Consider the following 44,337-nt stretch of genomic DNA (forward strand, 5'->3'; position numbering starts at 1 on the left):
GGACCGCGGCTGGATGCCTCCGGGGCGACCTGAAGCCGTTGGCCGTAAAGGGAATGCCGCCGACTGGTGATCACGACGTCAGTGATCAGCCGCTCCGCGTCAGCGGCAGTCTGTGATGATCGGGGATCCGGTGGTGGCCACCGCCATTCTCGACCGGCTGCTTCACCACAGCCACGTTATCACCATCCGCGGCGACAGCTACCGGCTGCGCGAGAAGCGGCGGGCCGGCCTGCTCAAGACGAATCCGGCCCCGGCGGTCACCGAGAACACGCTATGACGTTCGAGGGTCCAGTTCCTCGTGTCGTCCCCGGTCCAGTTCCTGAAGTCGTTTGACAGCCAAAACCATGACGACCGCGGACAAAAGAAGACGATGGATCATGGGTCGGGACCATCCACAATGCCTGAACAGTGTCGATCACGGCAAAAACGGACCGATTTTGTCGCCAGTGCCCTGCCGATGTGGAATTGATTGCAAGTGTATGTCATTGAGCGGCGCAACCCCATGCGATTTTATCGGCCAGTGCCGCGGTCGCCAGCCGAGGCGCATCCCAAGCGCTTGCCCGCCGCATCGCTCCGGTCACCGGCTCTGGCGTTCGCCGCGGTAGCTGCAGTGGCCGCCGCGCGCAACGACCACATAGTCGGTCAGACGGATGCCCAACGCCTGTCCCCCAGCCTCAAGCGCCTTGGCCGAAGACCGATCATTCGCGGACAAGCGTGCGCTTCCTCGAACCTGTCCACGTGCGACGATCACCCCCACCGCATCCAGTTCCAGGGCCCGACGGAGGATCTCACGCGGGTAGACCTCCACCGTGCCGGCGGTGCCGACCTGATGCCGCTCATCGGCGATGAGGTGGTGCTGCACGTCGAGATAGAGGGCGCGGACCTGATCGACCCGTTCCCGCGCCAGCCTCATCTGGCAGTAAGCCAGGAGAGCCGGGGTCGTGGCGAGCAACGGCTGATGCACCGTCTCCTGCCACGCCAGCCGGGCTGCCACTTCCCAGACCAGCCGCATGGAGAGAAGCCCACGCTCGTCAAGGCGCGCGATCTGCCGCAGGCGCGGTGCCGGCGCGGCCACCACATCGGCCAAGCTCCCGAAATGATGCAGCAGCCGATCGGCGAGACAGTCTGCGTCGGCCTCTTTCCCCTCCGTCGTCAAGGCCAGCAGATGAGCCAGGAGCTGGCCATCGGGAATCGCCTCGAAGCCGCGTCCCTGCAGGCCGGCCCTTTGAGGCGGCTTCGCGGTCGAGGGAGCTTGCCGGCTGCTGCTCTTCGCGGGGCCACTTTGGCCACCCCGGAGGGGATCGCCTCCCTGGACACCCGGCACCGAGTCTCGGGCGTCCACCGGGGGCTGGGGACGATGGGTGGCTGCGCCACCCATCCCCACATCGGTTCCCTCCAGCATCGTCACGCCGGCCGGGGCTGGACGATCTCAGGGATCATCCATAGTCCGTCACGCGGCCGGATGGTGAGCGTCACCATGGCTTCCGGCAGCGAGCCCGGGATCAGCGAAAAGCGGAAGCGCTGCAGCAAAGTGGCCAGGACGATCTGCATCTCCATCATCGAGAAGTGCGCCCCGAGGCAGCGGCGCGGCCCGCCGCCGAAGGGGAAGTAGGTGAACTTGGACGCGCCCCGCGGCTCACCGTTGCGGAAGCGCTCGGGATCGAAGCCTTCGGGGTTGGGCCAGTGGGCCGCGCTGCGATGCACGACGTACGGCGGCATCATCACCACCGTGCCCGCGCGGATCGGAATGCCCTGCACGACGTCGTCGGCCACCGCTTGGCGGGAAATGGTCCAGACGGCAGGATTGAGCCGCATCGTCTCGTAGAGGGTCGCCCGGGTGTAGACGAGTTGGGGCAGGTCGGCGGCCGTCGGCCGGCGTGGGCCGAGGACGTCGTCGAGTTCCCTCCGGACGGCGGCGTAGACGGCGGGGTGGCGGGACAGCGCCTCCAAGGCCCAGGCCAGCGTCGTACCGGTGGTTTCGTGGCCGGACACGATGAAGCCGGCGATCTCGTCGCGGATCTGCTGGTTCGTCAGGCCGGCGCCGGACTCGTCGCGGGCATAGAGCAGAGCGTCCAGAATGTCCTCGCGGCGCTCGCCGCCGCCCCGGCGTTCCTCGATCAGCTCATAAACCATTTGGTCGAAACCGGCGAGGACGCTCCGGAGATGACGGTTCACCGGGGTCGGCACCCACAGGGGCGGCCGCAGCGGCCACCAGACCCGGCGTTCGCCTTCGCGCAGCAGGGGCTCGATTGCCGCCGTGATGGCCTCGGCACGCGCGCCAACGTCCACCCCGAACAGGGTCTTGATAATGACGTTGAGCGCGACATCCATGAACTCACGCAGCATGTCGACCGGTTCACCCCGGCGCGCCGCGCCGTCCAGCCGTTCCACGAGGCTGGCGGCGCTGCCTGCCATCACCCAACCGGCCGCCTCAAGATGGCGGGCCGAAAAGGCCGGCGCCGCCATGTGGCGCTGCCGGCGCCAGTCCGGGCCGTCGGCCAGAATGATGTTGTTGCCGAACACCCCGCGCAGGCGCTGATAGAAGCGCCCCTTCCGGTAGTTGCCCGCATTGCCTTCGAGGACATGGGCGATCACCGCCGGATCGGTGACGAGCAGCAGTTCGCCCATCGCCATGCCGAGACGGACCCGGACCACCGGGCCGGCCGATCGGGACAGCCGGAGGAAGAAGCCGAGAGGGTCATTGAGGATGAAGGGCAGGTTGCCGACGAACGGCCGGCCTTGGGCGAGCGGCAGTGCGGAGGCGTCGGGCGGCGCCAGCGGCAGCCGCGAGGAGACGAAGGTCATCGGTGGCTCCAGTGTGGACGGAGTCGGTGGAGAGGCGGGAGGTGGAGATCAGGCCGCGGTGCGGGCGTCGTCGCGGGCGCGGTCGCGCCGGAGGCGGTCGGCAAGCGCGGCGCGGGCCGCGGTGGAGACGTCCGTCCAGCCGGCGACGGCCCAATCGGTTCCGATCCGCTGCGGGGATGAAAGCCGATGGATGGGCAGGCCCGTGGCGTCCGCCACCAAGCGCTCCAGCCGGGTGTCGCTGACCGCCACCAGCCGGTGGATGCCCCGGTCGACGGCGAAGTCGAGCATGCGTCCGACCAAGCTCAGCAGAGCCCGGCGATGAGCGGTGCGGTCCCCCCGGGTGGGGCGGAGGGCGAAGCGGCTGATCTCCCAGGTTCCCTCGTCCTGCGGACAGGGCCGGTCGCCCAGCAGGGCGGGAAACACGTCGCGCAGCATGGAGGGCCCGGCCATCGGCAGCAGGCGTGCACCGGCGATGACCTGACCATCTTGATCCTGGCACACGGCGTAATGGGGGCCGAGGGTATCGAAGTAGTCCACTTCCTCGGCACCCCGTGCCGGCACCCAGCCAAGCCGCTGAACGAACACCTCGTGACGAAACTCGAACAGACGCCTCAACAGGTCCGGCGGGATCTGGTTCGATTGCTTTAAAAAGGAGATTTGGTGATTCATGAGCGCCATCCAAAGTGGTGAGCGCCCAAGACTCATGCATCGGTGTGCGAATTTGGAGTCGTCGGATCTGACGACGGCCTGCCGTCCGCGGTCGGGTCAGGCCACCGTCAAACCGCGCGCCACCGCTTCGGCGACGAGTTGCACCTTGCTGTCGACGCCCAACTTGTTGGCCGCGCGATCAAGGTGTTCGCGGACCGTCCGCTCGGTAATCCCGAGGATATCGCCGATCTGCCCATAGGTTTTCCCGTTGGCCATCCATCGCAGAACCTCCTGTTCACGCGGCGTCAGGGCTGCGGTGGCGGCAGCCGGTGCGGTGGCGGCTTCGATCCGCCGCGCGGCGGCGTGCAGATGGAGCACCAGGAGATGAACCTGATGGACGTGGGCGTCGATGTGCCGTTCCGTGGCCTCGCCCTCTTCCGGAAATGTCAGGCTGAGCATCGAGAAGGTTCGGGCATCGCCATGAACGGCCACGCTGACGCCGGCCTTCAGCCCATGCTCCCTGGCTTCGGCAAAAATCTTTTGGGCGCGCCCGGTGGCCGAGCGCTCCAGTTCGCTCCAGCGCACCGGCAGGACGGAGCGAAGCCCAGTCCGGATGACGGGATCGTCCTTGTAGTAGCCTTCGGCGTAGTAGCGCTCCTGCCAAGCCTGCGGAAACCGATGAACGCAGAGTGGCGGTTTCTGGAAGATGGTGCCCGGCTCCTGCCGGATGTCATGCACGAGAACACCACTGAAGAAGGCGTAACTGTTCGCCGCCAACGCCTTCGTCGTGTCCTCGAGAACGCCATCCAGAGTGGGCGCCGTATCCGCTCCGTTCAACTGGTGAAAGATGGCGTTCCACCATTGGCTGTCCATAGAGTTCTCCCAAACGCGCTGAATACGAGTGTACCGCCCTCAGGCATGGCTCGACCGGCAGTGTAGTTGCAAAGTAATGCGATCCGAAAGGCTCGCGGTGAATGCCTTCGGGTTGCTGTTGATCCTGGAATGCGTGCGATCTCTGAAGTTCTCATCCCTGAACACCTCGGCCGGCGTCAACTCTTATCGCCGAGGTACAGAAACACTACGCACAACGGCTCGCTCCAGGCAATGATTGGCGGCAAGAATCTCTACTATAAGATGCGCCTCTTCCCTTGAAGCCCAACGCTCCACCACCGATTGGGAAGCTGAATGGGTATAGGAAACGCCTACCGTGGTGTGGACGATAGGGGCTTGCCGCGATACGCATCGATCAACGCCGAAGGCACATCATCCGGGTAGCAGAGGGGTGACCGACCTCCTGGTCGGCTGTAAGCGCTGCGCCCGCCGCAGCGATGGCCGTTCCGCATGGTGCTGTAGGGACACGGGCACGATCCAGGATAGGCGTCAATCGACTCCTGAACGAGGCGCTCTCGGATTTCGGCGTCAGTCAGCGCGGGGCCGCGCGCCAAGGCGGGAGCCGCTCCGACGATCAACAGGAGTCCCAGCCATGGAAGCAGGTTGATCATCCGCATTCGCCACCTCGGCTTGCCGGTGAAAGCCTCAACATTCTGCGGCATTCGTCTTAACGGGATGTTTGCAGCCAACCGCGGCAACGCGACATACTGCCGCTCCGCCTACGCCTTGCCGGAAAGTCGCCCGATGTTTCCCCGCACCGCCGCCGTCCTGGCTCTCGGCGTTCTTGCCTTTGCTGGCGCTGTTCCGCCGGCCGCCGCGGCCCCCACCGCCTGCCCTCAGCACTTTGTCGCCGGGCAGGCGCCGGATTTGACGCGGCAAAGCCTGGCCGCCAAGACGCGCCCGCTTTGCTACGATGGCTACGCCCTGCTGCATTCCGGGATCAGCCGAACGCCGCTGTGGACGGCCGAGCATCTGACCGCGGAGCGGATCGCCGCGGCGCAGGGTCTGAAGCGCAAGAACCGTTTCCATGCCGACCCCAACCTGCCGGCGGACGAGCGGGCCGAACTCAACGACTACAAAGGGTCGGGGTTCGATCGTGGGCACATGGCCCCCTCCGGCGACATGCCGACACCGGTGGCCCAGGAGGAGAGCTTCAGCCTCGCCAACATGATCCCTCAAAGCTCCAAGATGAATCAGCTCATCTGGGAATGGATCGAGAGCGGCGTCCGGGCCTGGGCTGAACAAGAGGGCGAGTTGTATGTCGTCACCGGGCCGATCTTCCAGGGGCAGAGCCTGCAGCGCATCAACGGCCGGGTCCTGGTACCGACTCACGCCTTCAAAGCGGTCTACGATCCGCAGCGGCGGCAGGCGGCTGCTTACGTCGTCGAGAACATCACCACCAAGGCCTACCGGGTGCTGTCGATCGCCGACCTGGAACAGCTGACCGGGGTCGCGGTGTTTCCAGGACTCCCGGACACGGTCAAGGCCGTCGCCATGCCACTGCCCAAGCCCAGGCCGCGCCGGCCGTCCTAACGCCGGTCGGCGCGCTCCGCAACACGTCCGCAGCAAACGAGGTTCGCATGCCGTCTCCCATCACCCCCTTCGTCGACGAGGCGGAGTCGCTGCAGATCGACGACCTGACGGTCGAGAACCAGACCGACCGCGTCTCGCTTTACGGCAGCCTCGCGCTCACCCGAGACAAACAGGGCTTGGCGCGTGCCCGAGAGTTGAAGGCGCTCGTGGACAGCGTCGTCGCCGCGTTGGAGTACGACGAGACCCTGCCCGATGCGGTGGCGACGAAGCCGCCGGATCAGGTGCCGAATCCGTTCGGCTGAGGACCACCCGGCGCTGAGGTGAGGTGGTGGAAGGGCCGCCCACCACATCACCTCAGTCCGGACTGGTCCCGGCGACCAAGGTGTAACCGGACTTGCTGGCCGCTGCCGAACAGGCAACCGGCGCACGGCTGATGGCCGCGCTCGACACGATCAACTGCACCATGGGCCGGGACACCCTGGTGCTGGCGGCTATGCTGGGTCGGGCTTGGCGTACGCGCCAGGAACAGCGTCGCCGTCCTACACCACCCGGCTGGCGGATGTGCCGTTGGTACGCGCCTAACTGGGCCGTCTCCCTGGCACGGCATCTCAGTGTTATCTCGCCTCATTAAGGCCCTGTCGGAACGGTGCTGGACTTCAAGCGACGCTTTGAATCAAAGCGGCCATATTACCAACCTCAAACAACGCAGCCGACGCCGCCGTCCCATTTGGAGAAAGGTCGCTGGTTCGAACGCGCCCCACAGTCACTCGATCGCGCGGACCGCCGCTGAGAGACTTTCCGGGCAACCTAAAGCCAGCAGTTTGTCCAGCCACGCTTGCTGCGCCTCGCGCCACTCCCGTTCATTGGTATCAATGGATTGGGCGATCAGGCGCCAATTGTATTTGACGCCAGCCCGCTGCAAAAGCTGCGCGACCTCATATCCCTCCCAAGCTGACCGGTCGCATCCCTTCAGCCACTCAAGGGTCTGATCCCACGCTACTTTGAATTGTTCCGTTGCCATCATCTTAACGCGTCTGCGCTCCTGTGCGGGCGAACGGGACAGTCTGGCGTGGGCTATACCCAGCAAGTCCATTGTCCCGACGTTCGTTTTCGGGTTACGGACATAAACCGAAAATCCAATCTATGGTCAAGCCATTTGCCCGAAAGGACAGTTCGGGTCATGGCTCGAGACCTGAAACAGACTATCGGATTGCGGATGCGCGCCCGCCGGCTAGCGTTGAACCTTACGCAGGAGCAGGTCGCAGAAGCCATCGACCGGACCGTTGAAACGGTATCGAACATTGAGCGCGGGAGAGTCTTCCCCGGCCTAGACACATTGGACCAGATCGGCCGGGTGTTGAATTTGCCGCTTGGTGCCTTGTTCGAAAGTGTAGAGACATCAGTATCGCCGCGCCGGGCAGAACTGCAGGCGCGTTTGCTCGTTGTCGCCGACGCTCTTACGGACATCGATCTGGAGATCGCCCTTCGCCAAATAGAAGTCTTGGCACAGGGCCGTGAACGGCGCGGCTGATGATATAAGCTCGCTTAGCCGGCCGCCTCGACCTTGCGCCAGCGGTGTATGTGCTCGATATTCGACCGCGCGGCCAATGGCTCTGGCTCCCGGTTTTCCGGGCCGGCCCAGTCCAGCAGGCGTTGCCCGCCACCCTGCAACTGGTTCGGTCAAAACCGAGCAGGCGAAGCCATAAGGTCCCGACACCATTCCTGCGCGCGGCACACGCGATTCATCACCCGCGCCGCGGCCACCCCCATCGCCCGCACGAGCTTGCCACACACCTCCCCCACATGGTCCGGGCGAGCGTGTCGACCGCATCGCCCGGAGCGTCGGCGGGCGGACCCTGCAGCGAGGCCGCCGGTCTGGGTTCGGGCTTCAGGACGCGCGCCCTCACCGGCGGCCCCCGTCGGCGTAGGGCGGGACATAGGGCTGTCCGTAGGGCGCGCAGCCGTTTTCCAGCTTGTTCTCGATGCGCAGCAGATGGTCGGTCAACCGCTGCTCCACATCCTTCAGCGTCGCGACCGAGACGTAGGTCTTGGCGACCTCCAGCTTGTAGGCCGCAAGGCTCTCGCGCACCTGCGCCTGCGCGGACTCGGCGCGCGCCCGCACGGTCTCCAGCGCCGTCTCCGCATCCTTGCGCAGCCGCGCGATCAGCCAGAACAGCCCGCCCATGACCGGCAGTTCGACCGCCGTGATCCACCAGGACAGGTCGATGGTTTCCTGCATCTCCGTTCTCCATGGAAAAAAGGCAAAAGAAAAGGCCGCCTTCCGGTCAGGAAGGCGGCCCGACGAACACGGAACCTCACGGGCGGCGGTCACACGTCCCAGCCCTCCGCCGTGACCGGGGAGGCCGCGGCACGCCAGTCCGGCTTCCGCCCCGGCGTCGGCTGGCGGTCGAAACGGAAGGGTTCGCAGGACAGCGCGCCGGCCAGCGCGTCCAGCCCGTCGTCGTGGCCCGCGTAGCATCCGTCCGGCGACCATTCGCGCATTTCGCGGATGAAAGGCGTCTCCCACACCGCGGCGTGGGGCAGCAGACGCCGGTCGGCCAGCAAGGCGTCGAACGCCTCACGGATGCGCAGGGACTTGGCGCGGCGGCTGGCCTCCTCGACCACGGCGGCGCTGACCTTCTCCTTCTCCAGCGCCTTGCGCAGCAGGCCGGGCAGGAAGCGCCCGATGCCGTTGATCTCCACATGCACCGCCGGCAGATGGTGCCGCTCCAGAAAGCGGGCGATCTGGAGGCACTGCTGTTCCGCCTCGGTGTCCGGATCGCCGGGGTCCACCGTCAGGTAGAGAACGCGGAGCAGGTAGAAGCGCCCTCGGGTCCACTGTGGCTTCGTCCGCCGTCGCTACGGATTTTATTACCCTAAGCAGCGCTTTGAACCAGTGCCGAACGAATTTATGGTTCCGGCGATGAGGCTTTATGGGTGCTCTCGTGGGTCTTTATGGTTCCCTCCAGAGTAGGCGCCGGCGCTGGCGATGATCTGCCGCTCGTCGATGTTGGTCTTCAGTTCGTCCAGCCGGTCGACCCAATCGCCGGCGTAGAAGTCGTAGAGGGTGCATTCGACCGGCGTGTGGTCCAGGTTCATCACCGGAACGGCGCCGTGGCGCGCCTTGGTGGAGGCGGTGCCCTTGCCGACCTTCTGGAAGACGGTGGAGGCGCCCTGGACGTTGTTCTTGGTGCGCACCGTGTTGCGCAGCTTCGAGCCCATGCGCTGGTAGGCGTCGTGCACTTCGCGTTCGAACTGCTTGACGAAAGCCTGGGCGACCGAGGTGGACATTGGACTGTATTCCTTTCGCGTTCTGCGGGGTCCCGTCCGGCGGGAAGCATTCCGCCACCCGGTTGTCGGGCGCGCCCAATCCCGGAATAGGACAAGGGGACGCGCGCCCGGCCGCGGGCGAAGCGCGAAAAAGAAAGAGGCGGGCCGGGCCTTTCGGTTGTCCGGCCCGCCTCTTTCAGGACAGGCATGGAGGGGAGGTTCGGGGTGCCGCGGCCCACCGCGTGAGGGGACGCACGACGGGCGTTGGCAAGAGCGTTTCTAAGACACTCATCCTTCCATGTCAAGAATATTTTCCTTTTCCGTGAGCCGTCCTCTTGCCGCGGTACTCCCTCGGAGCGTGGAATATCCCCCAGAACCAGACTGTTGGATGGATGGCCTCAACGGCCCGAAAAACACGGCATAAAAAAGGAATACGCTTCATGAAGACGATCATCACCGCCTGTGGCGTCGCAGCGCTCCTGCTCGCCACGCCGGCCCTGGCCGAGGGCATGTCCGGAACCACCGCCAAGGAGGTTCCGACCAACAAGGCGACCGGGCAGGTCGCGGCCACCCACGGCTCGCTCGACCCGGCGGTCGCGAAGATGACCGCGGCCCAGCTCAAGGGGAAGGACGTCTACGGCAGCGACGGCAAGGACATCGCCGAGATCGAGGGCATCGTCCGCAAGGGCGGCCAGACCTTCGCGGTGATCGACGTCGATCACATCGCCGACATCAGCGACAAGGACGTCGTCCTGCCGCTGGAGCGGCTGCACATGAAGGGCAAGCGCTTGACCGTCGACATGACGGAGAACGACCTCAAGGGTCTGGAGTCCTGGCAGAAGGACAAGTACGAGGACGTCAAGGGCGCGTTGCGCTGACGTCAGGGGCGGACCGGGAGGAAGAACCGGGGGCGACGGCCCCCGGTTCTTCCGGATCTCACGCCGACCGGCGCAGGCGCACGGCCAGCAGGTCGGCGGCCTGACCGGAGGGAACGGGGCGCCCGGTCAGCCAGCCCTGGACCAGGGTGCAGTTGTGGTGGCGCAGGAAATTGGCCTGCTCCTGCTTCTCCACCCCTTCCGCCACCACGTCGAGCCCCAGCATGTCGGCCATGGCGATGATGGTGGAGACGATGCCGTTGTCCTCGCGCTCGCTCGGCACGCCGTTCACGAAGGAGCGGTCGATCTTCAGCGTCGTCACCGGCAGCCGCTTCAGGTAGCTCAGCGAGGAATGGCCGGTGCCGAAATCGTCCACCGCCACGCGGATGCCCATGGCCTTCAGCGCGGCCAGAACGGACAAGGCATGGTCCATGTCCTGCATCACCGCCCCCTCGGTGATCTCCAGCTCGACCAGATCGGGCGACAGGCGGTGGCGGTCGATGATGCGGCGGAAATCTTCGGCGGAGCGTTGGCGCAGGTGGCGCGGCGAGATGTTGACGGCCACCGGCACCGGCTCCAGCCCGCGGTCGATCCACTCCCGCAACTGCCGGCAGGCCTCGTCCAGCACCCAGTCGCCGAGGGGCACGATGAAGCCGGTGTCCTCCGCGACCGGGATGAACTCGCCGGGGGAGATCATGCCGAAGCCGGGCTTGTCCCAGCGCAGAAGCGCCTCGAAGCCCTCCAGCGACAGGTCGATCAGCGACACCTTGGGCTGGTAGTGGAGCTGGAACTCCCCGCGCGCCAGCGCCGCCCGCAGGTCGCGGTCCAACGCCAGATGACGGTGCGCCTGGTCAGCCAGCTCCTTGCGGAAGAAGGCGTGGCGCTTGCCACCGGCCCGCTTGGCCGCGTAGAGCGCCGTGTCGGCGGAGCGGATCAGCTCCTGCGCGCTGTCGGCGTGGTCGGGGAACAGGGCGATGCCGATCGACGGGCGGACGTAATGTTCCGTCCCCATCAGCAGCACCGGCTCGTCGAAGGCGGCCAGGATGCGCTGGGCGGCGGTTTCCGCCTCCTTCGCCTCGCCCAGTTCGTCGAGGATCACCGCGAAGTCGTCGGTGCCGATGCGCCCCACCGTGTCGCTGGCCCGCACCGTGACGACGATCCGCGAGGCGACCTCCTGCAGCAGCAGGTCCCCGGCGTGATGGCCCAGCGTGTCGGTGATCAGCTTGAAACGCGACAGGTCGAGGCACAGCACCGCGAAGCGGCGGCCATGACGGCGCGCCCGCTCGATCGAGGTGTCGAGCAGCGATTCGATGAGGGCCCGGTTCGGCAGGCCGGTCAGCCGGTCGCGCGTGGCGAGGCGCAGCAGCTCCCGCTCGTGGCGCATCCGCTCCGTCATGTCGGCCAGCGCGCAGACGTAGCTGCGCCGCCCCTGCACGTCCAGGCAGGACAGGGAGAGCGAGGCGTCGATCCGCCCGTCCCCCCGCTCGATCACCAACTCCTCGGCGCGCTCCGTGCGGCCACCGGCTCCCAACTCCGCCACGCCCGCCGCACCGTCCCCGCCCGGCGCCCCCAGGCCGAGCAGCCGGGCGACCCGCTCGCGGTCCTCCTCGGCGAACAGGTCGGCGAAGCGATGGCCGTCGAGCCGCTCCGCGGGCACCCCGAACAGCGCGACGGCGGCGGGGTTGTGTTCCTGGACCAAGCCGTCCTCGCCGACCAGAACGATGGCTTCGCCGATGTTGTTCATGATGCCGAACAACCGCTCGTCGCGCACGATCAGCGCCTCGGCGGCCTGCCGGAAGTAATCCATGGCGCGGGCCATGGCGCCGAACTCGTCCCTGCGGTCGCGGCCGGGGATGTCGATGCCGGTCTGCCCTTCGGTCAGCCGCTCCATCCGCTCCGACAGCGCCTCGATGGGGCCCAGCACATGCTGCGACAGGAACACAGAGAGCGGCCAGCTCAGCACCAGCAGAACGGCGATGAACAGGACGAAGGCCAGAGCTTCCATGGCGAATTCGCGGTCGAGGTCGTCGGTCCCGCTGGCCGCCGCGATGGCCCAGCCCCAGGGCTCGAAGGTCAGGCTGGCGCGGACCGAATGGCCCTCGCCCATCCAGCCCTCGGGCACGCGCCCGTCGGTGAACACGCTGACATGGAAAGGATCGCGCCCCAGCGCCCGCAGCGCCAGCCGCGCCTGACCCTGGCCTTCGTCCCGCGGCAGGGCGCCCGCCTCGATGGCCGTGTTGATCTCGCCGAGCATGGCGTGCGCCGACCCGACCAACGCGTGGGTCAGCCGTTCCCGTTCCGTGATCAGACCGCTGCGCAGCAGGTAAAGCGCCGGTATCGCCGCCATGAGGCAGCCGATCAGGCCGATCCAGGTCAGCCAGCGGATCTTGCGGCGCAGCGTCATCACGGTTCCGGCGGCAATCGTCGCACCCGGCTGCTTCCGGGCGGTTGTCATTCTGCGCGAAAGCGTCGCTTTTTTATTTCAAACACGCAACGGTCAAGTTGCCCGCCCCGGTCCCCCTTCGTCCTTTTCAATCCGGCTGCGACATTTCGCCCATCCGGCGCGGCGTGGGTTCGAAGCTCCTCCCGCGAAGCACGCCGCGCCGCCGGTCAGGCGGTCGGATCAGGCGGTCGGATACAGGCGCTGGAACCCGTCGGTCACTTTCGACACCACCGCCGGGTCGCGGTCCCGCCAATAGCGGGGATCACGCATCAGCGCCTGCAGCTCCGCCTCCCCGCCGGCGGACGGCGCGCCGGCCGGCATGGACAGGGCGGCGGGCTCGCCACCGGTCATCATCCGGTGAAGCGCCATCACCCCCTCATAGGTGGTCGACAAACCCTCCACCGCCGCCGGCGGCAGGTTCTTCACCGCCCAGGCGTGGAGCTGCCGCGACACCTCCCGCCAGCGCTCGGCCCCGCCGAACTGGGCGGACAACCGTTCGACCTCGCGTTCCGCCTGGAACTCGGCGGCCAGCTCCTGGATCAGCGGGACCAGCCGCTCGGCGGCCAGGTCGTAGACGAGTTGCGCCTGCTCCGGCGTGAAGCCGGCGCCGTGCAAACGGCCGTTGATCGCCGGGTCCGGCTCGAACAGCCCATGGTCGCAGGTGATGCAATAGCCTTCCGGTCCCTCCGGCACGCCCGGCACCGTCAGCAGGTCGGGCCGCTCGCCGTCACCGAGCGCAGGGGCAGGCGCGGACAGCTTGCGCTCCAGCTCCAGATATGACTTCAGCAGCGCTTCCACGCGCACCGCGCCGGTTTCCGGGTCGCGGAACTTCTCGGGCACCGCGGGCGGGGCGCCGGGAACGGTCGAGGTCAGCAGGTTTTCGGCCATAAATAGCTCCTTATCGATGAAAGACTCAGGCGCCCTGCCCGCGGGCGGTCAGGGCGAGGATGAGGGCGACGAGGCGGCGCTGGCCCTCCAGGTCGCGCAACGCGGCGTCGGAGGCGTCGGGGCCGAGCGTGCGTTCGAGCGTCATCGCCGTCAGCGTGGCCAGCACCCGCGCCCCGTCCGGCCCGGCGAAGCAGCGGGCGAAGCTGGGGGCCGGATCGCCGGCCGGAACGGCCGCGGCGGGCGGCACGCCCTCCAGCCAAGCCCAGCCGCCGTTGTTCCAATCCGCCGGATCAGCCATGGGGCGCCTCCGCCCGCACCAGCTTGGCGGGCACGCCGAAGGCCTCGCCCAGCCAGCGCGCGGTCGCCGCCACGTCCACCGACGACAGCGCCTCCGGACCGAGCTGCCGCGCGGTGTCCAGCCAGCGCAGGGTCGCCTGGACGTCCCGCTGCGCCTGCGCCTGGGCGAGTGGGGAACGGTGCTGCAAAGCCACCGTACGCCCATCCACCGCGATGTCCGGGATCTCGCCGCGGCGGCGCAGGATGCCGACGGCGCGCAGCAGCAGCGGCGTCAGCAGCTCCGCCTGGAGCCGCCCATAGGTCGCGCCGAGCAGCCGGGCCATCTCGGCGGAGCGCTCGACCACCTCGGTCGCGGTCATGCGCGGCTGGTCCAGCGGCCCCAGCCGGTCGGCGAGCAGCGCGTGGCGGATGCGCGCCCGCAGGTCGTCCAGAACGAGCTGCGACACGTCGAACCGCCCGGGGTTGGCGAGCGGCGTCAGCCCGGCCGACCCCACCGCCTTTGGGATGATCGTCCCCGGCACCAGCCGGATCGTCGCGGGGTTCAGCACCCCGTCGTCGTCGGCCTGCCAGATGCCGGTGACGGCGACCGAGGCGTTCTTCAGCACCAGCTCGACCACCTTGTTGGCGGTCTTGATGTCGGGCAGCGCCTTCATGACCGGCGACCGGCCATAGGTCTCCCCCGGTGCCTTCAGCCAGCGGAAATTGATGAAGGGAGACTGCGCGAAGTGCCCCTCGGCCAGCGTGGCGGGATCGGCCAGACCGCTGTCCAGGACCACCGTCCAGCGGTAGGCCAGCCCGTCCGGCAGCACCGCCTCGACCAGCGGGAAACGGCTGTCCGGCTCTGCGGCGCCGCGTTCCCGCACCTCGTCCGGGAGGGCCGCGCCGGGAAAGCGCCGCTCGATCTGGGGCAGCGTCGCCTCGCTGCGCCGGAAGGTGCCGTCCAGCCGCCCGTCCGCCCCCTCCTCCAGCACCGCCTCGGCCAGCGGCACCGCGGTGAAGCGCAGGCTGGACGCGCCGCCGGGCGGGGCCTCCTCCATCAGCAGGCAGGCGGTGCCCACCGTTACGAGGTCGAGGAAGGCCTGATGGATCTCGACGGCGAAGTTCGAGCGGTCGACATGCGCCTGCACGATGCCGGCGGCGCGGTCGAGCATCGGGGCCACGCGGTCGCGCTCCCCGTCCGGCAGCGACGGGCCGGGCTGCAGCCCGAACCAGCGCGACCAGGGCGGGGTCAGCTCGGCGAGCAGGCTGGCCGCGAGCTGCTCCACCGCGTCCGGCGCGGTCCCGTCGAACAGCCGGTCCACCCGTCGCTCGCCGGGGGTGCCGCCGCCGCGGAAAGGCTGCCCATTGGGCAGGGCGTGGTCGTAGCAGTCCTGCCAGTGGCTTTCCCAGACCGACCGGCGCTCCCGCGCCGCCCGGTAGCGTTCCAGCAGACGCTCCGGCCCGTTCGGCGACGCGGAAGCGGCATCCCCCTTGCGGCGTTTCCGAACAGCGTCGTGTGTGGTGTCGCTCATGGCCTCACTCCCCCAACAGGCGCTTGCGCAGCGGCACCAGGGCGCCGACGTCCAGTGCGCCACGCCACGAGGTCTGGACCGTCCCCGCCCGTCCCCGGTTGCGCCGCTGGATCAAAGCCTCGGCGGCCTTGGCCGGGTCCTTCTCCTCCTCCGTGGCCGGAGCCGGGGTGGCCGGGTCGGCGGCGGGCGGGACCGCGGGTGCCGGGACCTCCACCACCGGGGCGGCGGGTTCCGGAACCGATTCCGGGACGGTGTTCCACCAGGGCGTCGTGATGGCAGCCGGCGCCGGAGTCTCCACGGGCGCCGGTGCCGGGGGCGGCGCGGGGGCGGGCTCGGGGGCGGATGCCGGCGCGGGTTGAGGGGTGGGCGCAGGCGCGGGCGCGGGGGCGGACGCAGGCGGCGGCGCCGGCCGGGGCGCCTTGAACAGGTTCGCCATGGGCGGGGTTTCCTTGCTCGTGGTGTGACGGGGTGACAGGAAGCGGAAGAGGCCGGCGGCGCGGGTCAGGACGCGGCGGCGGGCCGCGTCAGGCGCCGGTAGAGCTGCCAGGGCGTCAGGACGCCGGGGGCATGCAGCCCCAGCAGGCGCTTGACCGCCTCTACGCAGGTGAAGGGCGCCCAGGGGGCCGGGCGGGTCAGGCCGCGCCGCACCGGCGCCGGGGCCACCGCCATGCCAATCCCATGGTACCAGCCCGGCAGATCGAAGGCCGCGGGCAGGTCGAGGACCGACACGTCGGTGAAGGGCGAGAGCGGATCGACGATCACCCAGTGGCGCCCGTCGTGCAGCAGCGCGAAGCAATGGCGGAATCCCGGTTTCAGCAGGCGCAGCCACCACAGCTCCGCCTCGCCCCGGAAGACCACCCAGACGCGCGGCGCGCCCGCTCCGGCCTGGCAGGCTCCCGCCCGGCACGGCTGGGGCATCGGCATGCTCACTGGACGATGCCCTTCTCGCGCAGCACCGGGCGGAGCCGGTCGAACGCCTCCCGCCACAGGGTGTGGGCGCGCTGTTCGCGGTAGCGCGCCGGGTCCGGCGCCATCAGGCGGCGCCCGTAATGGACCAGCACATGCAGATGGTCGCGGATCAGCAGGCGGCGGCGGTACAGCCGGTCCACCGCGCACAGCACGTCGCCGGGTTCGCACGGGCGCTGGACCAGCCCGCGCCCGGCGGCGATGCGCGCGCCGGCGGCCTTGGCGTCCTGCGCCTGGACCGACCAGAACCACGCCTCCTCCGCGCTGCCGAACGGTTCCCCGACGGCGTCGGACAGGACCATGGACGTGTTGCGGTGATGGACCATGCGTGAGGCCTCCCTCGGGAATTGCAGCTTTTGGGTTCGCAAGCGCAGCTTCGCTCTCGGGCGGAGCGCCGGATGGGCCGCGGCACGCGCGGCTGGCGAACACATGTTCACGTTATGTACTGATTAAAGTCCTTCGTCAAGGAAAATATGAATAGGTTCCTAGGGACGGGCTGGTTGGTTTATGTGATTATCCTCCCATGCTCAAACATGCGGACATCTGGCGGGCGATCGACCGCCTCGCGGCCCAGCACGGGCTGTCGGCCTCCGGGCTCGCGCGGCGCGCGGGGCTCGATCCGACGACCTTCAACAAGAGCAAGCGGACCACCGGCGACGGCAAGCTCCGCTGGCCTTCGACGGAGAGCGTGTCCAAGGTTCTGGAGGCAACCGGCGCGTCGCTGTCGGAGTTCGTCAGCCTCGTCGGCGATTCCGCGGGCGCCGGCTCGCTCCAACGGGTGCCGGTCATCGGCTACGCGCAGGCGGGCAACGCGGGTTTCTTCGACGACGCCGGCTTTCCCTCGGGCGTTGGCTGGGACGAGCTTTTGTTCCCCAGCATCGGCGATCCGCATGCCTATGCGCTGGAGATCGCCGGGGATAGCATGGACCCCGTCTACCGCGACGGCGACACCATCATCGTCTCGCCCGCCGCGCAGATCCGGCGCAACGACCGCGTCGTCGTCCGCACCAAGGGCGGCGAGGTGATGGCGAAGCAGCTCCTCCGCGAAACCGCCACGAAGATCGAGCTGATCTCCATCAACCGCGCCCATCCGGACCGCAGCATCCCGCGCGCCGAGGTCGCCTGGATGGCCCGCATCGTCTGGGCGAGCCAGTAAGCGTCAGCCCTGCGGCACTCTGTCCTAGGATATTTATCCTTTACTTCAGCCATCGGAGGGCTTAACGTCCGGGAATGACCGGATCCACCGGGGCGCCGCCGCGTCCAACCCCCGCCCCGCTGTCCCTCGTTTCACATCGTTTGGATGATCTCGAGCGCCGCCACGACGACGCGCCGCCCCGCGGCGTGCTTCGTACGGCGCTTCTGGACGGGACGGACCGTCATACCGCCCTGGCCTGCGCTGCGGTGTTTCGCCTGCACGACCGTCTGGCCGCCGAGGCCCGGCGAGGCGCGGCACAGCGCCGCCGCACCCTGCCCGCCGACCAGACCGCTGGCGACGCGTGGCTGTCCCGCCTCACCGCCGCTCTGACCCACCACCGCAACGCCGCCAGCATCCTGTTCCTTGCGGGGGCTTGAGCCCGCGCCCTCAGGCGGCCGGGGGAGCGCCGGTCTCGTCCGCCTTGGAACCCTCTGTGTTCAGGGCAACGACACGGGCGGTCTTCGCCTTCCTTGCGCGCGGCTTGCGAACCGGCGCCTCGGCAGGCGGAACCTCCGCCGGCTCGGTCACCTCTTCCAAAGCGACTTCCACAGCGACCGTCGGCGCCCCGGCCTTCTCGGTAGCCTTCTTCAACACCTTGCTCTTTGAAAAGCCGGACTCGCGCAGGGCCGTCTTCAACTCCTCCCACGCCAAGCGGATTTCCGTGGCGAAGGCCCGCGCATCGCCGTCGCGGTGGGTGCGGAAATACTCCGCCGCCTCCCGCATCTGGGCCGGCAGGGTTTCCGCCCCGGCGCGCACCGCCTCGTTGCGCAGGCGGTTGTGGCGGTCGTCCAGATAAGTAAGGATCTCCGACAACTCTTCCGGCGTGCAGCTTTTCTGGAGCCTGTCGGTGACCAGGGGCGCGGCCTTGTCGATCTTCCCGACCAGTTCCGACCGCCCGCGCTTCAGGTCCGGATCGTAGACGGTGCGGATAACCTGGATCACGCGGCGCCGTTCGCGGAATTGCATGCCCTTCCCCCCTGAACTGATTCCTCCGGTGGACCGGTCCACCGTTTCACAGGAATCATGCCGCGGAACAGGCCGCCTATCAAGCCGGTTTCTGGGCCGCATACCGCCCGGAAACCGGCGTTCTGGATCGATCGACGCCGATCAGCGGAAGGCGAACTCCCAATAGAGCGCCCGTGCCCGCGCGGCCAGGGGACCGGGCTGCAGGGCGCGGTCCTCGACGCGGGTGACCGGAACCACCTTCGCGTAATTGCCGGTCGAGAACACCTCGTCCGCCTCCAGGACGTCGCGGGGGCTCAGGGTGGCCTCCTCCACCGCCACGCCGTCGTCGCGCAGCAGGGCGATCACGCGCTGGCGGGTGATGCCGTTGAGGAAGGTCCCGTTGTGCACCGGCGTGCGGACCACCCCGTCCTTGGCGATGAACAGGTTGGCGGTGGCGAACTCCGCCACGTTGCCGATGGGGTCGAGCATGATGGCGTTGTCGAAACCGCGCTCCCGCGCCTCCTTCAGCGCCAGCCCGGCGTTGGGGTAGAGGCAGGCGGCCTTGGCCTCGGTCGGGGCCATGTCCGGCATCGGACGGCGGCGGCTGGACAGGCAAGCGGTGAAGCCCGCGGCGCTGGGCAGCGGCGCCTCGTAGACCGACAGGACGAAGCGCGTGCTCTCCGCGTCGGGGGCGACGAAGCCCTCTTCGGCGTAGAACATGGGCCGGATGTAGAGCTCGGCCTCCTTGGGGAAACGGCGGATGCCGTCCCAGCACAGCTCCTCGATTTCTCCGGCGGTCAGCATGGGGGCGAGGCCCATCACCTGGGCGGAGCGCACGACGCGGGCGCAGTGGCGGTCGAGGTCGGGGGCCACGCCCTGAAAGGCGCGGGCGCCGTCGAAAACGACCGAAGACAGCCAGAGCGCGTGAGTCATCGGGCCGACGATGGCGGGGTTGCCCGCGATCCATTCGCCCTGGATGTAGCTCAACGCCTGATCGGCCGTGCTGCCCATGATCTTCTCCCTTTTTGGCTTCGGGTTGGTTCTATCCGGATGGTTCGCTCCCCCGAAAAGCATACCCCCTCATCGCCGTCGGTCAACCTGCGCAGACGGGCCGGCCGGACGGTTGATGCAGGACACCTTCATCACACCGGGAGCGAACGACCCATGGGCTGGACCTATTCGAGCGCCTTTCCGCAGCCGCTGCGCGCGGCCCCGCCCTTCCCGCCGCCGGGCCAGGACGTTCCCACCCCGGGACCCCTGACCGACAACCCGGACCTCCCGACCCCCGGCCCGCAGGAGGACATGCCCTCCCCCCTGCCCAACGACGACCTGCCCCCCTCCCGGCCCACCGACCCTGACTTCGCTTGACACCGCTGTCCGGCACCAAAGCAAACGGGGCGCCCCCTTGCGGAGGCGCCCCGTTCTTCATCGGTGAACCGAAACGGACGGATCAGCGGCGCTGAACCATCAGCTTCTTGATCTCGGCGATGGCCTTGGCCGGGTTGAGACCCTTCGGGCACGCCTTGGTGCAGTTCATGATGGTGTGGCAGCGGTAGAGGCGGAACGGATCCTCGAGGTTGTCGAGGCGCTCGCCCGTCATCTCGTCGCGGCTGTCCACGATCCAGCGGTAGGCCTGGAGCAGGATCGACGGGCCGAGATAGCGGTCGCCGTTCCACCAGTAGCTGGGGCAGGAGGTCGAGCAGCAGAAGCACAGGATGCACTCGTAGAGGCCGTCCAGCTTGGCGCGGTCCTCCGGCGACTGCAGGCGCTCGCGGCTCGGGGCCGGCGACTGCGACTGCAGCCACGGCTTGATCGAGGCGAGCTGGGCGTAGATGTGCTTCAGGTCGGGGACGAGATCCTTGACCACCGGCATGTGCGGCAGCGGGTAGATCTTGACGTCGCCCTTCACCTCTTCGATGGCCTTCAGGCAGGCCAGCGTGTTGGTGCCGTCGATGTTCATCGCGCAGGACCCGCAGATGCCCTCGCGGCAGGAGCGCCGGAAGGTCAGGGTCGAGTCGATGTTGTTCTTGATGTAGATGATCGCGTCCAGGATCATCGGGCCGAACTTGTCGAGGTCGACGACGTAGGTGTCGACCCGCGGGTTCTGTCCGTCATCCGGCGACCAGCGGTAGATCTTGAAGGTCTTCGCCCGCTTGGCGCCGCTGGCGGCGTTGATGGTCTTGCCGACGCCGACCTTGGAATTGGCGGGCAGGTTGAATTCGACCATGGTTCGTATCCTTGCCTTGCTCTTGCCGCCTTAGTAGACGCGGGCCTTGGGCGGGAACACCTGCACCTCGTCGGTCAGGGTGTAGAGATGGACCGGGCGGTACCCGATCTTCGTCTCGCCCTTGTCCGACACCTCGATGACGGTGTGCTTCATCCAGTTCTCGTCGTCGCGGTCCGGATAGTCCTCGCGGGCGTGGGCGCCGCGGCTCTCCGGCCGGTTCTTCGCCGAGTGGAGCGTGGCGACCGCCTGGTACAGCAGGTTGTCCAGCTCGATGGCTTCGACGAGGTCGGAGTTCCAGACCAGCGAACGGTCGCTGATCGCCATGTCGCCCTTCTTGGCGAAGGTCTGGTCGATGAGCTTGACGCCCTCCTCCAGCACCTCGCCGGTGCGGAAGACCGCGCAGTTGTTCTGCATGGTCCGCTGCATTTCCAGGCGAAGCTCCGACGACTTGATGGAGCCCTTGGCGTTGCGGATGCGATCGAAACGCTCCAGGGCGACGTCGGTCGCGGCGGCGGACGATGACACCGACTTGCCCTTCTCGACGATCTCGGCGGCGCGGATGGCCGCCGAACGGCCGAACACCACGAGGTCGAGCAGCGAGTTGGAGCCGAGACGGTTCGCGCCGTGCACCGACACGCAGGCCGCCTCGCCGATGGCCATCAGGCCGGGCACCACGCGGTCCGGGTCCTCGGCGGTCGGGTTGACGACCTCGCACCGGAAGTTGGTGGGGATGCCGCCCATGTTGTAGTGCACCGTCGGTAGAACCGGGATCGGCTCCTTGGTGACGTCCACGCCGGCGAAGATCTTGGCCGTCTCGGCGATGCCGGGCAGGCGCTGGTGGATGATCTCCGGCGGGAGATGCTCCAGGTGCAGGTGGATGTGGTCCTTGTGCTCACCGACGCCGCGACCCTCGCGGATCTCGATGGTCATCGAGCGGGACACCACGTCGCGCGAGGCGAGGTCCTTGGCCGACGGCGCGTAACGCTCCATGAAGCGCTCGCCGTTGGAGTTGGTGAGGTAGCCGCCCTCGCCGCGCACGCCCTCGGTGATCAGACAGCCGGAGCCGTAGATGCCGGTCGGGTGGAACTGCACGAACTCCATGTCCTGCAGCGGCAGGCCGGCGCGCAGCACCATGCCGCCGCCGTCGCCCGTGCAGGTGTGGGCCGAGGTGGCGGAGAAGTAGGCGCGGCCGTAGCCGCCCGTCGCCAGAACGACGAGCTGGGCGCGGAAGCGGTGGATGGTGCCGTCGTCGAGGTTCCAGGCCACCACGCCCTTGCAGACGCCGTCCTCCATGATGAGGTCCAGCGCGAAGTACTCGACGAAGAACTCCGCCTCGTGCTTCAGCGACTGCTGGTAGAGCGTGTGCAGGATGGCGTGGCCGGTGCGGTCGGCCGCCGCACAGGTGCGGTAGGCCTGCTGCTTGCCGTAATGGGCGGTCATGCCGCCGAAGGCGCGCTGGTAGATCTTGCCTTCCGGGGTGCGCGAGAAGGGCACGCCGTAGTGCTCCAGCTCGATGATCGCCGGGATGGCCTCGCGGCACATGTACTCGATGGCGTCCTGGTCGCCCAGCCAGTCCGACCCCTTGACGGTGTCGTACATGTGGAAGCGCCAGTCGTCCTCGCTCATGTTGCCGAGCGCCGCCGAGATGCCGCCCTGGGCGGCCACGGTGTGCGAGCGGGTCGGGAAGACCTTGGTGATGCACGCCGTCTTCAGGCCTTTTTCGGCCATGCCAAAGGTGGCGCGCAGGCCCGCACCGCCGGCACCGACGACGACGACGTCATAGGAATGATCGATAATATCGTAGGCGGCCATGGCTCGTCAGACTCCGAACGAAATCTTGAGGACGGCGATCACGCAGGCGGCACCCAGCACGAAGCACAGGGCTTTCACGGCCAGGATGCTCAGGATCTTCGCCATCTCATTGTGCACGTAGTCCTCGATCACCACCTGCAGGCCGGCCTGGGCGTGGTGGAAGGTGACCACGGCGGTCAGCACCATCATCAGTGCCGAGAAGGGCGACTCCAGCCACGCGACGAAGGCCGCGTGGTCGGCGCCGAGATGGCGGATCACCCCGAAGACGAACCAGACGGTCAGCGGCACCAGGGCGATGGCGGTCACGCGCTGGTGCCACCAATGCTCGGTGCCGTGCTTGGCGGAGCCCAGGCCGCGCGCGATCTGCAGCGGCGAACGGAGGGTCTTGCTGTTGGACGCCATGTCTTCTCTCCTCACCACACGGCCAGGCCGATGATCCAGGTCAGCACGGTCAGCACGACCGCCGCACCGATGACGATCTGGTTGCCGCGATCGGCCTCGCTCAGCTCGAACGCCTTGCCGGCGTCCCACACCAGATGCCGGATGCCGTTGCACAGGTGATAGTAGAGCGCCAGCGACCAGCCGAACATCAGCAGCAGCCCGAAGAACGAGCCGATGAAGTGCTGCGCGCGCTCGTACGCGGCGGGGCTGGTGGCGGCGGCGACCAACCACCAAGTCAGCAGAAGGGTACCCACGGCCAGCCCCACGCCCGTGATGCGGTGCGTGATGGACAGGATCGCGGTCCTGGGGAGTTTGTAGACCTGCAGATGCGGAGAGAGCGGCCGACCGCTGCCGTTTGCCATTGCGTCGTCCTCAGTTCGGCGACCGGTCGCGGCAAGGAGGGCTGTTGCCGCGACGGCGGGTGATGCGAGACCGAAAGTTTTAAGCCCTGCTGTGTTTGGCGATTGAATTACGCCTCTCCCGCACATGAGTCAACGGCAGGGACTTGGCCGTGGCCAAAATGGCGCACCGCGGGAAGTGCCTGAAAACTAACGGGCTTTGCTGCAGCTGGTATTACCAGGGCCGAAACGCGGTTTTGCGGTTCAGCCTATTACTTGTCGAAGCGGCGAACATTCTCCACCATCATCGAATACATCTGGGTAATCAGCTCCGCCGGACGCAGCCGGCCGAAGGGGATGTTCTCCTTGGCCCACTCCACCAGCCCCTCGGGCGGGCGGACCGGAGCGACCTCGTAGCCGGCCTTCTTCAGCGCGCTCATCACCGAGCGCGCCTGCTTGGTGTAGTCCTCGTTGAAGAAGGACTTGTCCGCGTCCTTGATCGCCTTGGCAATGATGTCTTCGAGCGGAGTGGCCATGCCCCGGTGTGCCGGTCGCGGTCGTTCGTGATAGGGCGGACACGGTGTCACAACGCGGGCGCTGTTGCAATTCCAATGGGAACCGCATACCTCAAGCCCTCTTCGCACCGCAGATCACAGGGATTAACCGCCATGGGCTACACAGTCGCGGTCGTCGGCGCCACCGGCAACGTCGGACGGGAAATGCTGGCCACCCTCGCCGACCGCCGGTTCCCGGCCGATGCGGTGATCGCCATGGCCGCCGACAGCGCGGTCGGCAAGGAGGTGTCCTTCGGCGAGGACGCGGTGCTGAAGGTCGAGGACGTCGGCCGCTTCGACTTCACGGGCGTGGACATCGCGCTGTTCGCCGCGGACGCCAAGGTTTCGGCGGCCCACGCGCCGCGCGCCGCCGCGGCGGGCGCCGTGGTGATCGACGCCAGCCCGCAGTTCCGCATGGACCCCGACGTCCCCCTGGTGGTCCCGGAGGTCAACGCCGACGCGCTCGCCGGCTACGCGAAGAAGAACATCGTCGCCAGCCCCGGCGGCGCGGCCATCCTGCTCGCCATGGCGCTGAAGCCCCTGCACGGGCAATTCACGGTGAGCCGCGTCGTGGTCTCCACCTACCAGGCGGCCTCGGACGCCGGCAAGGACGGCATGGACGAGCTGTTCAGCCAGACCCGTGCCATCTACGTGAACGACCCGGTGCAGAAGTCCGTCTTCTCCAAGCAGATCGCCTTCAACGTCATCCCGCACATCGGCCCCTTCATGGAGGACGGCGCGACGCGGGACGAGTGGGCGATGAACGTCGAGACGAAGAAGATCCTCGATCCCAAGATCAAGGTCAGCGCGACCTGCGTCCGCGTCCCCGTCTTCATCGGCCATTCCGCGGCGATCACCATCGAGTGCGTGGAGCCGGTGACCGCCGAGGAGGCCCGCCGCATCCTGCGCAAGGCGCCGGGCATGCAGGTGATCGACCAGCAGGAGAACGACGGCTACATCACCCCGGTCGAGGTCGCCGGCGACGACCCGGTCTTTGTCAGCCGCATCCGCGAGGACTACACGGTGGACAACGGCCTGTCCTTCTGGGCGTCCACCGACAACCTGCGCAAGGGCGCCGCGCTCAACGCCGTGCAGATCGCCGAGCTGCTGGTGAAGGAGTATCTGGAGGAGTGAGTCGCAAGGGGCCGATCATGATCCCGATCCGTCCCTCCCGCCCGGACGACGCCCCGGCGCTGTTCGCCGTCTGGCTCGCCGCGGTGCGCAGCACGCACGACTTCCTGAGCGAGGAGGACATCGGCTTCTACGCCGACCTCGTCCGCAACCAATATCTTCCGGCGGCGGCGCTGCTGGTCGCCGTGGACGGTGACGACCGGCCGGTCGGCTTCCTGGGCATGACCGGACGGAAGATCGACACGCTGTTCGTCGATCCGGCATGGCATGGTCGTGGGATCGGCCGCGCCCTCATCGCCCACGCTCTCGATGGCGGAGCGGATCTTACGGTGGATGTGAACGAGCAGAACAACGCCGCCCGGGCTTTCTATCGGCGCCTCGGCTTCCGGGAGGTCGGGCGTTCCGCGCTGGACGACAGCGGCCGTCCGTTCCCCTTGCTGCATCTCGCCCTCGATGGCGCCGGCCAGGACGACCCGACCGGCGCCTGAAGGCCTTACTTGACGAACAGCCGGTAGAGGGCGGAGTGGTCCAGCCCGCCGTCGCCCTGCTCGGCCAGCAACTCGAACAGCTCCAGGCTGAGGCCCAGCGCGGGAAGCTGGATGCCGGACTGCTCCGCCAGCTCCTCCGCCTGTTTCAGGTCCTTGATCTGGGTGACCACGCGGCCGCCCGGCGTGAAGTCGCCGGAGACCATGCGCTGGCCGTGCAGGTCCAGGATGCGCGACTCGGCGAAGCCGCCGCGGATGGCCTCGCGGACCTTTCCCGGCTCCACCCCCGCCGCCTTGGCCAGCGCCAGCGCCTCGGCCACCGCGCCGATGCTCAGCGCGACGATCACCTGATTGGCCATCTTGGCGACCTGCCCGGCCCCGCTGTCGCCGACATGGGTGATGCGCTGGCCCATCGCCTGGAACAGCGGCAGGGCGCGGGCGAAGGCCTCCTCCGTGCCGCCGGCCATGATGGTCAGGCCGCCGGCCTCCGCCGCCACCGTGCCGCCGGACACCGGGGCGTCCACCCAGTCGGCGCCCTTGGCGCGGACGGCCTCGGCCAGCTTGCGGGTCGCCCCGACCGCCGTGGTGCCCATGTCGATGACGAGATGGCCGGGCCGCAGCGCGTCGATCAGCGACGCCGCCACCGCCTCCACCGCCACGGTGTCCGACAGCATCAGAACGATGGCGTCGGCGCGGGCGGCGACCTCGGCGGGGTTGGCGGCGGGGCTCATGCCCTCGGCCGCCAGTTCCTCGACCGGGCCGGGGCTGCGGCTGCTGATCACCAGCGCCGCGCCGGCCTTCGCCAGATTGCGGGCCATCGGCCGGCCCATCAGGCCGAGCCCGATGAAGCCGACCGTCCGCCCCGTCAGAGCCGTCTGCCCGCTCATGTCCCGGTCCGTCACAGGCGGGTGTGGCGCGCCCGCGCGCCGCGTTCGATGGCGGCGGCGCACAGCCGGTCCACGCCCAGCTTGTGCCGGATCAGCTCCAGCATCCGCAGCTCCTCCTGCGAGGCCGACGGATCAGCCGCGGCGATGTCGCAGGCGAGCGCGTAGGCGGTCTCCGACAGCTTGGACGGAATCGCCTCCTTGACGATCTGGAGCGTCGTCTCCAGCCCGTCGGCGTCGGCCAGCAGGCCGGAGCATTCGCGGGTCACGTCGGTCAGCCGGTCGATGTCGAAATCCTTGAAGATCGGCAGGTAGCGGACGTTCTCGCCGATGGCCTCAAGCTCCGCGTCTGTCATGTCGCCGTCGCACGCCGACACCAGCACCATGACGTAGATGAGCGCGCTGTGATGGTTGATCATCGAAACTCCTGCGGAAAAAGGGCCCCGCCCAATCTTGCCCGCCCCCCGCGCGCCGTCAAGGGAGGGAGCGCCGTCAAGGGAGCTATGCCCGCGGCGGACGGGTGGGTCCCTCGACAGGGGACGGGTTGCCCCTTAAGGTCGGGCCCCATGTCGGTGGTCTTCAACGTGGCGCTCCCGGTCTTCGCCATCATCCTGGCGGGCGTCCTTTCCGGTAAGGCGAAGCTGCTCGGTCCCGCCTCGTCGGAGGCGCTGAACAAGTTCGTCTACTGGATGGCCCTGCCGCCGGTGCTGTTCCTCGGCACCGCGAAGCGCTCGCTTCCGGAGATCTTCAACGTCCCCTTCATCGGCGCCTTCCTCGGCTCGATGCTGGCGGTCTACGCGCTGGGCGCCCTCCTCGGCCGGCTGATCCACCGGGAGCGGACGCAGATCCAGTGCATGCAGGGGCTGAACGCCTGCTTCTCCAACACCGGTTACATGGGCATCCCGCTGTTCCTGGCGGCCTTCGGCCCGGACCGTCTGGCCCCGGCCATCCTCGCCACCGTCATCATGAGCGCGATCATGGTCGGCATCGCGGTGATCTGGCTGGAGTTCGCCAACAGCCAGGGCGGCGGGATCGGCAAGGCGCTGCGCGACGTCGGCCGGGCGCTGGTCAAGAACCCGCTGATCATCTCCACGGCCCTGGGGCTCGCCTGGTCGGTCTTTCTGTCCGGCGTGCCGGTGCCGCGCCCGATCGCCATCTACTGCGACCTGATGGGCGCCTCCGCCGGTCCCTGCGCGCTGTTCGCCATCGGCCTGTTCCTGGCGACCCAGAGCCTGAAGGCCAACCTGCTGGAGGTCGGCTGGATCAGCGCCCTGAAACTGGTGGTGCAGCCGGCGCTGGCCTGGCTCCTCATCCAGACCCTGTTCCCGCTGGACCCCTTCTGGGCCGGGTCGGCCATCATCCTCGCCGGCCTGCCCACCGGCGCCCTGACCTTCGTGGTGGCCAGCCAGTACCGCATCTATGTGGAGCGCACCTCCGCCGCGATCCTGATGTCCACCATCGCCAGCGTGGTCACCCTGTCCTTCCTGCTGGCCACCTACGCGCCGCCCCTCTGAATCTCGGCTTGCCGTCTCCCGGCCGTTCGTCGTTCCGAACAGTAAGAGAGAGCGCGCGACAACGCAAAGCAGACCGCCCGCGTCTTTCTTGCGTCTTTCTTAATATTTGTTGTTCCATCATTTGATCCCGGCAAGTCCAACGCCCGACGCATGGACGTCTGGTCTGCCGTCTCCTTTCGTTCAGACTCAAAACAATCAATCGCCGCCGCATCGTTTCGGGGGAAAGAGATACGCGCCATGTCCATGCTGAGTTCCATGACCATCCGGACCAAGGTGGTCGCCGCCACCGTCGCGGTCCTGCTGATGTCGATCGCCCTGGGACTGTTCGCCGTCGACCGCCTGAGCACCGTCAACCACGCCGCGGAGGAAATCCGCTCCAACTGGCTGCCCAGCGTCACCGCCATCGGAGAGATCGACGGTGCGGCGAACGATTACCGCATCCTGGAGGCGTCCCACATCCTGACGCTCTACCCGGCGGAAATGGCCGAGGTCGAAAAGGAGATGGCCACGATTCTGAACCGCCTGGCGGAGGCCCGGCGGAAGTATGAGCCGCTGCTGGCCCCCGGTTGGGAAACCCAGACCTACAAGCGCTGGGAGGCGGCTTGGGACGGCTATCTGAAAATCAGCCAGGGCAAGTTGCTTCCCCCCTCCCGGGCCAACGAGAACGAGAAGGCCACCGGCATCTACCGGGAGGAATCGCGCAAGGCGTTCGATGACTGCTCCGCGCTCATCAATGACCTGACCGCGTCCAACGTCGCAAACGCCACGAAGGCGGCGGACTCGGGCCGCGCCACCTATGTCGGGGCACAAAGCTGGATTCTGGGCGCCATCGCCTTCGTGGCGGTCCTCTGCCTGCTCGCCGGCATCGCCATGACGAAGTCGGTCGCCCGGCCCATCGTCGCCCTGACCTCCATCATGGACCGTCTGGCCAAGCGCGACCTTGGCGTCGCGGTGGAAGGCGGCAACCGGCAGGACGAGATCGGCGCCATGGCCCGCGCGGTGCAGGTCTTCAAGGATGGCCTGATCGAGGCGGAGCGCTTGACCGCCGCCCAGGCCGCCGAGGAGGAGAACAAGCGCCGCCGCACCGAGCGGGTCGATTCGCTGATCCGCAGCTTCGACGGCGCGGTGCACAGCGTCCTGCAGACCGTGGGCGCCGCGGCGTCGCAGCTCGACACCACCGCCCGCAGCATGACCGACATCGCCGAGCACACCCGCGCCGAGGCCGGCAGCGCGGCGGCGGCGGCCGAACTGACCTCCACCAACGTGCAGACCGTCGCCGCCGCGTCGGAGGAGATGGCCGCCTCCATCACCGAGATCTCCCAGCAGGTGTCGCAGTCGGCCGGCATCGCCGGCAAGGCGGTGGACGAGGCCGACCGCACCAACGCCACCGTGCAGGGGTTGTCGGAGGCGGCGCAGCGCATTGGCGACGTGGTGGACCTGATCCAGAACATCGCCGCCCAGACCAACCTGCTGGCGCTGAACGCCACCATCGAGGCGGCCCGCGCCGGCGAGGCCGGCAAGGGCTTCGCCGTCGTGGCGAGCGAGGTGAAGAGCCTCGCCAACCAGACCTCCAAGGCGACGGAGGAGATCGCCCAGCAGATCGGCGCCATCCAGGCGGCCACCGGCGGGGCGGTCGGCGCCATCCGCGGAATCGGGGCGACCATCGCCTCGATCAACGACATCTCCTCCTCCATCGCCGCCGCCATCGAGGAGCAGGGTGCGGCGACCCAGGAGATCAGTCGCAGCGTCCAGCAGGCGGCGCAGAGCACCCAGGAAGTGACGAGCAACATCGGCCGCGTGTCGCAGGCCGCGACCGAGACCGGCAGCGCCGCGACCCAGGTGATGTCGGCCTCCGGCGACCTGAACCAGGGGGCGATGCGCCTGAAGAGCGAGGTGGAGAATTTCCTCGTCGCCATCAAGGCGGCCTGAGGCGAGGCGGCCTGAGGATCCTGTGATCGGGACCGCCCACCGGCGGTCCCGCCGCTGTTGCCAAGCCGCCGCTGCCCGTATAATGTGCGCCGCGCATCAAGAGTTGAGCGGACGCTCAACGCCAACCTGCTTTCCCGAGCAAGGTGGCGCCCCGAAGGGGGATGTGGCCGGACCGGCAAACAAACGGGGTTCGCCATGACGTCTGTTCCGACCGATGCACCGACAGCGGAGCCGGACGAGTCATGCCCATCAGGATACCCAACGATCTTCCCGCCTTCACCGCCCTGCAGGCCGAGGGCGTCATGGTCATGCAGGAGGCCGACGCCATCCGGCAGGACATCCGGCCCCTGCGCTTCGGCCTGCTCAACCTGATGCCTGACAAGATCCGGACCGAGACGCAGATCGCGCGCCTTCTCGGCAGCACGCCGCTTCAGGTCGAGCTGTCGCTGATCCGGATCACCAACCATGTGCCGCGCAACACCGCGGCGGACCACATGAGCGCCTTCTACCGGTCGTGGGAGGACGCGCGCCGCGAAAAATTCGACGGCTTCATCATCACCGGCGCCCCGGTCGAAACGATGCCCTTCGAGGAAGTGTCCTACTGGGACGAGCTGTGTTCGGTCTTCGACTGGACGCAGAGCCACGTCCATTCCTGCCTGAACATCTGTTGGGCGGCGCAGGCCGCCCTTCATCATTTCCACGGCGTGCCGAAACATCTTCTGTCGCGCAAGGCGTCCGGCGTGTACCGGCACCGCAACCGCGCGCCCGCCTCGCCCTATCTGTGCGGCCTGTCCGACGGCGTGCCCATCCCGGTGTCGCGCTGGACCGAAGTGCGCGAGGAGGACATCCCCCCCGACAGCGGCCTGCGCGTGCTCCTGGATTCCCCGGAGGCCGGCCCCTGCCTGCTGGAGGACGCCGCCCACCGGTCGCTGCACATGTTCAACCACATCGAGTATGACACGGACACGCTGCGCAACGAGTATGTCCGGGACGTCGCCAAGGACGCGGCGACGCCGGTTCCCCACGGCTATTTTCCGGACGACGATCCGAGCCGCCCGCCCGAGAACCGGTGGCGGAGCCACGCCCATCTGCTGTTCGCGAACTGGATCAACCAGATCTACCAGACGACGCCCTTCGAGGTCGACCGGATCGGAACGGGAGGATAGGCCGCCTGCCAGCCGGGAAAATCGCCGCCGGTCAGGTTGCCGTTCCGAGTCGCAACGGCGTACACTCCGGCACTTTTCCCTTCGCGGCGAGCGCCATCGGCGTCCATATCTTGCCTGCCGGATAACTGCGCACCAACCAACAGCAAGCATAGAATATTCAATTTTGATAAAATGCTATATTTTACGATGATGACTGGCAATGATAAACAACGACAACACATCATGACCAATCGATAGTTCATCTTTCTACAACGAATTTTTTGAGAAATTTCTCTAAGATAGCCAAACATACGAAAATCTGCGGCCTTTTTGACCCGCTTCAATCAAATGAAAATATATTCAAACTTTGGTTGACATGCAATCGCATGGCGTCCAACTGACGCATTTTCATTAAACTGATTATAATTCTATATTTTTGCTTCCCACGTGTTTCTTTTAAAAAGCGGAGGCAGATATGAACGAAAGCGGATTTGAGATTTCATTTTCATCATCGCCAATCACAAGAAGAAGTTTGATTATCGGCATGACATCAAGTCTGGTTATTCCAACCATTCTGAGTGGTTGCTCGACTGCGGACATTCGCATCGCTGGGGACAAAATTTCTTCCTACGCCATCGCGGCCCTGACGGCTTTTCGCGAGCTGATGGGTTACAAAACCGGCGGAACGGAAGTCGCAGCCGCGGATTTCGTCAATCCGACTCAACAGGCGTCGAACGGGCTGATCGAAACGCAGTTTTGGTACTCTGGCGTCCGCGCAAGGGAACACTTGGCACGTCTCCAGGGGCCATACGCTGAGAACTATTTCGAAACGGCCTTCGAACCCCTCCAACCGCGAACGGACCGCGTCAACCTCGCCCCCAATCAGATGGGAACGCTTACCGCTCGCAAAGGTGCATCCACGCGCCTCGGGACGTACGCCATTCAATACAGAACGGCAGTTCAAACTTATAATCCCACGAATTCTCAAATTTACCTCATTGAGATTTGAGAAAACAAACAGGGATAGGCCACACAGCCATGACAACGATAGAACGTCCGCTCCGACCAACGCCAAAAGCCAGCCTGCTTTTGGGATTTTTGCTGCTCGTCGTGGCTTGTGTTGGCCCAGCAACCATTCCCAGAAACAATCTTATAGACGCGAAAATTTCTCAAGTTATACAGAAGAAGGAATCGACCGCGAATCGCGTAGGATTTGCTGTCCACATGTTCCCTGCAGGGAGACTGCAGGAAAACAACCCAATTCTCATTGAATTTTACCGATACTCCGATTTCTACAACAGAGCAGAATCAAATCAGAACGATGAACCTATAGCCCCCTTCGATTCAGTCATTACATCAGCACCAAATTTAAATAATATAGAAGAAGGGCAGGAGAAGGATCTGGTCTTTGACTTCAACGTCAGCCCCAGGCTTGGGGCCGGGAAATACATTCTTGTTATCAAAACGAAAACCGATGAATGGAGAACCAATCCATTCGTCATACCCTCAAGCAATTCCCAAACAAGACAACAAATCGAAAAGGGTAAAATATTCAATGATGAAAGTCCTTCAGCACAAACCATAACCACCCCGATCAAGCAAGCTCCGATCACGAATAAAGTTCTGTCCACAAAGGAAAAACGCCAATAATTCGGAGCGCTCACCAGCCCCGCAGGAACTCCGCCGTCGCCTCCACGGCCTCCTTGATGCCGACGCGGCGGACCTCCACCCCCTCGGGGAAGGCGCCGAACAGGCGGCTCGGCATCATCGGGTCGAGCAACACGAAGACCCCCGTGTCGTCGGCCCGCCGCACCAGCCGGCCGAAGGCCTGCTTCAGCCGCAGCCGCGCGATCATGTCCTCGTAGCGCCGTCGCCCGAAGGCGTCGCGCCGGGCGCGGTGCAGGATGTCGGGGCGCGGCCAGGGCACCCGGTCGAAGACGATCAGCCGCAGCGAGCGGCCCGGCACGTCCACCCCGTCGCGCACCGCGTCGGTGCCGAGCAGGCAGGCGTGCTCCTCCCCCCGGAAGATGTCGATCAGGGTCGCCACGTCCAGCGGGTCGACATGCTGGGCGTAGAGCGGGACGCCGGTGGCGTCCAGCGGCTCCACGATGCGGTCGTAGACGGCGCGCAGCCGGCTGATCGCGGTGAACAGCCCCAAGCCCCCGCCCCCCGCCGCCTGGAACAGCGTGCGGTAGGCGGACGCCACCTGCCCCAGATCGTCCTTGCGCACGTCGGTGACCACCATCACCCGCGTGCGGTTGGGGTAGTCGAAGGGCGAGGGCACCTGGGCGCGCAGCGCCGGCTTGGGCAGGTGGCTGGCGCCGCAACGGTCCTCTGCCGCCTGCCAGTCCATGGCGGTGTCGCCGGTGCCGTCGGTCAGGGTGGCGGAGGTGACCACCATGCCATGCGCCGGCCCGGCCAGCGCCTCGGCGAAGGGAACGGTCGGGTCGATCCAGTGGCGGTAGAGCCCGACATCGACGTCGCGCCCGTCGATCCGCTCCACCGCGAACCAGTCCACGAACTGCGCCGGGGTCTCCACCGGCAAGGTCTTCAGCATGGCCCGCCACGCCTCGACCGTCAGCACGCCGCGCCGGGTCAGGCTGCGCGCCATGGCGTCGATGCGCCGCCGCTGGTCGCTGTCCAGCTCCGCCGTCTCGTCCTCCAGCCTTGCCGCCAGCCGCTTGGCCAGCCCGGCCAGCGGCTCCGCCAGCCGAACCAGCGCCGCCTCCAGCGCCTCCGCCGCGTCGAGCAGCCCGTCCACCGGGTAGGCCTTGTCGGCCTCCAGGCTGTAGGGGCCGCCCTGCCCCGCCGTCCGCGAATAGACCTGACGCCGCGCGGCGAGCAGGAAGGCCTCGGTCGGCCCCTGCGGGTTGTCGGCGGACAGCCGCGCCGCCCAGCCCTCCGCCGGCAGGACGCGGGCGCCCAGCATCACCGCGTCCATCAGCTCCTGCGCCCGCTCGTCGCTGGCGACCAGATCCTCGATGCGGCGCTTCAGCCCGCGGGCGCGGCTGCGTCCCGTCTCCTCGGCGCCCAGCAGCCAGCGCCGCAGCTCCTGAGTCTCGCGTCCGGTCAGATGCCCGGCGAAGGCGCTGTCCGCCGCGTCGAAGACATGGTGCCCCTCGTCGAAGACGTAGCGGGTGGGCAGAGTCGGCTCCTCGCCGCCGCCGAGTGCGGCCTGCACCATGACCAGCGCGTGGTTGGCGATCACCACGTCGGCCTTGCGGGCGCGGCGCACGCTCTTCTCGATGTAGCAGCGGGCGTAATGGTCGCAGGCGGAATAGATGCACTCGCCCCGCCGGTCGGCGAGGCCCAGAGTCCTCCCGCGCCCGGCGATGTCGACCAGCCAGCCGGGAAAGTCGCCGCCGGTCAGGTCGCCGTCCCGGGTCGCCGCGGCCCAGCGCGCCATCAGCCCCACCCCGATGGCGTGGTGCGGCTGCATCGGCATGCCGCGCACCGCCTCCTCCAGGTTCAGCAGGCACAGGTAGTTTTCCCGGCCCTTGCGCAGCACGACCTTGCGCGCCTTGGTCGCCGGTTCGGGGTAGAGGCGGTCCAGCTCCGCGTCGATCTGGTGCTGGAGGTTGCGGGTGTAGGTGGAGATCCACACCGTCCCGCCGTTCTTCTCCGCCCACACGGTGGCCGGCGCCAGATAGCCCAGCGTCTTGCCGACGCCCGTCCCGGCCTCCGCCAGCACGACGTTCGGCGTGTCGGGGGCGGGGCGCGGGGCGAAGGCGGCGGAGACCGCGCTGGCGTAGTCGGCCTGCTGCGGGCGCGGCTCGGCGACCTTGCCGGGCACGCTGGCCGACAGCATCACCGACAGCCGGCGCCGCGCCTCGTCCGGTTCCACCGGATGGTGGGCGGGCGGCGGCTCGGGCGGGCCGTCCTGCCATTCCTTGATGCGGGTCCAGACGCGCAGGCCGGCGCGGCCGGCGCCCTTCTCCGGCCCGTCCGGCTTGCCGAGCGCGGCCAGAACGGCGGGCGCCCACAGCCAGCCGGCGCGCCCCATCTCCCAGGCGAAGGCCACGGGGTCGGATGCCTCCTCCCGCCCCGGCGCGCCCAGCAACCCCAGCAGCTTGCGCACCGCCCGGTGCAGGGCCAGCGCGTCGTCCTCCAGCCCGTCGGGGATCGGCAGGTCCAGCGCCTCGGCCAGCCCGCGCGGGGTCGGCACGCAGAAGCGGGCGGGCAGGACGAAGGCGAACAGCTCCAGCAGGTCGAAGGCGGCGAAGGGCTCCGTCCCCAGCCGCCGCGCCATCGCCCGCGCGTGGCACACGAGCGGCGGCTGTCGGCGCGCCCCCTTCGCCGCGGCGGCGGGGGCCAGTTCCTCCACCTCCCCGTCGCCGGTCAGTAGGACCACGCGCCGCGCGCCGGCAACCAGGGCCGGCGCGTCATCGAGGCTGAAGGACGGGAGGGAGGGCGCCGAGGTCAGATCCATGGCGCGCAGTATAGTGGTCCCCGCCGCCGCAATGCGAGCAAACCCGTGTTGACCGATCGGCCCGCCCCCTCGAAAGTGCTCCCCCGTCCTTGAGCGTCGCAGAGGAGAGGTCGAGCGCATGCGGTTTCCGGTCCGGCGTCTGCTGAGACTCCTGATGGCCCTGGCCGTCGCCCTGGTGGCCTTCAGCGTCGGCTGGGCGGCGCTCTACCGCGTGGTGCCGGTGCCGGCAACGCCGCTGATGCTGATCCGCGCCGCCGGAGGGTCCGGGCTGGCGCACGACTGGGTGCCCCTGTCGCAAATGTCTCCCCACCTCGCCCGCGCCGTCATCGCGTCGGAGGACACGTTGTTTTGCGGCCATGGCGGCTTCGACTGGGCGGCCATCGAAGGCGCCTTCGAGGACAACGAGGAGGGCCGGCGCCTGCGCGGCGGCAGCACGATCAGCCAGCAGACCGCCAAGAACGCCTTTCTCTGGCCGGACCGCAGCTGGACCCGCAAGGGCATCGAGGCGTGGTTCACCCTGCTGATCGAGACGCTGTGGCCGAAGAGCCGCATCCTGGAGGTCTATCTGAACAGCGTGGAGTGGGACGACGGCGTCTACGGCGCCGAGGCCGCCGCCCGCCACCATTTCAAGAAGCCGGCCTCGGCCCTGACCCGCCGCGAGGCCGCCCTGCTGGCCGTCGTCCTGCCCAACCCCCGCAACTGGTCCCCGAACCCGCCCGGCGCCTATGTGGCACGGCGGGCGGGCGTCATAGAGCGGCGCATGGCGGTGGTGGAACGGGACGGGCTGGCCGATTGCGCGCGTTAGCTGCCTGACCGCCGCCACTCAACTTGTGAACTTGCAGATCGACCATCGATACAGCCTATGGTAAACTGACGCGATTGCCATGCATGGCTTCGGAGAGGTTCGGCGCGCCGGCACCCTCCAATCATTGGCAAGCCTCGGCAACGGGAGAGCCGTCAGATGAACGTCACGGAGCCATCGGTGGGTGCGGCCCGCCAGCCGGTCCCCCTGTCCGCCACGACACCGCCCGCTCCCAAGCACGCAGCGGAAGCGAAAGAAGCAACCGGCGGCTCCTCCAGCGGCCCGCGCGATGCGGCCGCGGTCGTCACGCTGTCGGAGACGGCTCAGGCGTCCCTGGTGACCCGGACGGCAACCCAGAGCGCGGGCAAAAAGGATTTCGCGACCGTCGCCAAGGACGCGCGGGCGGCCATCGACGCCAAATACGCGGAGCTGGCCGCGAACGGCAAGCCGATGGACTACATGCACGCTACCCAGGAAAGCTGGGATACCGTCTATGGCGGGCTCGACCGCCGCACCCTCTTCGCCATCGCCAGCAACAGCGACGGCAGCTTCTCCAAGGACGAGCAGGACACCGCCCAATCCATCATGTCGCAACAGCAGGGGCAGGCCATGATGGCCGCGGACCCGACGGGCAACGATCACGCCGCCCGCTTCCGGGCCGGCGTCGCCTTCCTGGAGGGCGTCAGCGACGAGGAGAAGGGCTCGGCCAACTGGGCGGTCCAGCGCGCCGCCAACCAGTTCGGCTACGAGCAGACGATGCGGAGCAGCGGCCGGGAACCGGACGATCTCGACAGCGAGAACCCGCTGGTCACCATGATCAAGGGCGCCATGGACCGCCTCAAGGACAAATCGCCCGAGGCCGTCGCCACCGGCGGCTACGTCAAGGATCTGAAGGACATGCCCCTGTTCCGCGACGGCGTGCCGGCGGTCGCGGCCGGCCCTGGTCCGTCGCTCGATATCCGGGCATGAGGATCTACGCCCCGCCCCCCGACATCCGCAAACTCACCACCCCCGCCACGATCAGCAGAATCCCCGCCAGCTTCAGGAAGCTGAGCGACTCACCGAACACCCACACCCCGATCGCCGCGATGGCCGCCGTGCCCACCGCGGACCAGATGGCGTAGGCCACGCCGACCTCGATCTCGCGCAGCGCCTGGGCCAGCATGGCGAAGGCCACCAGATAGCAGGCCACCACCGCCAGGCTGGGCCACAGGCGGGTCATGCCGTCGGACATCTTCATGGCGACGGTGCCCACGATCTCGAAGGCGATGGCGACGGACAGAAACAGCCAGCTCATGCGGGTCCTCGGCGGGTGATCCACATCCAGAGATGCGCCCGAACGGCGGTGCGAACAAGCGCGGCGCCCGTTGACGGACGGCGCGGACGGCCCTAGGGTCGCTGCCTTTCTACACTTCCGTCGAGTTTTGAAGGGGCTCTACCATGACCGGCGAGCGGGAATTGGCGTTGCAGGCGAAGGCGTGGCCGTTCGAGGAGGCGCGCAAACTCGTCGCGCGCTTCGCGAAGGAGCCGCCGGCCAAAGGCTACGTCCTGTTCGAGACCGGCTACGGTCCGTCGGGCCTGCCGCACATCGGCACCTTCGGCGAGGTGGCGCGCACCACCATGGTCCGTCAGGCCTTCCAGCGGATGAGCGACATCCCGACGAAGCTGTTCTGCTTCTCCGACGACATGGACGGGCTGCGCAAGGTTCCGGACAACATCCCGAACAAGGAACTGGTCGCTGCCAGCCTCGGCAAGCCGCTGACCCAGGTCCCCGACCCGTTCGGCACGCACGACAGCTTCGGCGCGCACAACAACGCGCGGCTGCGTGCCTTCCTCGACAGCTTCGGCTTCGAGTACGAGTTCCAGTCCTCCACCGACTGGTACAAGTCGGGCCGCTTTGACGACGCGCTGCTCGGCGTGCTGCGGCATTACGACGAGATCATGGCCGTCATGCTGCCGACGTTGGGCGAGGAGCGCCAGCAGACCTATAGCCCGTTCCTGCCGGTCTCTCCCTCCACGGGGCGCGTGCTTCAGGTCCCGGTGCTGGAGCGCGACGTGGACGCCGGCACCATCGTCTTCCAGGACGAGGACGGCAAGAAGGTCGAGGTCCCGGTCACCGGCGGCCATGTGAAGCTCCAGTGGAAGCCCGACTGGGGCATGCGCTGGTACGCGCTGGGCGTCGATTACGAGATGTACGGCAAGGACTTGATCCCGTCGGCCGAGCTGGCCGGGAAGATCGTCAACATCCTCGGCGGCACCCCGCCGCAGGGCTTCAATTACGAATTGTTCCTCGACGACAAGGGGCAGAAGATCTCCAAGTCCAAGGGCAACGGCCTGACCATGGAGGAATGGCTGGCCTACGCCCCGCCGGAGAGCCTCGCCCTCTACATGTTCCAGAAGCCGAAGTCGGCCAAGCGCCTGTATTTCGACGTGATCCCGCGGGCGGTGGACGAGTATCTGGCCTTCGTCGCCAAGCTGCCGGTGGAGGAGTCGGCCAAGGCGCTGGAGAACCCGGCCTGGCACATCCACAACGGCACGGCGCCGGCGGTGCGCTCGGACGTGTCCTTCAACCTGCTGCTCAACCTCGCCGGGGCGGCGAACGCCGAGACCAAGGACGTGATGTGGGGCTTCATCAGCCGCTACGCGCCCGAGGCGACGCCGGAAAACAGCCCCTTCCTGGACAAGCTGGTCGGCTACGCCGTCCGCTACTACCAGGACCAGGTGAAGCCGACGAAGCGCTTCCGCGCGCCCACCGACGCCGAGCGCGCCGCGCTGGAGGATCTGCTGAAGCGCCTGGACGGCATCCCTGCCGACGCAGCGGGCGACGTCATCCAGAACGAGGTCTTCGCGGTCGGCAAGGAGCATGGCTTCACCGAGCTGCGCGCCTGGTTCCAGGCGCTCTACGAGGTGCTGCTCGGCCAGACCACCGGCCCGCGCATGGGCTCCTTCATCCAGCTCTACGGCCTGGACGAGACCAAGGCCCTGATCCGCGAGAAGCTGGCCGCCTGAGCATCGTCTCCCTTTCCCCTCCCCCGCGCCGCGGCCCGCCGCGGGGGAGGATTTTCCAGCGGACCGGCACGCCTCGCAAACAATTCGTCTAACGCATGAACTGCACCCAAGGGAGGCGGTGCTCCGGGGCATGCCTGCGTGGATGTCGCTCAGCATTCGGCGAGACTTCACCCGCCACCGTTCCCGTCACAAACAATATTGTTGGTCCGATCGTTTGCGTTTCCATCATCCGGCCATGCGGCTCGAATGTGTGCAAACGGTCGAAATCCTGCCCACCCTCTGGGCAAACAACATTTTATTCCCGCATCGCCATGCGCACACCGCACCGCACCAATACCAACTTGGTATTACCATCCGCCAAGGTCAAAGCCTATGATCCGCCCCGTTACTGCTTTTGCAGTGCGTTTCCTCCCTAAACTCTTCAAGGCCGCGCCCCATCGGGGTTGCGGCCCTTTTTCTTTTCAACCTTCGCTTTTCGACGCTTCGACACCACAACCCGACGGAAGGACCGGCGGCGCAGGGTCTGGTTGCTTGCGCCGGGCGCCGATGACAAGGTCGGCTCCGTTAGCGTCCCGTTAACCGGCCCGTCGTTGGATATCCGGATGCAGCCACGTCAGGCCCTCCACTCCGATCAAGGGGACGACCGTCCCGACACGGCCCGCTCGGCGCCGCGGGCAGCCCCCTCCGCGGACGACGGGGTGGACCCGGACCTGCTCGGCTATCTGTTCGACGATTCTCCCCCCGCCCCTCCTGCGCCGGAACCGGCCCGCCGCCGCGTCGGCACGGCGCTGGTCGAATCGCGGCGGGCCGGGATGGGCGATGCCGGGGTCCGCGCGCATCTGGCGCGCAAGCTGTGCCGGCTGCTGCCCGACCTGCCCCCGGACCGCCAGGACAAGGCCACCGCCACCGCCCTGCGCACGCTGGAGCGGCTGGCCCGCGATCACGCGGCCCATGTGCGGACGGCGCTGGCCGGGGCTCTGAAGGACGTCGCCTGCGCCCCGCCCGCCGTGGCGCGCACGCTGGCCCGCGACGTGGAACGCTCGGTGGCGGAGCCGATCCTCCATTGCTGCACCACCCTGACCGACGACGACCTGCTGGAGATCATCGCCAGCCACCCCGCAGGCTGGGCGCTGTCGGCCATCGCACGGCGGCCGGCGGTCAGCGCGCCGCTGTCCTGCGCCATCGTCGACACGGGCGACGCGGAGGCCACGAGCGTCCTGCTGGACAACGACGGCGCGGTCATCCCGGACGACCGGCTGGAGGATCTGGTGGAGCGGTCGGGCGGTCATCCGGACTGGCAGGCCAAGCTGGCCGGCCGTCCCGCCCTGCCGCAACGGCTGGCCATGCGGCTGGCGGAGTCCGTCGACGACTCGGTGGCCGACCTGCTGCTGCGCCGCACCGATCTGGACGCGGTCACCGCGGCGGAGGTCGCCGCGGTGACCCGCCGCCGCGTCGCCTGGGTCGAAGGGCGTGATCCCGCCGAGTCGCCGGGGCGCCGCGCCGTCCGCCTGCACCGCCAGGGAGCGCTCGACGAGACGGCGCTGGGCGACGCCCTGTCCTGGGAGGAAATGGACTTCGTCCGCGCCGCCCTGGCCCTGCGCGCCGCCGTCCATCCGGGGATCGTGGACGACATCCTGCGCTCCGGCGATCCCCGCGCGGTCACCGCCCTGGTCTGGCGGGCGGGCTATTCGATGCGCTGCGCCATGCGGGTGCAGGTCCGCGCCGCCGGCATCCCGCCGCGCGCCGTGCTGAACGCCCGCCAGGGCACCGACTACCCGCTGCCCGCGGCGGACATGACCCGCCACCTCGCGCTCTACGGCGTCCGTTCCTGACGCCGTAGAGCGCTGTTCCCGAAATTTCCGTTACTGGATCTCCAGCGGCCGCCGGGGCGGCGCGCGCCGCGTGTCGGGAGCCAGCGTCGGATCGTTCTGATACAGCGGGCGCGACGGGTCGGTGTCGATCAACTGCGGCGGGGTGACGATCTCCTCGCCAGACCCGGAATCGAACTGGATCACCGCCATCCGGCGCACCGTCTCGCACAGATCGCGCTTGCGCAGGGTCGCCGGGTCGGCAGGCCCGTCGAAGGCCACGAGAGGCACCACGATGCCGCTGCGCTCCCCCGGCGGGACGGAGGTGTACACGTAGTTCGACACGGGCCGGCAATACAGGATGTCGGTGGCCGACGGCATATCCGACGGAGCGCCGGCCGCCGCCTCGCCCAGCGGCGCGCTGGCCAGCGGCGCCTTGGCCAGAGCGGCCTCATAGTCTGCGACGGTTTGTCCCAAGGCCGCGCCGCCGCTTCCCAGGGCCAGCGTCACGGTCAGGCAAAATGCCGGTGCAAAACGACTCATGGTTCTTCCCCCCACTCCGAACGGCCTTCAAAACCTATCCAAAGAATAGTGCGCCGCACCCGCAACACCAAATTCCTGTTTGCCGTTGCGGCCATTCGCCGTAATCGATTGCACAGTTCCGCGTCCCGTGCTTGCGGTCACGCTTGCTCTCGGGCCGGAATCGCGCTAGGAACCGCCCTCGAAATCTCAGGGCGCTGGACCCCTAGGACGCTACACTCAATCGGTTCTGTCCTCCGCTGAATGGGGGACGCTCACGCTTAGGGAAACGCTCCATGGCTCGCAAGAAGATTGCGCTCGTCGGCGCCGGCCAGATTGGCGGCACGCTGGCTCTGCTCGCTGCCCAGAAGGAACTCGGCGACGTCGTCCTGTTCGACATCGCGGAAGGCATGCCGGAGGGCAAGGCCCTCGACCTGGCTGAGACCTCGCCGGTCGAAGGCTTCAACGCCAAGCTCAGCGGCGGCAACGACTATTCGGTCATCGAAGGCGCCGACGTCGTGATCGTCACCGCCGGCGTGCCGCGCAAGCCGGGCATGAGCCGCGACGACCTGATCGGCATCAACACCGGCGTCTGCCAGACCGTCGGCGAGGCCATCAAGAAGCACGCCCCGAACGCCTTCGTCATCGTCATCACGAACCCGCTGGACGTGATGGTGTGGGTGCTCCAGCAGGCCTCCGGCCTCCCGCCGGAGCGCGTCGTCGGCATGGCCGGCGTGCTCGACTCGGCCCGCTTCCGCTACTTCCTGGCCGACGAGTTCAAGGTGTCGGTCGAGGACGTCACCGCCTTCGTGCTGGGCGGCCACGGCGACACCATGGTCCCGCTCGTCCGCTACTCGACCGTCGCCGGCATCCCGCTGCCGGATCTGGTCAAGATGGGCTGGACCACGCAGGAGAAGCTGGACGCCATCGTGCAGCGCACCCGCGACGGCGGCGCCGAGATCGTCAAGCTCCTGAAGACCGGCTCGGCCTTCTACGCCCCGGCCGCGTCCGCCATCCAGATGGCCGAGTCCTACCTGAAGGACCAGAAGCGCGTCGTTCCGGTCGCCGCCTACCTGACCGGCCAGTACGGCCAGAACGACCTCTACGTCGGCGTCCCGACGATCATCGGCGCCGGCGGCGTCGAGAAGATCATCGAGATCGATCTCTCCGCGGAAGAGAAGAAGATGTTCGATCACTCGGTCGACGCTGTGAAGCAGCTCGTCGAGGTGGTCAAGAAGCAGCAGGCTGAGAAGGCCGCCTCCTAAGGCGGCCTGTTTTTTGCCTGCGCGACGGCCTGCGGCCTCGTCGCCCGGGGTGGACGGTTGAACCGTCCGCTCCGGGTGGTACAGTGATCGCGGTTGTTCGCGCCAGCCGGCGTAAGGCTTCCTGAAGGACTCGTCCCCCCGAAGACTTGCGCCCTGGCGCGACCGCCAGCAGGAAACGCCTGCCCGATCTTCGCCCATCGTCAGCCGACCACACTCTGTCAGCCGACCATAAAAACAGATGGACGCCCGATGAACATCCATGAGTATCAGGCCAAAGGCCTGCTGAAGAAGTACGGCGTCGCGGTGCCCCGCGGCGGCGTCGCCTACACCCCGCAGGAAGCCGAGACCGTCGCCCGCGAGCTGGGCGGCCCGGTGTGGGTCGTGAAGTCGCAGATCCACGCGGGCGGCCGCGGCGCCGGCCGCTTCAAGGACAACCCCGAGGGCAAGGGCGGCGTCCGCGTCGTCAAGTCCATTGAGGAGGTCGGCAAGAACGCCGGCGAGATGCTCAACCACGTGCTGGTCACCAAGCAGACCGGTCCGGAAGGCCGCGAGGTCAAGCGCCTCTACGTCGAGGAAGGCGCCGACATCAAGCGCGAGCTGTATCTCGGCATGCTGACCGATCGCGCCACCGGCCGCGTCACCATCATGGCGTCCACCGAAGGCGGCATGGAGATCGAGGAGGTCGCCCACAACACGCCGGAGAAGATCGTCAAGGTCGCCATCGACCCGGCCACCGGCATCCAGGGCTACCACACCCGCAAGGTCGCCTTCGCGCTGGGCCTCGAAGGCAAGCAGGTCTCCGCCGCCGCCAAGTTCATCGTCGCCGCCTATCAGGCCTTCGTTGACCTGGACTGCGCGATCGTCGAGATCAACCCGCTGATCGTCACCGGCGCCGGTGAGATCCTGGCGCTCGACGCCAAGATGAGCTTCGACGACAACGCCCTGTTCCGCCACAAGGACGTGGAAGAGCTGCGCGACGAGGCCGAGGAAGACCCGGCCGAGATCGAGGCCGCCAAGCACAGCCTCAACTACGTCAAGCTGGACGGCAACATCGGCTGCATGGTCAACGGCGCCGGCCTGGCGATGGCGACCATGGACATCATCAAGCTGTACGGCGGCGAGCCGGCCAACTTCCTCGATGTCGGCGGCGGCGCCACCAAGGAGCGCGTCACCGCGGCCTTCAAGCTGATCCTCTCCGACCCGAACGTCGAAGGCATCCTGGTCAACATCTTCGGCGGCATCATGCGCTGCGACGTCATCGCCGAAGGCGTCGTCGCGGCGGCCCGCGAGGTGCACCTGCACGTTCCGCTGGTCGTGCGCCTGGAAGGCACGAACGTCGAGCTGGGCAAGAAGATCCTTGCCGAGTCCGGTCTGCCGATCCTGTCGGCCGACAACCTCGCCGACGCCGCCGAGAAGGTGGTCAAGGCCGTGAAGGAGGCCGCGTAAGATGGCTGTTCTCGTCGATAAGAACACGAAGGTGATCTGCCAGGGCTTCACCGGAGCCCAGGGCACCTTCCATTCCGAGCAGGCGATCGCCTACGGCACCAAGATGGTCGGCGGCGTCACCCCGGGCAAGGGCGGCACCAAGCACCTCGACCTGCCGGTCTTCGACACGGTGGCCGACGCGGTCGAGAAGACCGGCGCCAACGCCAGCGTCATCTACGTGCCGCCGCCGTTCGCCGCCGACGCCATCCTGGAGGCGATCGACGCCGAGATCCCGCTGGTGGTGTGCATCACCGAGGGCATCCCGGTGCTCGACATGGTGCGCGTCAAGCGGG

General features: G+C 67.6%; 47 protein-coding genes, 3 pseudogenes and 1 riboswitch. Of the genes and pseudogenes, 23 read left to right on the plus strand and 27 right to left on the minus strand.

The annotated features are described in order from the left end of the window. Window positions 1-115: 115 nt before the first annotated feature. A pseudogene (locus DS837_RS29510) lies at window positions 116-277 on the plus strand (ATP-binding protein); the annotation flags it as partial. A gap of 300 nt (window positions 278-577) precedes the next feature. Here DS837_RS29510 and DS837_RS29515 read toward each other — a convergent pair. From DS837_RS29515 to DS837_RS29530, 4 genes are all read right to left on the minus strand, one after another. Then, entirely contained in the window at window positions 578-1,402 is an 825-nt protein-coding gene (locus DS837_RS29515) for a JAB domain-containing protein (RefSeq protein WP_149168009.1), read from the minus strand. Between the two features lie 2 nt (window positions 1,403-1,404). Continuing rightward, window positions 1,405-2,805, minus strand: coding sequence for a cytochrome P450 (locus tag DS837_RS29520; RefSeq protein ID WP_149168010.1), 1,401 nt, complete (start codon window positions 2,803-2,805; stop codon window positions 1,405-1,407). 48 nt (window positions 2,806-2,853) lie between these two features. After that, window positions 2,854-3,474 carry an acyl-homoserine-lactone synthase gene (locus DS837_RS29525; RefSeq protein WP_170296045.1) on the minus strand — a complete coding sequence of 207 codons (621 nt, stop codon included), beginning with the start codon at window positions 3,472-3,474 and terminating at the stop codon, window positions 2,854-2,856. 96 nt (window positions 3,475-3,570) lie between these two features. Further along, the gene (locus DS837_RS29530; RefSeq protein ID WP_149168012.1) at window positions 3,571-4,326 is read right to left on the minus strand and encodes a helix-turn-helix transcriptional regulator; all 756 of its coding nucleotides are present in this window, start codon (window positions 4,324-4,326) and stop codon (window positions 3,571-3,573) included. 621 nt (window positions 4,327-4,947) lie between these two features. On the opposite strand from DS837_RS29530, the gene DS837_RS29540 reads away from it, so the two are divergent. The 3 genes from DS837_RS29540 (at window position 4,948) to DS837_RS33385 (ending at window position 6,508) form a co-directional block, all read left to right on the plus strand. After that, a complete protein-coding gene (locus tag DS837_RS29540; protein WP_211102438.1) occupies window positions 4,948-5,877 on the plus strand; it encodes a DNA/RNA non-specific endonuclease in 930 nt (309 codons plus the stop codon). 47 nt (window positions 5,878-5,924) lie between these two features. Then, window positions 5,925-6,179: a hypothetical protein gene (locus DS837_RS29545; protein WP_149168014.1), complete on the plus strand. Its 255-nt coding sequence runs from the start codon at window positions 5,925-5,927 to the stop codon at window positions 6,177-6,179. 131 nt (window positions 6,180-6,310) lie between these two features. Beyond that, complete coding sequence (locus tag DS837_RS33385; RefSeq protein ID WP_425599282.1) at window positions 6,311-6,508, plus strand: DUF4113 domain-containing protein; 198 nt, start codon at window positions 6,311-6,313, stop codon at window positions 6,506-6,508. A 132-nt stretch (window positions 6,509-6,640) separates the two neighbouring features. On the opposite strand, the gene DS837_RS29555 is transcribed toward DS837_RS33385, so the two are convergent. Next, complete coding sequence (locus tag DS837_RS29555; protein ID WP_149168016.1) at window positions 6,641-6,901, minus strand: hypothetical protein; 261 nt, start codon at window positions 6,899-6,901, stop codon at window positions 6,641-6,643. Window positions 6,902-7,057: 156 nt separating this feature from the next. Between DS837_RS29555 and DS837_RS29560 the strand changes: the two genes are divergently transcribed. After that, entirely contained in the window at window positions 7,058-7,408 is a 351-nt protein-coding gene (locus DS837_RS29560; protein ID WP_170296046.1) for a helix-turn-helix domain-containing protein, read from the plus strand. 372 nt (window positions 7,409-7,780) lie between these two features. Here the strand turns inward: DS837_RS29560 and DS837_RS29565 are convergent, their stop codons facing one another. The 3 genes and pseudogenes from DS837_RS29565 to DS837_RS29575 all read right to left on the minus strand — a co-directional run. Next, on the minus strand, window positions 7,781-8,116 hold the full coding sequence (locus DS837_RS29565; RefSeq protein WP_149168017.1) for a hypothetical protein: 336 nt from the start codon (window positions 8,114-8,116) through the stop codon (window positions 7,781-7,783). A gap of 89 nt (window positions 8,117-8,205) precedes the next feature. Then, window positions 8,206-8,670: a phage terminase large subunit family protein gene (locus tag DS837_RS29570; protein ID WP_247890196.1), complete on the minus strand. Its 465-nt coding sequence runs from the start codon at window positions 8,668-8,670 to the stop codon at window positions 8,206-8,208. A 156-nt stretch (window positions 8,671-8,826) separates the two neighbouring features. Next, window positions 8,827-9,168 (minus strand): annotated as a pseudogene (locus tag DS837_RS29575) (phage capsid protein); the annotation flags it as partial. Between the two features lie 419 nt (window positions 9,169-9,587). Here DS837_RS29575 and DS837_RS29580 point away from each other — a divergent pair. Continuing rightward, on the plus strand, window positions 9,588-10,025 hold the full coding sequence (locus DS837_RS29580) for a PRC-barrel domain-containing protein (protein ID WP_170296047.1): 438 nt from the start codon (window positions 9,588-9,590) through the stop codon (window positions 10,023-10,025). 58 nt (window positions 10,026-10,083) lie between these two features. Here the strand turns inward: DS837_RS29580 and DS837_RS29585 are convergent, their stop codons facing one another. From DS837_RS29585 to DS837_RS29615, 7 genes are all read right to left on the minus strand, one after another. After that, complete coding sequence (locus tag DS837_RS29585; RefSeq protein WP_149168019.1) at window positions 10,084-12,477, minus strand: putative bifunctional diguanylate cyclase/phosphodiesterase; 2,394 nt, start codon at window positions 12,475-12,477, stop codon at window positions 10,084-10,086. 168 nt (window positions 12,478-12,645) lie between these two features. Then, window positions 12,646-13,353, minus strand: coding sequence for a capsid assembly protein (locus DS837_RS29590; RefSeq protein ID WP_149168020.1), 708 nt, complete (start codon window positions 13,351-13,353; stop codon window positions 12,646-12,648). Between the two features lie 25 nt (window positions 13,354-13,378). Further along, window positions 13,379-13,651 (minus strand): Bbp19 family protein, encoded by a 273-nt coding sequence (locus DS837_RS29595; RefSeq protein ID WP_149168021.1) that lies wholly within the window; start codon window positions 13,649-13,651, stop codon window positions 13,379-13,381. After that, window positions 13,644-15,161, minus strand: a complete 1,518-nt coding sequence (locus DS837_RS29600) for a portal protein (RefSeq protein WP_149168022.1) — start codon at window positions 15,159-15,161, stop codon at window positions 13,644-13,646. Before DS837_RS29600 ends, DS837_RS29595 begins: the two co-directional genes overlap by 8 nt. Before the next feature lie 4 nt (window positions 15,162-15,165). Next, on the minus strand, window positions 15,166-15,459 hold the full coding sequence (locus tag DS837_RS29605) for a hypothetical protein (RefSeq protein WP_170296044.1): 294 nt from the start codon (window positions 15,457-15,459) through the stop codon (window positions 15,166-15,168). A gap of 203 nt (window positions 15,460-15,662) precedes the next feature. Then, window positions 15,663-16,079, minus strand: a complete 417-nt coding sequence (locus DS837_RS29610; RefSeq protein WP_149168024.1) for a hypothetical protein — start codon at window positions 16,077-16,079, stop codon at window positions 15,663-15,665. Window positions 16,080-16,087: 8 nt separating this feature from the next. Beyond that, window positions 16,088-16,453 (minus strand): hypothetical protein, encoded by a 366-nt coding sequence (locus DS837_RS29615; RefSeq protein ID WP_109072273.1) that lies wholly within the window; start codon window positions 16,451-16,453, stop codon window positions 16,088-16,090. A 197-nt stretch (window positions 16,454-16,650) separates the two neighbouring features. Between DS837_RS29615 and DS837_RS29620 the strand changes: the two genes are divergently transcribed. Both DS837_RS29620 and DS837_RS29625 read left to right on the plus strand, forming a co-directional pair. Beyond that, entirely contained in the window at window positions 16,651-17,283 is a 633-nt protein-coding gene (locus DS837_RS29620; protein ID WP_149168025.1) for a S24 family peptidase, read from the plus strand. A 140-nt stretch (window positions 17,284-17,423) separates the two neighbouring features. Further along, entirely contained in the window at window positions 17,424-17,699 is a 276-nt protein-coding gene (locus DS837_RS29625; protein WP_247890197.1) for a hypothetical protein, read from the plus strand. 10 nt (window positions 17,700-17,709) lie between these two features. On the opposite strand, the gene DS837_RS29630 is transcribed toward DS837_RS29625, so the two are convergent. Together DS837_RS29630 and DS837_RS29635 are read right to left on the minus strand one after the other, a co-directional pair. Further along, window positions 17,710-18,288, minus strand: coding sequence for a hypothetical protein (locus DS837_RS29630; RefSeq protein WP_149168027.1), 579 nt, complete (start codon window positions 18,286-18,288; stop codon window positions 17,710-17,712). 141 nt (window positions 18,289-18,429) lie between these two features. Further along, window positions 18,430-19,278: a branched-chain amino acid aminotransferase gene (locus DS837_RS29635; RefSeq protein WP_149168028.1), complete on the minus strand. Its 849-nt coding sequence runs from the start codon at window positions 19,276-19,278 to the stop codon at window positions 18,430-18,432. A gap of 153 nt (window positions 19,279-19,431) precedes the next feature. Between DS837_RS29635 and DS837_RS29640 the strand changes: the two genes are divergently transcribed. Further along, window positions 19,432-19,635 (plus strand): hypothetical protein, encoded by a 204-nt coding sequence (locus DS837_RS29640; RefSeq protein WP_035675800.1) that lies wholly within the window; start codon window positions 19,432-19,434, stop codon window positions 19,633-19,635. Window positions 19,636-19,717: 82 nt separating this feature from the next. Here the strand turns inward: DS837_RS29640 and DS837_RS29645 are convergent, their stop codons facing one another. The 5 genes from DS837_RS29645 to DS837_RS29665 form a co-directional block, all read right to left on the minus strand. After that, entirely contained in the window at window positions 19,718-20,494 is a 777-nt protein-coding gene (locus DS837_RS29645; protein WP_014241601.1) for a succinate dehydrogenase iron-sulfur subunit, read from the minus strand. Between the two features lie 30 nt (window positions 20,495-20,524). After that, window positions 20,525-22,306, minus strand: coding sequence for a succinate dehydrogenase flavoprotein subunit (sdhA, locus tag DS837_RS29650; RefSeq protein ID WP_145622812.1), 1,782 nt, complete (start codon window positions 22,304-22,306; stop codon window positions 20,525-20,527). Window positions 22,307-22,312: 6 nt separating this feature from the next. Next, on the minus strand, window positions 22,313-22,708 hold the full coding sequence (gene sdhD / locus DS837_RS29655; RefSeq protein ID WP_149168029.1) for a succinate dehydrogenase, hydrophobic membrane anchor protein: 396 nt from the start codon (window positions 22,706-22,708) through the stop codon (window positions 22,313-22,315). Window positions 22,709-22,719: 11 nt separating this feature from the next. Continuing rightward, window positions 22,720-23,109: a succinate dehydrogenase, cytochrome b556 subunit gene (gene sdhC / locus DS837_RS29660; protein WP_149168030.1), complete on the minus strand. Its 390-nt coding sequence runs from the start codon at window positions 23,107-23,109 to the stop codon at window positions 22,720-22,722. Window positions 23,110-23,357: 248 nt separating this feature from the next. Continuing rightward, window positions 23,358-23,621, minus strand: coding sequence for a hypothetical protein (locus DS837_RS29665; RefSeq protein ID WP_149168031.1), 264 nt, complete (start codon window positions 23,619-23,621; stop codon window positions 23,358-23,360). Between the two features lie 132 nt (window positions 23,622-23,753). On the opposite strand from DS837_RS29665, the gene DS837_RS29670 reads away from it, so the two are divergent. Together DS837_RS29670 and DS837_RS29675 are read left to right on the plus strand one after the other, a co-directional pair. Further along, a complete protein-coding gene (locus DS837_RS29670) occupies window positions 23,754-24,773 on the plus strand; it encodes an aspartate-semialdehyde dehydrogenase (RefSeq protein ID WP_149168032.1) in 1,020 nt (339 codons plus the stop codon). Window positions 24,774-24,790: 17 nt separating this feature from the next. Continuing rightward, a complete protein-coding gene (locus tag DS837_RS29675) occupies window positions 24,791-25,258 on the plus strand; it encodes an acetyltransferase (protein ID WP_149168033.1) in 468 nt (155 codons plus the stop codon). Window positions 25,259-25,263: 5 nt separating this feature from the next. Here the strand turns inward: DS837_RS29675 and DS837_RS29680 are convergent, their stop codons facing one another. After that, the gene (locus DS837_RS29680; RefSeq protein WP_149168034.1) at window positions 25,264-26,142 is read right to left on the minus strand and encodes an NAD(P)-dependent oxidoreductase; all 879 of its coding nucleotides are present in this window, start codon (window positions 26,140-26,142) and stop codon (window positions 25,264-25,266) included. Window positions 26,143-26,153: 11 nt separating this feature from the next. Then, window positions 26,154-26,558, minus strand: coding sequence for a tellurite resistance TerB family protein (locus tag DS837_RS29685; RefSeq protein ID WP_014241609.1), 405 nt, complete (start codon window positions 26,556-26,558; stop codon window positions 26,154-26,156). 147 nt (window positions 26,559-26,705) lie between these two features. On the opposite strand from DS837_RS29685, the gene DS837_RS29690 reads away from it, so the two are divergent. The 5 genes from DS837_RS29690 (at window position 26,706) to DS837_RS29710 (ending at window position 32,377) form a co-directional block, all read left to right on the plus strand. Further along, the gene (locus DS837_RS29690) at window positions 26,706-27,653 is read left to right on the plus strand and encodes an AEC family transporter (protein WP_149168035.1); all 948 of its coding nucleotides are present in this window, start codon (window positions 26,706-26,708) and stop codon (window positions 27,651-27,653) included. A 237-nt stretch (window positions 27,654-27,890) separates the two neighbouring features. Further along, window positions 27,891-29,582 (plus strand): methyl-accepting chemotaxis protein, encoded by a 1,692-nt coding sequence (locus tag DS837_RS29695; protein ID WP_149168036.1) that lies wholly within the window; start codon window positions 27,891-27,893, stop codon window positions 29,580-29,582. Window positions 29,583-29,670: 88 nt separating this feature from the next. Continuing rightward, window positions 29,671-29,775, plus strand: a riboswitch (SAM-I-IV-variant riboswitch). A gap of 49 nt (window positions 29,776-29,824) precedes the next feature. After that, window positions 29,825-30,748 carry a homoserine O-succinyltransferase gene (locus tag DS837_RS29700; RefSeq protein ID WP_149168037.1) on the plus strand — a complete coding sequence of 308 codons (924 nt, stop codon included), beginning with the start codon at window positions 29,825-29,827 and terminating at the stop codon, window positions 30,746-30,748. Window positions 30,749-31,202: 454 nt separating this feature from the next. Further along, a complete protein-coding gene (locus tag DS837_RS29705) occupies window positions 31,203-31,736 on the plus strand; it encodes a hypothetical protein (RefSeq protein WP_149168038.1) in 534 nt (177 codons plus the stop codon). A gap of 29 nt (window positions 31,737-31,765) precedes the next feature. Then, entirely contained in the window at window positions 31,766-32,377 is a 612-nt protein-coding gene (locus tag DS837_RS29710; protein WP_149168039.1) for a hypothetical protein, read from the plus strand. Between the two features lie 10 nt (window positions 32,378-32,387). Here DS837_RS29710 and DS837_RS29715 read toward each other — a convergent pair whose 3' ends face one another. Next, window positions 32,388-35,156, minus strand: a complete 2,769-nt coding sequence (locus tag DS837_RS29715; protein WP_149168040.1) for an ATP-dependent DNA helicase — start codon at window positions 35,154-35,156, stop codon at window positions 32,388-32,390. A 118-nt stretch (window positions 35,157-35,274) separates the two neighbouring features. Here DS837_RS29715 and mtgA point away from each other — a divergent pair, with 118 nt between their 5' ends. After that, entirely contained in the window at window positions 35,275-35,961 is a 687-nt protein-coding gene (gene mtgA, locus DS837_RS29720; RefSeq protein WP_149168041.1) for a monofunctional biosynthetic peptidoglycan transglycosylase, read from the plus strand. A gap of 156 nt (window positions 35,962-36,117) precedes the next feature. After that, window positions 36,118-36,927 carry a hypothetical protein gene (locus tag DS837_RS29725; RefSeq protein WP_149168042.1) on the plus strand — a complete coding sequence of 270 codons (810 nt, stop codon included), beginning with the start codon at window positions 36,118-36,120 and terminating at the stop codon, window positions 36,925-36,927. A 4-nt stretch (window positions 36,928-36,931) separates the two neighbouring features. On the opposite strand, the gene DS837_RS29730 is transcribed toward DS837_RS29725, so the two are convergent. Next, window positions 36,932-37,255, minus strand: coding sequence for a DMT family transporter (locus DS837_RS29730; protein ID WP_145622824.1), 324 nt, complete (start codon window positions 37,253-37,255; stop codon window positions 36,932-36,934). Between the two features lie 143 nt (window positions 37,256-37,398). On the opposite strand from DS837_RS29730, the gene DS837_RS29735 reads away from it, so the two are divergent. Continuing rightward, entirely contained in the window at window positions 37,399-38,967 is a 1,569-nt protein-coding gene (locus DS837_RS29735) for a lysine--tRNA ligase (RefSeq protein WP_149168043.1), read from the plus strand. A 602-nt stretch (window positions 38,968-39,569) separates the two neighbouring features. Continuing rightward, on the plus strand, window positions 39,570-40,799 hold the full coding sequence (locus tag DS837_RS29740) for a DUF2336 domain-containing protein (protein WP_149168044.1): 1,230 nt from the start codon (window positions 39,570-39,572) through the stop codon (window positions 40,797-40,799). Window positions 40,800-40,829: 30 nt separating this feature from the next. On the opposite strand, the gene DS837_RS29745 is transcribed toward DS837_RS29740, so the two are convergent. Next, window positions 40,830-41,318 carry a hypothetical protein gene (locus DS837_RS29745; protein ID WP_149168045.1) on the minus strand — a complete coding sequence of 163 codons (489 nt, stop codon included), beginning with the start codon at window positions 41,316-41,318 and terminating at the stop codon, window positions 40,830-40,832. Window positions 41,319-41,590: 272 nt separating this feature from the next. On the opposite strand from DS837_RS29745, the gene mdh reads away from it, so the two are divergent. The 3 genes and pseudogenes from mdh to DS837_RS29760 form a co-directional block, all read left to right on the plus strand. Beyond that, the gene (gene mdh, locus DS837_RS29750; RefSeq protein WP_149168046.1) at window positions 41,591-42,559 is read left to right on the plus strand and encodes a malate dehydrogenase; all 969 of its coding nucleotides are present in this window, start codon (window positions 41,591-41,593) and stop codon (window positions 42,557-42,559) included. Between the two features lie 249 nt (window positions 42,560-42,808). Beyond that, window positions 42,809-44,005 (plus strand): ADP-forming succinate--CoA ligase subunit beta, encoded by a 1,197-nt coding sequence (gene sucC, locus DS837_RS29755; RefSeq protein WP_149168047.1) that lies wholly within the window; start codon window positions 42,809-42,811, stop codon window positions 44,003-44,005. Window position 44,006: 1 nt separating this feature from the next. Beyond that, window positions 44,007-44,337 (plus strand): annotated as a pseudogene (locus DS837_RS29760) (succinate--CoA ligase subunit alpha); the annotation flags it as partial.

It is taken from the genome of Azospirillum brasilense, assembly GCF_008365405.1.
Classification (GTDB): domain Bacteria; phylum Pseudomonadota; class Alphaproteobacteria; order Azospirillales; family Azospirillaceae; genus Azospirillum; species Azospirillum brasilense_D.

Excerpts from the sequence above, each read along its gene's own strand:
- DS837_RS29585 (WP_149168019.1), bottom strand. The coding sequence starts at position 12,477 with ATGACAACCGCCCGGAAGCAGCCGGGTGCGACGATTGCCGCCGGAACC.
- DS837_RS29730 (WP_145622824.1), bottom strand. The coding sequence starts at position 37,255 with ATGAGCTGGCTGTTTCTGTCCGTCGCCATCGCCTTCGAGATCGTGGGC.
- DS837_RS29710 (WP_149168039.1), top strand. The coding sequence starts at position 31,766 with ATGACAACGATAGAACGTCCGCTCCGACCAACGCCAAAAGCCAGCCTG.
- DS837_RS29525 (WP_170296045.1), bottom strand. The coding sequence starts at position 3,474 with ATGAATCACCAAATCTCCTTTTTAAAGCAATCGAACCAGATCCCGCCG.
- DS837_RS29560 (WP_170296046.1), top strand. The coding sequence starts at position 7,058 with ATGGCTCGAGACCTGAAACAGACTATCGGATTGCGGATGCGCGCCCGC.
- DS837_RS29715 (WP_149168040.1), bottom strand. The coding sequence starts at position 35,156 with ATGGATCTGACCTCGGCGCCCTCCCTCCCGTCCTTCAGCCTCGATGAC.
- DS837_RS29580 (WP_170296047.1), top strand. The coding sequence starts at position 9,588 with ATGAAGACGATCATCACCGCCTGTGGCGTCGCAGCGCTCCTGCTCGCC.
- DS837_RS29600 (WP_149168022.1), bottom strand. The coding sequence starts at position 15,161 with ATGAGCGACACCACACACGACGCTGTTCGGAAACGCCGCAAGGGGGAT.
- DS837_RS29635 (WP_149168028.1), bottom strand. The coding sequence starts at position 19,278 with ATGGGCAGCACGGCCGATCAGGCGTTGAGCTACATCCAGGGCGAATGG.
- sdhD (WP_149168029.1), bottom strand. The coding sequence starts at position 22,708 with ATGGCGTCCAACAGCAAGACCCTCCGTTCGCCGCTGCAGATCGCGCGC.
- DS837_RS33385 (WP_425599282.1), top strand. The coding sequence starts at position 6,311 with ATGGCCGCGCTCGACACGATCAACTGCACCATGGGCCGGGACACCCTG.
- mdh (WP_149168046.1), top strand. The coding sequence starts at position 41,591 with ATGGCTCGCAAGAAGATTGCGCTCGTCGGCGCCGGCCAGATTGGCGGC.
- DS837_RS29695 (WP_149168036.1), top strand. The coding sequence starts at position 27,891 with ATGTCCATGCTGAGTTCCATGACCATCCGGACCAAGGTGGTCGCCGCC.
- DS837_RS29675 (WP_149168033.1), top strand. The coding sequence starts at position 24,791 with ATGATCCCGATCCGTCCCTCCCGCCCGGACGACGCCCCGGCGCTGTTC.
- DS837_RS29740 (WP_149168044.1), top strand. The coding sequence starts at position 39,570 with ATGCAGCCACGTCAGGCCCTCCACTCCGATCAAGGGGACGACCGTCCC.
- DS837_RS29590 (WP_149168020.1), bottom strand. The coding sequence starts at position 13,353 with ATGGCCGAAAACCTGCTGACCTCGACCGTTCCCGGCGCCCCGCCCGCG.
- DS837_RS29615 (WP_109072273.1), bottom strand. The coding sequence starts at position 16,453 with ATGGTCCATCACCGCAACACGTCCATGGTCCTGTCCGACGCCGTCGGG.
- DS837_RS29705 (WP_149168038.1), top strand. The coding sequence starts at position 31,203 with ATGAACGAAAGCGGATTTGAGATTTCATTTTCATCATCGCCAATCACA.
- mtgA (WP_149168041.1), top strand. The coding sequence starts at position 35,275 with ATGCGGTTTCCGGTCCGGCGTCTGCTGAGACTCCTGATGGCCCTGGCC.
- DS837_RS29700 (WP_149168037.1), top strand. The coding sequence starts at position 29,825 with ATGCCCATCAGGATACCCAACGATCTTCCCGCCTTCACCGCCCTGCAG.
- sdhA (WP_145622812.1), bottom strand. The coding sequence starts at position 22,306 with ATGGCCGCCTACGATATTATCGATCATTCCTATGACGTCGTCGTCGTC.
- DS837_RS29620 (WP_149168025.1), top strand. The coding sequence starts at position 16,651 with ATGCTCAAACATGCGGACATCTGGCGGGCGATCGACCGCCTCGCGGCC.
- DS837_RS29520 (WP_149168010.1), bottom strand. The coding sequence starts at position 2,805 with ATGACCTTCGTCTCCTCGCGGCTGCCGCTGGCGCCGCCCGACGCCTCC.
- DS837_RS29745 (WP_149168045.1), bottom strand. The coding sequence starts at position 41,318 with ATGAGTCGTTTTGCACCGGCATTTTGCCTGACCGTGACGCTGGCCCTG.
- DS837_RS29735 (WP_149168043.1), top strand. The coding sequence starts at position 37,399 with ATGACCGGCGAGCGGGAATTGGCGTTGCAGGCGAAGGCGTGGCCGTTC.
- DS837_RS29610 (WP_149168024.1), bottom strand. The coding sequence starts at position 16,079 with ATGCCCCAGCCGTGCCGGGCGGGAGCCTGCCAGGCCGGAGCGGGCGCG.
- sdhC (WP_149168030.1), bottom strand. The coding sequence starts at position 23,109 with ATGGCAAACGGCAGCGGTCGGCCGCTCTCTCCGCATCTGCAGGTCTAC.
- DS837_RS29555 (WP_149168016.1), bottom strand. The coding sequence starts at position 6,901 with ATGATGGCAACGGAACAATTCAAAGTAGCGTGGGATCAGACCCTTGAG.
- DS837_RS29690 (WP_149168035.1), top strand. The coding sequence starts at position 26,706 with ATGTCGGTGGTCTTCAACGTGGCGCTCCCGGTCTTCGCCATCATCCTG.
- sucC (WP_149168047.1), top strand. The coding sequence starts at position 42,809 with ATGAACATCCATGAGTATCAGGCCAAAGGCCTGCTGAAGAAGTACGGC.
- DS837_RS29595 (WP_149168021.1), bottom strand. The coding sequence starts at position 13,651 with ATGGCTGATCCGGCGGATTGGAACAACGGCGGCTGGGCTTGGCTGGAG.
- DS837_RS29685 (WP_014241609.1), bottom strand. The coding sequence starts at position 26,558 with ATGATCAACCATCACAGCGCGCTCATCTACGTCATGGTGCTGGTGTCG.
- DS837_RS29645 (WP_014241601.1), bottom strand. The coding sequence starts at position 20,494 with ATGGTCGAATTCAACCTGCCCGCCAATTCCAAGGTCGGCGTCGGCAAG.
- DS837_RS29530 (WP_149168012.1), bottom strand. The coding sequence starts at position 4,326 with ATGGACAGCCAATGGTGGAACGCCATCTTTCACCAGTTGAACGGAGCG.
- DS837_RS29665 (WP_149168031.1), bottom strand. The coding sequence starts at position 23,621 with ATGGCCACTCCGCTCGAAGACATCATTGCCAAGGCGATCAAGGACGCG.
- DS837_RS29565 (WP_149168017.1), bottom strand. The coding sequence starts at position 8,116 with ATGCAGGAAACCATCGACCTGTCCTGGTGGATCACGGCGGTCGAACTG.
- DS837_RS29545 (WP_149168014.1), top strand. The coding sequence starts at position 5,925 with ATGCCGTCTCCCATCACCCCCTTCGTCGACGAGGCGGAGTCGCTGCAG.
- DS837_RS29630 (WP_149168027.1), bottom strand. The coding sequence starts at position 18,288 with ATGCAATTCCGCGAACGGCGCCGCGTGATCCAGGTTATCCGCACCGTC.
- DS837_RS29640 (WP_035675800.1), top strand. The coding sequence starts at position 19,432 with ATGGGCTGGACCTATTCGAGCGCCTTTCCGCAGCCGCTGCGCGCGGCC.
- DS837_RS29725 (WP_149168042.1), top strand. The coding sequence starts at position 36,118 with ATGAACGTCACGGAGCCATCGGTGGGTGCGGCCCGCCAGCCGGTCCCC.
- DS837_RS29515 (WP_149168009.1), bottom strand. The coding sequence starts at position 1,402 with ATGCTGGAGGGAACCGATGTGGGGATGGGTGGCGCAGCCACCCATCGT.
- DS837_RS29670 (WP_149168032.1), top strand. The coding sequence starts at position 23,754 with ATGGGCTACACAGTCGCGGTCGTCGGCGCCACCGGCAACGTCGGACGG.
- DS837_RS29680 (WP_149168034.1), bottom strand. The coding sequence starts at position 26,142 with ATGAGCGGGCAGACGGCTCTGACGGGGCGGACGGTCGGCTTCATCGGG.